This window comes from Algiphilus sp. (assembly GCF_965216485.1).
Lineage (GTDB): Bacteria > Pseudomonadota > Gammaproteobacteria > Nevskiales > Nevskiaceae > Algiphilus.
This window is the reverse complement of the sequence record NZ_OZ244162.1, coordinates 2857980-2914115: the sequence shown is the minus strand read 5'-3', so window position 1 is coordinate 2914115 and position 56136 is coordinate 2857980. Positions and strand designations below refer to the sequence as shown.

Annotated in this window: 57 protein-coding genes and 1 tRNA gene (2 of these 58 running past the window's edge); 38 read left to right on the top strand and 20 right to left on the bottom strand. The window is 65.4% G+C overall.

Translation table 11 applies throughout. The features are described 5' to 3' along the window. The 3 genes from ACOOFO_RS13455 to ACOOFO_RS13445 all read right to left on the bottom strand — a co-directional run. On the bottom strand, positions 1-70 hold the 5' end (the start) of the coding sequence (locus ACOOFO_RS13455; protein ID WP_420427263.1) for a hemolysin family protein. Its footprint begins 1010 nt before the window's first position; the window shows 70 of its 1080 coding nt (coding positions 1-70); its start codon is at positions 68-70; the stop codon falls past the left edge of the window. Positions 71-134: 64 nt separating this feature from the next. After that, on the bottom strand, positions 135-1007 hold the full coding sequence (locus ACOOFO_RS13450) for a DnaJ C-terminal domain-containing protein (protein WP_420427262.1): 873 nt from the start codon (positions 1005-1007) through the stop codon (positions 135-137). A 70-nt stretch (positions 1008-1077) separates the two neighbouring features. Beyond that, positions 1078-1515 carry an Hsp20/alpha crystallin family protein gene (locus ACOOFO_RS13445; RefSeq protein ID WP_420427261.1) on the bottom strand — a complete coding sequence of 146 codons (438 nt, stop codon included), beginning with the start codon at positions 1513-1515 and terminating at the stop codon, positions 1078-1080. 205 nt (positions 1516-1720) lie between these two features. Between ACOOFO_RS13445 and cysC the strand changes: the two genes are divergently transcribed. Beyond that, the gene (gene cysC / locus ACOOFO_RS13440) at positions 1721-2335 is read left to right on the top strand and encodes an adenylyl-sulfate kinase (protein ID WP_420427260.1); all 615 of its coding nucleotides are present in this window, start codon (positions 1721-1723) and stop codon (positions 2333-2335) included. A gap of 91 nt (positions 2336-2426) precedes the next feature. Then, positions 2427-3944, top strand: coding sequence for an OmpP1/FadL family transporter (locus ACOOFO_RS13435; protein WP_420427259.1), 1518 nt, complete (start codon positions 2427-2429; stop codon positions 3942-3944). Here the strand turns inward: ACOOFO_RS13435 and ACOOFO_RS13430 are convergent. Further along, positions 3928-4275: a hypothetical protein gene (locus ACOOFO_RS13430; RefSeq protein WP_420427258.1), complete on the bottom strand. Its 348-nt coding sequence runs from the start codon at positions 4273-4275 to the stop codon at positions 3928-3930. The two genes, ACOOFO_RS13435 and ACOOFO_RS13430, sit on opposite strands and share 17 nt — an antisense overlap. A gap of 133 nt (positions 4276-4408) precedes the next feature. Between ACOOFO_RS13430 and ACOOFO_RS13425 the strand changes: the two genes are divergently transcribed. After that, positions 4409-4483: transfer RNA gene (locus ACOOFO_RS13425), tRNA-Val, on the top strand. A 27-nt stretch (positions 4484-4510) separates the two neighbouring features. Here the strand turns inward: ACOOFO_RS13425 and ACOOFO_RS13420 are convergent. Then, positions 4511-5890, bottom strand: a complete 1380-nt coding sequence (locus tag ACOOFO_RS13420; protein ID WP_420427257.1) for a WS/DGAT domain-containing protein — start codon at positions 5888-5890, stop codon at positions 4511-4513. A gap of 269 nt (positions 5891-6159) precedes the next feature. Here ACOOFO_RS13420 and ACOOFO_RS13415 point away from each other — a divergent pair, with 269 nt between their 5' ends. Continuing rightward, positions 6160-7380 carry a hypothetical protein gene (locus ACOOFO_RS13415; RefSeq protein WP_420427256.1) on the top strand — a complete coding sequence of 407 codons (1221 nt, stop codon included), beginning with the start codon at positions 6160-6162 and terminating at the stop codon, positions 7378-7380. An 18-nt stretch (positions 7381-7398) separates the two neighbouring features. Here the strand turns inward: ACOOFO_RS13415 and ACOOFO_RS13410 are convergent, their stop codons facing one another. From ACOOFO_RS13410 to ACOOFO_RS13400, 3 genes are all read right to left on the bottom strand, one after another. Next, the gene (locus ACOOFO_RS13410) at positions 7399-8478 is read right to left on the bottom strand and encodes an alpha/beta fold hydrolase (RefSeq protein WP_420427255.1); all 1080 of its coding nucleotides are present in this window, start codon (positions 8476-8478) and stop codon (positions 7399-7401) included. Between the two features lie 160 nt (positions 8479-8638). After that, entirely contained in the window at positions 8639-9433 is a 795-nt protein-coding gene (locus tag ACOOFO_RS13405) for an SDR family NAD(P)-dependent oxidoreductase (protein WP_420427254.1), read from the bottom strand. Further along, a complete protein-coding gene (locus ACOOFO_RS13400) occupies positions 9423-10103 on the bottom strand; it encodes a TetR family transcriptional regulator (protein ID WP_420427253.1) in 681 nt (226 codons plus the stop codon). Before ACOOFO_RS13400 ends, ACOOFO_RS13405 begins: the two co-directional genes overlap by 11 nt. Positions 10104-10461: 358 nt before the next feature. Here ACOOFO_RS13400 and ccoN point away from each other — a divergent pair, with 358 nt between their 5' ends. The 12 genes from ccoN to tgt all read left to right on the top strand — a co-directional run bounded on the left by ccoN (position 10462) and on the right by tgt (position 21495). Further along, complete coding sequence (ccoN, locus tag ACOOFO_RS13395) at positions 10462-11895, top strand: cytochrome-c oxidase, cbb3-type subunit I (protein WP_420427252.1); 1434 nt, start codon at positions 10462-10464, stop codon at positions 11893-11895. Continuing rightward, a complete protein-coding gene (gene ccoO, locus ACOOFO_RS13390; protein ID WP_420427251.1) occupies positions 11892-12503 on the top strand; it encodes a cytochrome-c oxidase, cbb3-type subunit II in 612 nt (203 codons plus the stop codon). Before ccoN ends, ccoO begins: the two co-directional genes overlap by 4 nt. Continuing rightward, positions 12503-12670, top strand: coding sequence for a cbb3-type cytochrome oxidase subunit 3 (locus ACOOFO_RS13385; RefSeq protein WP_420427250.1), 168 nt, complete (start codon positions 12503-12505; stop codon positions 12668-12670). The genes ccoO and ACOOFO_RS13385 overlap by 1 nt, the downstream gene beginning before the upstream one ends. Beyond that, on the top strand, positions 12667-13566 hold the full coding sequence (gene ccoP, locus ACOOFO_RS13380) for a cytochrome-c oxidase, cbb3-type subunit III (RefSeq protein ID WP_420427249.1): 900 nt from the start codon (positions 12667-12669) through the stop codon (positions 13564-13566). Before ACOOFO_RS13385 ends, ccoP begins: the two co-directional genes overlap by 4 nt. Continuing rightward, positions 13563-13823, top strand: coding sequence for a hypothetical protein (locus ACOOFO_RS13375; protein WP_420427248.1), 261 nt, complete (start codon positions 13563-13565; stop codon positions 13821-13823). The genes ccoP and ACOOFO_RS13375 overlap by 4 nt, the downstream gene beginning before the upstream one ends. Positions 13824-13851: 28 nt before the next feature. Beyond that, positions 13852-15228: a cytochrome c oxidase accessory protein CcoG gene (gene ccoG / locus ACOOFO_RS13370; RefSeq protein ID WP_420427247.1), complete on the top strand. Its 1377-nt coding sequence runs from the start codon at positions 13852-13854 to the stop codon at positions 15226-15228. After that, entirely contained in the window at positions 15225-15407 is a 183-nt protein-coding gene (locus tag ACOOFO_RS13365; RefSeq protein ID WP_420427246.1) for a hypothetical protein, read from the top strand. Before ccoG ends, ACOOFO_RS13365 begins: the two co-directional genes overlap by 4 nt. Next, the gene (locus tag ACOOFO_RS13360) at positions 15404-17638 is read left to right on the top strand and encodes a heavy metal translocating P-type ATPase (protein ID WP_420427245.1); all 2235 of its coding nucleotides are present in this window, start codon (positions 15404-15406) and stop codon (positions 17636-17638) included. The genes ACOOFO_RS13365 and ACOOFO_RS13360 overlap by 4 nt, the downstream gene beginning before the upstream one ends. Before the next feature lie 11 nt (positions 17639-17649). Continuing rightward, positions 17650-17790, top strand: coding sequence for a cbb3-type cytochrome oxidase assembly protein CcoS (gene ccoS / locus ACOOFO_RS13355; RefSeq protein ID WP_420427244.1), 141 nt, complete (start codon positions 17650-17652; stop codon positions 17788-17790). Positions 17791-17796: 6 nt separating this feature from the next. Continuing rightward, positions 17797-18429 (top strand): sulfite exporter TauE/SafE family protein, encoded by a 633-nt coding sequence (locus ACOOFO_RS13350; RefSeq protein ID WP_420427243.1) that lies wholly within the window; start codon positions 17797-17799, stop codon positions 18427-18429. Between the two features lie 363 nt (positions 18430-18792). After that, positions 18793-20244, top strand: coding sequence for an oxygen-independent coproporphyrinogen III oxidase (hemN, locus tag ACOOFO_RS13345; RefSeq protein WP_420427242.1), 1452 nt, complete (start codon positions 18793-18795; stop codon positions 20242-20244). A gap of 120 nt (positions 20245-20364) precedes the next feature. Continuing rightward, positions 20365-21495, top strand: a complete 1131-nt coding sequence (tgt, locus tag ACOOFO_RS13340) for a tRNA guanosine(34) transglycosylase Tgt (protein WP_420427241.1) — start codon at positions 20365-20367, stop codon at positions 21493-21495. Positions 21496-21506: 11 nt separating this feature from the next. Here the strand turns inward: tgt and ACOOFO_RS13335 are convergent, their stop codons facing one another. Then, entirely contained in the window at positions 21507-21989 is a 483-nt protein-coding gene (locus ACOOFO_RS13335) for a glutathione peroxidase (protein ID WP_420427240.1), read from the bottom strand. A 101-nt stretch (positions 21990-22090) separates the two neighbouring features. Here ACOOFO_RS13335 and ACOOFO_RS13330 point away from each other — a divergent pair, with 101 nt between their 5' ends. Further along, positions 22091-23647: a sodium:solute symporter family transporter gene (locus ACOOFO_RS13330; protein WP_420427239.1), complete on the top strand. Its 1557-nt coding sequence runs from the start codon at positions 22091-22093 to the stop codon at positions 23645-23647. Here the strand turns inward: ACOOFO_RS13330 and ggpS are convergent. From ggpS to ACOOFO_RS13310, 4 genes are all read right to left on the bottom strand, one after another. Further along, entirely contained in the window at positions 23616-25883 is a 2268-nt protein-coding gene (gene ggpS / locus ACOOFO_RS13325) for a glucosylglycerol-phosphate synthase (protein ID WP_420427238.1), read from the bottom strand. The two genes, ACOOFO_RS13330 and ggpS, sit on opposite strands and share 32 nt — an antisense overlap. A gap of 39 nt (positions 25884-25922) precedes the next feature. Further along, positions 25923-27305 carry an MFS transporter gene (locus ACOOFO_RS13320; RefSeq protein ID WP_420427237.1) on the bottom strand — a complete coding sequence of 461 codons (1383 nt, stop codon included), beginning with the start codon at positions 27303-27305 and terminating at the stop codon, positions 25923-25925. 90 nt (positions 27306-27395) lie between these two features. Next, positions 27396-28520 (bottom strand): porin, encoded by a 1125-nt coding sequence (locus ACOOFO_RS13315; protein WP_420427236.1) that lies wholly within the window; start codon positions 28518-28520, stop codon positions 27396-27398. 310 nt (positions 28521-28830) lie between these two features. Continuing rightward, positions 28831-30582 (bottom strand): acyl-CoA dehydrogenase family protein, encoded by a 1752-nt coding sequence (locus ACOOFO_RS13310; RefSeq protein ID WP_420427235.1) that lies wholly within the window; start codon positions 30580-30582, stop codon positions 28831-28833. A gap of 251 nt (positions 30583-30833) precedes the next feature. Here ACOOFO_RS13310 and yajC point away from each other — a divergent pair, with 251 nt between their 5' ends. From yajC to ACOOFO_RS13280, 6 genes are all read left to right on the top strand, one after another. Continuing rightward, positions 30834-31163, top strand: a complete 330-nt coding sequence (gene yajC / locus ACOOFO_RS13305) for a preprotein translocase subunit YajC (RefSeq protein WP_420429782.1) — start codon at positions 30834-30836, stop codon at positions 31161-31163. 85 nt (positions 31164-31248) lie between these two features. Beyond that, positions 31249-33102 (top strand): protein translocase subunit SecD, encoded by a 1854-nt coding sequence (secD, locus tag ACOOFO_RS13300; protein ID WP_420427234.1) that lies wholly within the window; start codon positions 31249-31251, stop codon positions 33100-33102. A gap of 15 nt (positions 33103-33117) precedes the next feature. Continuing rightward, on the top strand, positions 33118-34050 hold the full coding sequence (gene secF / locus ACOOFO_RS13295) for a protein translocase subunit SecF (protein WP_420427233.1): 933 nt from the start codon (positions 33118-33120) through the stop codon (positions 34048-34050). Continuing rightward, positions 34047-34601 (top strand): hypothetical protein, encoded by a 555-nt coding sequence (locus tag ACOOFO_RS13290; RefSeq protein ID WP_420427232.1) that lies wholly within the window; start codon positions 34047-34049, stop codon positions 34599-34601. Before secF ends, ACOOFO_RS13290 begins: the two co-directional genes overlap by 4 nt. Continuing rightward, the gene (locus tag ACOOFO_RS13285; RefSeq protein WP_420427231.1) at positions 34598-35107 is read left to right on the top strand and encodes a hypothetical protein; all 510 of its coding nucleotides are present in this window, start codon (positions 34598-34600) and stop codon (positions 35105-35107) included. Before ACOOFO_RS13290 ends, ACOOFO_RS13285 begins: the two co-directional genes overlap by 4 nt. Further along, complete coding sequence (locus ACOOFO_RS13280; protein ID WP_420427230.1) at positions 35100-36968, top strand: S9 family peptidase; 1869 nt, start codon at positions 35100-35102, stop codon at positions 36966-36968. Before ACOOFO_RS13285 ends, ACOOFO_RS13280 begins: the two co-directional genes overlap by 8 nt. A gap of 184 nt (positions 36969-37152) precedes the next feature. Here the strand turns inward: ACOOFO_RS13280 and pqqE are convergent, their stop codons facing one another. The 6 genes from pqqE to ACOOFO_RS13250 all read right to left on the bottom strand — a co-directional run bounded on the left by pqqE (position 37153) and on the right by ACOOFO_RS13250 (position 41495). Continuing rightward, a complete protein-coding gene (gene pqqE / locus ACOOFO_RS13275; protein ID WP_420427229.1) occupies positions 37153-38319 on the bottom strand; it encodes a pyrroloquinoline quinone biosynthesis protein PqqE in 1167 nt (388 codons plus the stop codon). Next, a complete protein-coding gene (gene pqqD / locus ACOOFO_RS13270; protein WP_420427228.1) occupies positions 38306-38629 on the bottom strand; it encodes a pyrroloquinoline quinone biosynthesis peptide chaperone PqqD in 324 nt (107 codons plus the stop codon). The genes pqqE and pqqD overlap by 14 nt, the downstream gene beginning before the upstream one ends. Further along, complete coding sequence (gene pqqC, locus ACOOFO_RS13265) at positions 38626-39441, bottom strand: pyrroloquinoline-quinone synthase PqqC (protein WP_420427227.1); 816 nt, start codon at positions 39439-39441, stop codon at positions 38626-38628. The genes pqqD and pqqC overlap by 4 nt, the downstream gene beginning before the upstream one ends. After that, complete coding sequence (gene pqqB, locus ACOOFO_RS13260) at positions 39416-40330, bottom strand: pyrroloquinoline quinone biosynthesis protein PqqB (RefSeq protein WP_420427226.1); 915 nt, start codon at positions 40328-40330, stop codon at positions 39416-39418. Before pqqB ends, pqqC begins: the two co-directional genes overlap by 26 nt. A 46-nt stretch (positions 40331-40376) precedes the next feature. After that, positions 40377-40451 carry a pyrroloquinoline quinone precursor peptide PqqA gene (pqqA, locus tag ACOOFO_RS13255; RefSeq protein ID WP_223056551.1) on the bottom strand — a complete coding sequence of 25 codons (75 nt, stop codon included), beginning with the start codon at positions 40449-40451 and terminating at the stop codon, positions 40377-40379. 225 nt (positions 40452-40676) lie between these two features. Beyond that, positions 40677-41495, bottom strand: a complete 819-nt coding sequence (locus ACOOFO_RS13250; protein WP_420427225.1) for an inositol monophosphatase family protein — start codon at positions 41493-41495, stop codon at positions 40677-40679. Positions 41496-41506: 11 nt separating this feature from the next. Between ACOOFO_RS13250 and ACOOFO_RS13245 the strand changes: the two genes are divergently transcribed. From ACOOFO_RS13245 to der, 15 genes are all read left to right on the top strand, one after another. Continuing rightward, complete coding sequence (locus ACOOFO_RS13245; protein ID WP_420427224.1) at positions 41507-42271, top strand: RNA methyltransferase; 765 nt, start codon at positions 41507-41509, stop codon at positions 42269-42271. 77 nt (positions 42272-42348) lie between these two features. After that, complete coding sequence (gene cysE, locus ACOOFO_RS13240; protein ID WP_420427223.1) at positions 42349-43167, top strand: serine O-acetyltransferase; 819 nt, start codon at positions 42349-42351, stop codon at positions 43165-43167. A gap of 110 nt (positions 43168-43277) precedes the next feature. Continuing rightward, positions 43278-44420, top strand: a complete 1143-nt coding sequence (locus ACOOFO_RS13235; protein ID WP_420427222.1) for a cysteine desulfurase family protein — start codon at positions 43278-43280, stop codon at positions 44418-44420. A gap of 6 nt (positions 44421-44426) precedes the next feature. Next, positions 44427-45569, top strand: a complete 1143-nt coding sequence (locus ACOOFO_RS13230; protein WP_420427221.1) for a cysteine desulfurase family protein — start codon at positions 44427-44429, stop codon at positions 45567-45569. Further along, on the top strand, positions 45566-45949 hold the full coding sequence (locus tag ACOOFO_RS13225; RefSeq protein WP_420427220.1) for a hypothetical protein: 384 nt from the start codon (positions 45566-45568) through the stop codon (positions 45947-45949). Before ACOOFO_RS13230 ends, ACOOFO_RS13225 begins: the two co-directional genes overlap by 4 nt. 12 nt (positions 45950-45961) lie before the next feature. Next, complete coding sequence (locus tag ACOOFO_RS13220) at positions 45962-46309, top strand: HesB/IscA family protein (protein WP_420427219.1); 348 nt, start codon at positions 45962-45964, stop codon at positions 46307-46309. Between the two features lie 155 nt (positions 46310-46464). Next, positions 46465-46896 carry a nucleoside-diphosphate kinase gene (ndk, locus tag ACOOFO_RS13215; protein WP_420427218.1) on the top strand — a complete coding sequence of 144 codons (432 nt, stop codon included), beginning with the start codon at positions 46465-46467 and terminating at the stop codon, positions 46894-46896. 6 nt (positions 46897-46902) lie between these two features. Then, a complete protein-coding gene (gene rlmN / locus ACOOFO_RS13210) occupies positions 46903-48033 on the top strand; it encodes a 23S rRNA (adenine(2503)-C(2))-methyltransferase RlmN (protein ID WP_420427217.1) in 1131 nt (376 codons plus the stop codon). After that, positions 48030-48818: a type IV pilus biogenesis/stability protein PilW gene (pilW, locus tag ACOOFO_RS13205; protein ID WP_420427216.1), complete on the top strand. Its 789-nt coding sequence runs from the start codon at positions 48030-48032 to the stop codon at positions 48816-48818. The genes rlmN and pilW overlap by 4 nt, the downstream gene beginning before the upstream one ends. Beyond that, a complete protein-coding gene (locus tag ACOOFO_RS13200) occupies positions 48815-49753 on the top strand; it encodes a helix-turn-helix domain-containing protein (RefSeq protein WP_420427215.1) in 939 nt (312 codons plus the stop codon). The genes pilW and ACOOFO_RS13200 overlap by 4 nt, the downstream gene beginning before the upstream one ends. A 70-nt stretch (positions 49754-49823) precedes the next feature. Further along, positions 49824-50954 carry a flavodoxin-dependent (E)-4-hydroxy-3-methylbut-2-enyl-diphosphate synthase gene (ispG, locus tag ACOOFO_RS13195; RefSeq protein ID WP_420427214.1) on the top strand — a complete coding sequence of 377 codons (1131 nt, stop codon included), beginning with the start codon at positions 49824-49826 and terminating at the stop codon, positions 50952-50954. After that, positions 50951-52228, top strand: a complete 1278-nt coding sequence (hisS, locus tag ACOOFO_RS13190; protein WP_420427213.1) for a histidine--tRNA ligase — start codon at positions 50951-50953, stop codon at positions 52226-52228. Before ispG ends, hisS begins: the two co-directional genes overlap by 4 nt. Positions 52229-52242: 14 nt before the next feature. Beyond that, complete coding sequence (locus tag ACOOFO_RS13185) at positions 52243-52878, top strand: YfgM family protein (RefSeq protein WP_420427212.1); 636 nt, start codon at positions 52243-52245, stop codon at positions 52876-52878. Continuing rightward, on the top strand, positions 52875-54053 hold the full coding sequence (gene bamB, locus ACOOFO_RS13180) for an outer membrane protein assembly factor BamB (protein WP_420427211.1): 1179 nt from the start codon (positions 52875-52877) through the stop codon (positions 54051-54053). The genes ACOOFO_RS13185 and bamB overlap by 4 nt, the downstream gene beginning before the upstream one ends. A 6-nt stretch (positions 54054-54059) precedes the next feature. Further along, positions 54060-55466, top strand: coding sequence for a ribosome biogenesis GTPase Der (der, locus tag ACOOFO_RS13175; RefSeq protein WP_420427210.1), 1407 nt, complete (start codon positions 54060-54062; stop codon positions 55464-55466). A gap of 18 nt (positions 55467-55484) precedes the next feature. On the opposite strand, the gene ACOOFO_RS13170 is transcribed toward der, so the two are convergent. Then, positions 55485-56136, bottom strand: the 3' portion of a protein-coding gene (locus ACOOFO_RS13170) for an NAD(P)H-binding protein (RefSeq protein WP_420427209.1). 212 nt of this gene lie beyond the right edge of the window; 652 of the gene's 864 nt are visible here — the last part of the coding sequence; the start codon falls outside the window, past its right edge; the stop codon is at positions 55485-55487.

Below are 56136 nucleotides of genomic sequence, written 5' to 3'. Positions count from 1 at the left end.
CCGATTCCCACATCGAGCAAGCGAAGGAAACCAGCAAGGCCAGCGTCAAGAAGAAAAGCAGCAACAGCATGAGTGCGCCAAGCCGCGGATGTGGGCGCAGTCTAGCGCACCCCTTGCCGCGGACTTCCGGCTACTTAGTCATCGAAGGCACTGCGCAATGCTTCATAGGCCTTGCGCTGTTTCTCGTTCTTCGGTTCCGGTGCGACGACCTGCAGTACGGCATAGGCGTCACCCGCAGTCTTGCCGGGCAGCCCACGCCCACGCAGCCGCATCTTGCGGCCGCTTTTCGAGCCGGGCGGCACGGACATCGACACGGTGCCGCCGAGCGTGGGAATGGACACCTGGCCACCCATGGCGGCGGTCCAGGCGGCAACCGGAACGTCGACGTAAACGTCCTTGCCATCGGGGCGCATGCCGTCGCTCTCGCGCAGGGATATCTCGAGCAGCAGGTCGCCGCCCTGTTGGCCCTGGCCGCTGAGGCGGATGATCTGTCCGCTGGTGACACCCTTGGGAATCTTGACCGACAGCCGTTTGCCGCCGACGTTGATCGAGCGGGTGGCGCCCTCGAAGCTCTCGCGCACACTGACGCTGAGCTTGGCGCGGGTCTCGGGAGCAGCGCGCTGGAAGCCGCCGCCACGGTCCCCAAAGGGATCAAAGCCCGTGCCGCCCGCCATGCCGCCCCCGAACAGGGAGGAGAAGAAGTCGGAGAAACCGCCGAAGTCCTCGGTACGGCGTCCGCGCGCGAAACCGCTTTCCCAGCCTGGCGGCGGCCGGAACTGCTCGCCGGCCTTCCAGTTGGCGCCGAGTTGGTCGTAGGCCTTGCGCTTCTCGGGGTCGGAAAGGACTTCGTAGGCTTCGTTGATCTCTTTGAAGCGGGTTTCGGCGTCCTCTTCCTTGTTGCGGTCGGGGTGGTACTTGCGCGCAAGGCGACGGTAAGCGCGCTTGATCTCGTCCGCGCTTGCCTTCTTGTCAACCTCGAGGATCTTGTAATAGTCCTTGTATTCCATCGGTCGTTGTCACCTTGCAAAAAAGCGCGGGGCGCATGGGCGCCCCGCGTGGTACCTCCGGTTCGCCCGATCAGGCGGCGACCGAAATGCGTCGGGGCTGGCTGGATGCACGCTTTGGAATCACCACTTCCAACACACCGTTGTTGCCGCGTGCTGTCACATTATCGGCATCGGCGGTGTCGGGCAGCGTGAAGCGGCGATAAAAGCGGCCGTGGGCGCGCTCGACGCGCCGGCGCTCAAGCTGCTTTTCTTCCACCTGCGCTTCGCGCGCACCGGAAAGGGTCAGCACCCCGTTTTCCAGTGTCACTTCAATCGACTGCGGGTCGATGCCGGGGACATCGGCATAAATGGTGAACTGTTCCTGGTTCTCTTCGATGTCGACAGGGGGAACCCAGTCGGCAGTCGCACCGCTGGACGAATCGTCCTGCTGCATGCGGCCGAAGGCCCGGTTCATTTCCTGTAACAGGTCGCGGTGCAGCGACCACGGATCATGACGTACGACACTCATGGCGACCTCCTTGAGGGTTTGCCTCGTTGCACGGGTTGTGACGCATGCGAGAGCGGCTCGCAGGTCACTTCATCGTCCAAGATAGGGCCGGCCCTGCCGCATTCAAGGGGCTGCGAAGCGCTGATCGGCGGCATTCCCCCTATAATCCAGCGCGCACTGCGCGCGGCTGGGCCGCGCCTCCACCACCCCCAACGGACAGTGAGCAATGATGGATAAATCAAGCAACGTGGTTTGGCATATGCACCAGGTGACGCACGCGGACCGCGTACGTCAGATGGGGCAGAAGCCGTGCATTCTCTGGTTCACTGGCCTGTCAGGTTCGGGCAAGTCCACGCTGGCAAATGCGCTGGAAGGCGAACTCTTCCGCTTCGGGCATCACAGCTATCTGCTTGATGGCGACAACGTACGCCACGGCCTCAACAAGGATCTGGGCTTCTCCGATGCGGATCGGGTAGAGAACATCCGCCGCATTGGCGAAGTCGCCAAGCTCTTCGTGGATGCCGGCCTGATCGTGCTGACTGCGTTCATCTCGCCCTTTCGTTCGGATCGCGACCTCGTGCGCAATCTGGTGGGCGAAGGGCAGTTCATCGAGGTGCATGTCAAGGCACCGTTGGAAGTCTGCGAGTCGCGCGACCCCAAGGGGCTTTACCGCAAGGCACGCGCTGGCGAGATCAAGCATTTCACCGGTATTGACTCGCCCTACGAGGCGCCCGAACAGCCTGAGATCGTGATTGATACCGGCGCGGACGATCTGGAGACCTGCACCGGGCAACTACTGGATTTCCTGGTGGCGCGCGGGGCTGTGTCGCGCGGCGGTTAAAACTTAGGGTTATTTAAGGATCGGTTTTCGATCTTTGTCATTCTGAAGGGCCTGCCCGATACTCCCCGCCCGCATGGAAGGGGAGGCCCTGATGCTGTTTCGACGTCTGCTGTGCGCCAGTGGCCTGTTTGCCACGCTGATCGCCCCCACGGCATTTGCCACTAACGGGTATTTCGCGCACGGCTATAGCAACACCCAGCGTGCCATGGCCGGGGCGGCCACGGCCATGGTCGAGGACGCGATGGTGGTCTCGGTCAATCCCGCCAATGGGGTGTGGGTGGGCAATGCCCTCGACGGCGGCCTCAGCATCTTCGCGCCCATCCGCGACTACACCGCGACCCCGCGGGGCGAGGATGCGGGCGCCGGCATCCTGACGATCTCACCGATCGACGGCAAGCGCAGCCAGCGGCAGCGCTTCTACATCCCCGGTATCGGCTACAACGCCATGATCAACGAGCGCAGTGCCTGGGGCATTGCGATGTACGGCAACGGTGGCCTGAACACCATCTATGCCGGCAACTCGGCGCGCTTTGGCGACCAACTGCCGGGCTTCCAGACCGAGTGCGATGGCACCTTCGGCGGCGGAGACCCGGTGGATGGTGCTTCCGACTTCGCGGGCTTCTGCGGAGGAGGTGATCCGAATGCTTCGGTGGACCTCATTCAGCTCTTCATCGTGCCGCACTACTCGCGCAAGTTCGGCGAGCGCTTCTCCATCGGGATTGCACCGATCTTTGCAGCACAGCAGTTCGAGTCGAAGGGACTCAAGGCCTTCGCGCAATTCTCCAATGCACCGGATCGTGTGTCGGACAATGGCCAGGATTTCAGTCTTGGCGGCGGTGGCCGCGTCGGTGTCTTCGGTCTGCCCTTCGACTGGCTGGCGGTAGGGGCCTCCTACCAGTCGCGCATCTACATGCAGCGCTTCGACAAGTACGAGGGTCTGTTCGCGGAGCGGGGCGATTTCGATATCCCCTCCAACTGGAATGTGGGGCTGGCTTTCCAGCTGCCCGGCAAGCAGCGCCTGGCCATCGATTATCAGCGCATGAATTTCAGCGAGATCGCATCGGTCGGCCGCCCACTCGACCCGAATCGCTTTGTCAATGAATGCGCATTGCCGCGCTTGCTCGCTGCCCAGACAGGGGGCCTTCTTGGCGATGGCGGGACAAGTCCGGCATGTCTCGGCGCTGAACAAGGCCCGGGCTTCGGATGGCGCGATGTGGAAGTGGTGAAATTTGGCTATCAAGCGGTGCTCGGCAGCTTCGTGCTGCGCGCCGGCTACAGCCGCGGGCGGCAGCCGATTCCATCTTCGGAGGTCCTGTTCAATGTGCTGGCACCGGCCGTGCCGGAAGAGCACTACACAGCAGGTCTCAGTTTCCGGGTCTCACCACAGCTAAGTCTCGATCTCGCGGTCATGCATGCGCGTCACAACCCGGTGTCCGGCAAGAATCCGCTCAGCAATGTCGACGCCAATCTGGCGACGCTGCTGGGAAGCGGGTTGCTGCCCGGCGCGGTGGATACCTCCGAGGCCTTTGGCAGCGATCCGCAGGACCAGGATCTGATACTCGATATGCGCCAGTACGAATTGACGGTCGGTTTCAGCTACCGCTTCTGATGTGATGGGCCTGCCATCGGGGCTTTGCCGCACGGTCTGCGTAGCGTCGTCCCGGTCCTGGCGCAGTGGTATCGAGGCACCGTGGCATTCGCAGCCAGAGGCCGCCTCCACAGGCGACCACGGAAACTCCGGCCAGTTGCAGGAAGAGCAGGCCTGCTGCATGCGGCGGTGGGATGGCAGGCAGGAGCCAGGCCATGGCCGCGGCCTGCACCAGCAGGTTGGCGGGTATGAATTCGGCGCGCTCCGAGGCAAAGGCGCGCGCACGCGCCCCGCGCCCATGGCAGAGCAGCCCGAAAGCTGCCAGCAGAAGTCCTACCAGGATGGAAGACATGCCCATCTCCGCCATTGAAAGAGCGTCCGAGTAGAGCATGCCTCGATAGGAAAAGCAAATGCGACCTATTCGTATTTATAGGGCTGGGACGATTGACCAAGCGCGGCGCTTGCCCTATATTGCGCGGCCGTTTGGGTGGTTAGCTCAGCGGTAGAGCACTGCCTTCACACGGCAGGGGTCACAAGTTCAAATCTTGTACCACCCACCAGTTGGAAATGATGAAGCCCCCGGCGCCTCAGGTGCTGAGGGCTTTTTCTTTTGCGAGAGGCTTTTTCAGGCTCCGTTGAAAGGCATCCACCACGATCTGTGGGTTGCGCATGGCGGCGATGTCGCTCGATACCCCGATGCGGATGCGCCCGGCATAACTCAGCAGGCTGACCCCGATCCCAATGCCTCCGGCCTGTGGTGGCCAGAAGGCGAGGTTCTCGACGGTGCTGCCCGCAAAGCGCACGGCTTGCTTCGGTCCCGGCAGATTGGAGACGACCGCGGCTGCCTTGGCGGAGAGCATGCCGACGATGCGTTGCTCGGCCGCCACCGGCATGTGGCCGGCGGCGGCCAACCCGCCAAGGATGACGCGGGCTTCGCCGGAGGTCTTCAGCGCCTGCATCCTTTCGGAGACGCGACGCAGGCGTCGCCGCGGGTCGCGCTCTCCAATGGGAAGATCGAGCAGCACAAGCCCGAAGCAATTGCCGAGCTGGGGGTCATCTGCCGGGCGAAGATTCACGGGTATGGAAACCCGCAGATTCTGCGCGGCATCCAGTCGCCCGTCAGAGCACTCGACATAGCGACCGAAGGCCGCAGCCAGTGCAGACAACAGCACATCGTTGATCTTGACGCCGGCCGCCTGCGCCTGACGGCGCACCTGCTCCAGCGCCACGCTGTTCTCCCAGGCAAGCACGCGCCGTCCGCTGAGCGTTCCGGCGAGCAGGCAGTCGGGATTGTCGTCCGGCAGGGTCAGGATGCGGGCCGCCGTGGCCAAGGTCTGCCTGCCTTGATGGAACTGCTCGACAATGTGCTGCGGGTGGTGGAGATCTTCTTTCCAGATGGCAGCAATTCCACTGAGCGCGTGATTGACAACCTGCATGCGGTCGATGACGCGTCCAAGCGGTCCACCGTGACTGCGCGCTGCCAGCGAGGGAGGTCGGCTATCGCCGTTCGCACCATCCACGTTCTGCATGAGAAGATGCATCAGTGCGATGCCATCGGCGAGGGCGTGATGGACCTGGAACAGCAGCGTCGCGCCGCCGCCGCGCCGGCGGAACAAGGTGATCCGCCACAAGGGCCGCTCGCGGTCCAGTCCGAGGCCAAGCGCCTGCGCCACCGCTTCGCGCATTGCGCCCTTTCCAAGGGCACGGCGTTGAACGTGAACGTGATAGGCCCAGTCCAGTGCACCGGCGTTCACCCAGCGCGCGGGGGAGTGGTGGTCATCGGCGCGTTGCCGAAAGCGCGGATAACGCATCAAGGTGTCCACGAAACGGTGCAGCAATGCGTCGGGTTCCACCCCCGCAGCGAACTCGAGGACCGCGCTGATCACCATGGGCTGGTGGGGCGTATCCATTTCCAGCCACGCCCGGTCGACGCCTTGCAGCCGGGTTTCCGCTACGGGCGCACTCATATCCGTGCGCATGCCGCGGGCCCGGGCTGATGATGACGTATGGGGGCTTCGCCTAGGGCAACGGGCACGCCATCCCGACCATGGTGCTGCGTAGCAAGAACAAGGCAGGATGGCATCGGCTGGTCTCCGGTCACGCTCGTCGAGTCTAGGCGGCCGCGTGACCGCCGGCAATAAACTCTGTGCGATCACGCAACGCGTTGCTGGCAGTGTCTTGCGCATTGGGCTGTCACAGGCCTATGGCAAGATGAATGGCTTCGGGGGCGCGGCAAATGGCTGTGCCATGGCCGGTGGCGACGGCCGCGTCGCCGTCACCCAGGGAGGAAGTGATGCAGTCGAGGGTGGTGTGGGGCTTGGTTCTGGCAACGGCGGTCTTGGCCCTGGTCGCGGTGGCTGTCTTCACGCCAAGCATCTGGTCGCTTTCCGACAAGGGGGCCTCGTCGGGGTCGCTGAACATCTCCTGGTTTGTCTATCGCGATGTCAATCGCAACGGCATCTATGACCTGGCCGACCGGCCCTATGCAGGGCTGCCGGTGCAACTGACTCGGCCCGACGGCAGCGCGCGCACCCATCACTCCAATATCAACGGTTTCGCCAACTTCAAGATGTCGCGCGACGCATCGGCCGGTGTGATTCACAGCGCAGCGCCGCACACCTTCACCGCGCGCATCCCGTCCCAGTGGGAGGTGACCTCCGGCGCCCGCGAGGAGACGGTTTCCTTCGCGGAGCGCGTTGGTGCGCCAGCCGGCTTGATCGCCGAACGGGTAATGGAACCGCTCGGGGTGGCGCCGGTACCTCGTATCGTGGGACAGGTGGGCGGAAGCGCGCAGCGCTATGCCTTGCGCGCCATCGACCCACAAGGCCGGGCGCGGCGTATCGAGCTGACGCGTGGAGGTGGTTTCAGCCTCACTGGCATGGAAGGTGTTTGGCAACTGGTGCGCGAAAACCTGGAGACCGGCGAGGAAACCCGCAGGGACGTCACCATGGGTTTCTACCCGCAAGTGCTGTCGGCTGCCTATTTCTCTGACCGAGCGCGCGCCGCGGACGGACCGGTCGTAACGGTGCGCTACGACGATCTGATCACCACCAATACGGTGTACGAAATCCCCAATGGCTATCGCGGCCTGCAGTGGAAGAACTGGCTGGTCACGCACAACCTCTTCTACCAGGGAGCCGGTTACGTGAATGCCACGGTGTCATCGGAATTCCTGGCCTATAACAGCTCCGGTCATCCGGCGCGCATCGCGCACGATCGGCCCTTTGATTTTGAGGGCAGCTACATCGGCGTGGCGTGGCCGCAGGCGCGTCGTGGCAGGGTGCACGTCAAGGCCTATCGTGGTGACCAGCTCGTCCACCACGACCAGCTTCAGCTTGATCCAAGAGCGCCGGTGTACTTTCACGCCGGCTATCGCGGTATCACCGCGATGGAAATCTTTTCGGAGCTGTATTGGCAGGTGGTGGTCGACGACAGCCGTTTCCGGCTGCCGCGCTGAGCGCAGCGCCCGGATGCTTCAGGTGGCGGCGACCTGCGCACCGCCTTCCAGCCAGCGGTCCACCTCGGGCCAGATGCGCGTTGGCGCCTCGCGCCCGCTGACTATGCTCATGTGACCGCCCGGCACCGTTACGACGGTGCAGTCCGCCTGTTCCATCAGATCCACCAGCTTCTGGCTTGCAGCGGGGGTGATGATGGGGTCCTTGTCGCCGACGACGATAAGTACCCGCGTCTTGATGTCGCGTAGCCGGGCGCTGCACTGGCGGATGGGGAGCTTGCCCTTGGCGAGTACGTTGTCCGTGATCAGGAATTGCACGATGTCCTGCGCTACACCGCCCGGGTAGGCCACCATCTTGTCCAGAAAGGCGGCCTGGGTGGCGTGTGCCTTCACATAGCTGCGGTCATCGAGGCGTCGCAGCAGCTCGAGATGGCCGCGCAACGTGCCCGCCGGGCTCATCAGTTTGAAGCCCAGCGCATTGGCCCAGCCCGGCACGTGCCACAGAACGCTCGGGCTGTCATGAATCTTCCAGCCGGTGCGTCGGGACAGGGCCTTCAGCGGTCCGGCCAGGTGCCGATTGACCATCCCCGCTGCGTGGTAGTCGCAGGGCGGGCCGAGCAGCACCAGCGCTTCGATATCCGGATCGCCGAGGGCGGCATAGGCATAACTGAACAGCGCGCCCAGGCTCCAGCCGTGCAGCACGATGCGTCGCTGGCCGCACTGGCTGCGCGCCGCTTCCAGCATGGCGGGCATGAAGTCCTGCAGATAGGTGCCCATCGTGTAGTGCGCATGCTGGCGCGTCGGCACCCCCCAATCGATCAGATAGACCGGATGGCCCTGATCGCGCAGATGTGCCACCAGGCTGCGATCCGGAAAGAGATCGTAGATCAGCATGTTGACGGCAGCCGGCGGGACGATGACGACGGGCGCCTTGGTCGCGGATCTGTCCGCGGACGGTGGATAGTGTCGCAGGGACACGATTTCGCTGCGCGCGATGACCTCATAGGGTGCGGTCTGCGCCAACAGCAGACTTTCGGGGCGCCGCAGACGATCGTGCAGGTTGGTGACGCGGGCGGGCAATCGAAGGCGAGCAGAAGCCATGGGTCAAAAGGGGTCGCGAGGGCTCGTTGCAAGCAACGCTGGGCGGCGTTCCGGGGGTGACAGATGTCCCGAACGGCTGCGCATTGTAGTGGCTGCTGCCCGCCGAGGGATGCGCGGCGCCATTGCGCCGGGCATCCGGACCGACCAGCGCAGTACGAGGCTAGCGGTTGCGCATGGCGAAATAGGCAATCAGCGCCTGTAGCTGCCGAGGCAGGAAGCGCATCGAGAAGGCGCTGAGCGCGTTGACCAGCCCGGTCACGATCTCCGGTCGTCCGGCCAGCATGCGCTTGACGCCCATGCGTGCGACGGCCGCGCTGGTCATCATCGTTGCCTTGTGGAACCAGGTCTTCTTCTGGCCGGACACCTGCAGGAATTCCGTCGCGGTGACTCCGGGGCAGACGGTCGTGCAGGTGACGCCAGTCCCGCGCAGCTCGAAGTGCAGGGCATGTCCCAGGCTGAGGACATAGGCTTTGGCGGCGGCGTAGGCGGCATAGCCAGGCGATGGCTGGAAGGCGCCGACGGAGGAGATCAGCATGATGCGCCCGCGGCCACGCGACACCATGCCGTCGACGAAGAGTCGGGTGAGGTGGGTGAGGGCGACCACATCCACCTGCAGCATCTGTTCGGTGCGCTCCCAGGAGAGATCGCAGAAGTCGCCGAAGAGGCCGAAACCGGCATTGTTTATCAGGATGTCGACGCGCTGCCCTTCGTCGCTCAGCGCCTGGTGGAGCGCGGTGCAGGCGGCGGGATCGCCGAGATCGGCGACGCGATAGACGACATCGGCGCCGTGGCTGCTGCGCAGGTCCTCACAGACCTGCTGCAACTGCGCCTCGCGCCGAGCGACCAGAATGAGCCGGGCACCGCGTGCGGCCAGTTCGCGCGCGAAATCCACGCCGAGGCCGCTGGAAGCGCCGGTGATGATTGCGGTCTGGCCGCTAAGATCGTTATGCGCCATGGGTGAATCCTCCGGGTGTCCAGCCGCGCAATACGGCGGAAAATGTGTGTTGAAACTCGGTTGCGAAATCCACCGCGAACATGGATAGCGGCGGTTCCGCCTGCACGGTGCGGATTACCGGCGCAGGATCGGCGGCGTGCTGCCAACCCACGCTGAGTATGTGTGCGTTCAGCATGAGTCGGAACCCGTCGCCCGGAACGCATTGCGGCAGCAGGCGCTCCAGGGTGGCAGCGATAGGGATGAGGCGGTCACGCAGGCTTTGCTTGAAACGACGCGCGGTCGCTTCGTCGATGTTGTGCTCCAGGACGACATGCAGCAGCCCGATCAGCCGCAGCAGCAGCGGGCGCGAGCCAATGGCACGGGTGAAGGCGCTTGCCACCGCATCGGGCGACGCTGGCGCAGGGAGTGCATCGAGCAGATGTCCCAGCGCGTCGAAGCAGGCATCGAATTCCTCGCTGATCAATGCAACGAAGACCGCTTCCTTGGCCGGGAAATACAGATAGACCGTGCCCTTGGCGATCTCGGCCTGCCGGGCGATGCGTGCCATGGCCAGTTGTTCGTAGGGCACCTCGGCTAGCAGGCTGCGGGCAGTCTGCAGAATGTGCCTGCGCCGATCGGCCTGCTGGGCGGGGTGATGCGCGCGCTTCAATACCGGTGCGTTACTGACCATCAGTCAACTATTAATGACTGTGGGTCATTTGTCAATGGCGCGCAGTGCAGCACGGAGAAGCGTGCCTTGGAACCCGACCAGGCGGGGTGGCCGTGAACAGCGTCGATGATCGATCAATACGCTGCTCGGAAAAGATCTTGAAATCAATAGCCTGGATGGTCTTTTGTGGCTTCGATGCCTGTGTAACCGATGGAGCTTTTTGTGTGCCTCGCAACCGTCGAAATGCTATGGCACGGTGCGCAGCATAGACTCGAAAAAGCGCAATACGACCAAAGTCGAGAGCGCTATTGATCCAGGTCATCGCAGCACGGGGGCTTGTGTCTGACGATGTGCGCCGTTCGATAGGGGAGGAGCCCCAATGGCTACTACGATTCCGGCTTCGCCGGCCAAGTATCACGACAAGGTCGTCCGTCAGTTCACGCTGATGACGGTGGTTTGGGGCATCGTCGGCATGACGGTGGGCGTGCTGATCGCCGCGCAGCTCATGTGGCCGGCGCTCAACTTCGATACGCCCTGGCTGACCTACAGCCGTCTCCGGCCACTGCACACCAATGCGGTGATTTTCGCCTTTGGCGGCAGCGCCCTGATCGCGACCAGCTACTGGATCGTGCAGCGCACCTGTCACGCGCCGCTGTTCGCGCCCAAGCTGGCGGCCTTCACCTTCTGGGGATGGCAGACGGTCATCGTGGCAGCGGCCATCACGCTGCCCCTTGGCATCACGCAGTCTAAGGAATACGCCGAGCTGGAATGGCCGATCGCGCTGCTGATTGCCGTGGTCTGGGTCGCCTACGCGGTTGTCTTCTTCGGGACGATCGCCACGCGCCGGGTCAAGCACATCTATGTGGCCAACTGGTTCTACGGTGCCTTCATCATCGCGGTGGCGATGCTGCATATCGTTAACAACGCCGCCATCCCGGTGAGCATGTGGAAGTCCTATTCGGTCTACCCCGGCGTGGTCGACGCGATGGTGCAGTGGTGGTACGGGCACAACGCGGTCGGCTTCTTCCTGACCGCCGGCTTCCTCGGCATGATGTATTACTTCGTGCCCAAGCAGGCCGGTCGGCCCGTCTTCTCCTATCGGCTGTCCATCGTCCACTTCTGGGCGCTGATTTCCATCTACATGTGGGCGGGCCCGCACCACCTGCACTACACGGCGCTGCCGGACTGGGTGCAGTCGCTGGGTATGGCCTTCTCTCTGATTCTGTTCGCGCCCAGCTGGGGCGGCATGATCAACGGCATCATGACGCTGTCGGGGGCCTGGCATAAGCTGCGCGAAGACCCGATCCTGAAGTTCCTGATCGTGTCGCTGTCCTTCTACGGCATGTCGACCTTCGAGGGTCCGATGATGTCGATCAAGACGGTCAATGCGCTCTCGCACTACACGGACTGGACCATCGGTCACGTGCACTCCGGCGCGCTCGGCTGGGTGGCGATGATCTCCATCGGATCGCTCTACGCGCTGATTCCGAAGCTGTGGGGCCGCTCCGAAATGTACAGCGTGCCGGCCATCAATCTGCACTTCTGGCTGTCCACCATCGGCGTGGTGCTGTACGCCGCCTCGATGTGGGTCGCCGGGATCATGCAGGGCCTGATGTGGCGCGCAGTCGAGGATGACGGAACCCTCACCTACAGCTTCATGGAGGCGCTCAACGCCACCTATCCCTACTACGCAGTCCGTCTGCTCGGCGGTGCCCTCTTCCTGTCCGGCATGTTCATCATGGCCTGGAATGTCTGGAAGACGATCGCCGGCCAGCAAGCGGCACAGTTCACCGTCGCGGAGGCCCGGGCATGAACCACGAGAAGGTTGAAAAGAACATCGTCCTGATGGCCGTGCTCATCGCACTGGTGATCAGTGTCGGCGGATTCATTCAGATCGTGCCGCTGATGGCGGCCGGGATCAGCAAGGAACCGGCGCCGGGGGTGGAACCCTACAGCGCGCTTCGCCTGGCGGGTCGCGACGTCTACCTGCGCGAGGGCTGCTACGGCTGTCATTCGCAGATGGTGCGTTCGCTGCACGAAGAGACCCTGCGCTACGGCTCCTACTCGGTGGCGGGTGAGTTTGTCTACGACCACCCCTTCCAGTGGGGCTCCAAGCGCACCGGGCCCGATCTGGCACGGGTGGGCGGTCGCTACAGCGACGAGTGGCACCGTCTGCACATGATCAATCCCCGCGACCTGGTACCCGAGTCGAATATGCCGGGCTATCCCTGGCTGGCGGAGCAGGATCTGGATGAACAGGAAGTCCAGGCCATGATGCGGGCCATGAAGCGGGTGGGGGTGCCCTATACCGAGGAGCAGATTGCCGCCGCACCGGATGCAGTGACCGGCAAGACCAAGATGGATGCCCTCATTGCCTACCTCCAGGGCCTGCGCGCTCCGGACCAGCCGGAGGCCAACTGATGCTGCAAGGAATCGTCACGCTGCTGGCCATGATCGCCTTCCTGGGCGTCTGCGTATGGGCCTACAGCCGCCACAAAAAGGCGGACTTTGAAGAAGCGGCACGTCTGCCGTTCAACGATGAAGAAGAGGATGGCCACGAGGCCCATCGCAAGGAGAACCACTCATGAGTACCTTTTGGAGTGTGACGGTCACGGTGGTCGTTCTCCTGAACATTCTCGCCTGCGTCTGGCTGCTGATCTGGACCTCCAAGAAGCAGCCCGGCGAAGTGGCCGAAGGCGCCGAGAAGGACCACGTGTGGGACGAGGATCTGCGCGAACTCAACAATCCGCTCCCGCGCTGGTGGCTGCATACCTTCGTACTCAGCATTGTCTTCGCGCTGGGTTATCTGGTGGCCTATCCGGGCCTTGGCAACTTCCCGGGCCTGCTCGGCTGGAGTCAGCACAAGCAGCACGATGAGCGGCTGGCCGAAGTGCAGGAGCAGCGTCAGAGCTTCTATGCCCAGTTCGAGGGCAAGAGCGTGACCGAGTTGGCCGGTGACCCGGCGGCGCGCAGCTTCGGCAGCGAGCTTTATTCCATTCAGTGTGCCGGCTGCCACGGTGTCAATGCACAAGGTGCGGTGGGCTTCCCGAATCTGCGGGATGACGTCTGGCTGTGGGGTGGCGATGCCAAGGCCATCCATACCTCGATTGCCAAGGGCCGTCAGGCGGTCATGCCGCAGTTCTACGCCACGCTGGATCAGGAAGCGGTGCCAGTTCTGATCGAATACGTCCGCAACTGGGAAGACGCGGATCTTCGCGGCGAACGTCTGGAACTGGCGCAGCAGACCTATCAACGCAACTGCATGGCCTGCCACGGGCCCGAGGGCAAGGGCAACCCGATGATGGGCGCCCCCAACCTGCGCAATGGCGAATGGCTCTATGGCGGCAGCGAGGAAGCCGTACGCCAGTCGGTCCTGTTCGGCCGCAACGGCAATATGCCGGCCTTCGGCAAGACGCTGAGCGAGACCGACATCGATCTGCTGGCCGCCTACGTGCTTGGTCTCAATGGTGGGGCGACTGAATGAAGGATCCGCAGATCCTGGTCGCACGCGAACGCGCGCCGGACTGGTCCTACCGGTTCCGGCGCGCTGCCTCGGTCAGTTGGGCCGCCTTCATTGGCGCGGTACTCGCCATGCTCGCGCTGCTGATGGGCTGGGAAACCCTGCTGGTCTCCGGCGACCGGCCCGGGTGGGGCCTGCTCGCGGGCTGCTTCGCCGTGATCTGGCTGATTGCCCTGGTGCCGGCGGTGATTGCCTGGTCATTGGCCGGACGCCCGCGATAAGCACCCACCGCACACAAACAAGAAAGGCATGAGTCAACAAGCACAGACCGAGCCGACCTCGCTCTATGAGTCGGAACCAAAGATCTACCCACGCATGGCGCGCGGGCGCTATGCGCGCCTGCGCGTGCTGGCGATGGTGGTGCTGTTGGGGCTGTATTACGTGCTCCCGTGGATCACGATCGGTGGCGAACCGATTGTGCACTTCGACCTGCCCGCCCGCCGCTTCCACGTCTTCGGCCTGACCCTGGTGCCGCAGGACCTTTTCCTGCTGTCCTGGCTGCTGATCCTGGCTGCGCTGACGCTGTTCCTGTTCACCACCCTCGGTGGGCGGCTGTGGTGTGGCTATGCCTGCCCGCAGACGGTATGGACCGAGTCCTTCCTCTGGATCGAGCGCTGGATCGAAGGCGAACGCCACCAGCGCATCAAGCTGGATCAGGCACCATGGGGCGCCAACAAGATTCTGCGCAAGGGCGGCAAGCATCTGGCCTGGATCGTCTTTGCCGCCATCACCGGCATCACCTTCGTTGCCTACTTCGTGCCGATGCAGGAGTTGATCGCGGACATCGCCCGCTTCGAAATGGGTGGCTGGCCTCTGTTCTGGAGCGCCTTCTATGGCTTCGCCACCTGGGGCAACGCAGGCTTCATGCGCGAGCAGGTGTGCAAGTACATGTGCCCCTACGCGCGCTTCCAGTCGGCCATGTTCGACCGCGATACGCTGATCATCGCCTATGACGAGAAGCGCGGAGAACCGCGCAAGCGCCTGGCCAAGCGCGAGGGCAACGTGGCGGGTGACTGTATTGACTGCTCGCTGTGCGTGCAGGTCTGCCCCACCGGCATCGATATCCGCGATGGCCTGCAGTACGAATGCATTGCCTGCGCGGCTTGTGTCGACGCCTGCAACAGCATCATGGACCACGTCGGCAAGCCGCGCGGCCTGATCCGCTACACCAGCGAACGCCACGACGAGGAAGGGCGTTTTCACATCGTCCGCCCTCGCATGATCGGTTACATGGTGGTCTGGCTGGTCATTGGCGCGGCGCTGGTGACTGCACTGGTCATGCGCTCACCGGTCGAGCTGGATGTCATGCGCGATCGCAACAACCTCTATCGCGAACTGCCGGGCGGCATGGTCGAGAACGTCTTCGTGCTACGCCTGACCAACAAGCGCGAGGCGCCCCGCACCTTCGAATTGCGGGCCACCCGTCCCGACGGCAGCGCCCTGGACCTGCATCCGGAGCGCGTCACCCTCGAGGCCAGCGAAACGCGGCCATTGACCGTGGGTGCGCGCATGCCGTCGAATGCAGCGGACCGCCCCTTCGATATCACTTTCACTGCGACTGCTGCCGACGACACGGATGTCTCCACGCGTCAGACCGGTCGCTTCATTCCCGGAGCCTTGCCATGACTTTCCTGCGTCGTCTTCCGCTTGAGCTGATGCTGGTCATCGGCATTCCTCTGATCACGGTGGTGGCAGGGATCACGACCCTGATGATCGCGAGCCAGAACAGCTACTCGCCGCTGGTGGAAGGTCGCAGCGACCGACTGGCCGGTCTGAGCAGCGCCGAGGAGACGGTCTCGCAGTGAGTGCCGCGGACTGGGCCGCCTTCGACGCCGCACCCTTGCTGGACGTGGTCAGCACGCCCGTCAACGGGACGCGGCGTGAAGCCGTTCTGGGCATCGAGGGCATGCATTGCGGCGCCTGCGTACGGCACGTGGAGCGGGCACTGGCGCCCTTCACCGAGGATGTCCAGGTGCAGCTCACGGCGGGCCTCGCCACTTTCAGCTGGGATGCGCGACGCTATCGTCTGTCCGATCTGATGGATGCGCTGGCTGCGGCCGGATTCCGGCCGTCGCCGTTGGGCGATGCCTCCGTCGAAGCCGCCGCCCGCAAGGAACGCCGTACCGCCCTGAAGCGCATCGGTGTCGCCGCCATCCTCGGCATGCAGGTCATGATGCTGGCCAGCGGGCATTACTTCGGCACCATCGACCCTGCGCAGGCCAGCATTCTGCGCTGGGCGGAGCTGCTGCTGGCCACGCCGGTGGCGCTCTACGGGGGCTGGCCCTTCCTGCGCGGCGCGACGCGGGCACTGCGCCTGCGCACCATGACCATGGACGTCCCAGTGGCCGTGGCCATCTCACTCGCCTTTCTGGTGAGCGCCTGGCACACGCTGATCGGTCAGGGCGATGTCTACTTCGATTCGGTGGTCATGTTCGTCTTCCTGCTGCTCGGCGCCCGTACATTGCAGGACATGGGCAAGGCCCGCGCCGCCTCGCATCTGCGACGGCTGAGCAGCGCGCAGCCCAGCGTGGCGCAGCGCTGTGAGGCGGACGGCGTGCGTAGCGTCCCCGTGGCGTCTCTGGCGGTGGGTGATCGGGTGGTGGTCGCGCCGGGGGAAGGCGTCCCGGTGGATGGCGCGCTGGATGGCATTGCCGGTGCCTTTGACGAGTCCTTACTCACCGGCGAGTCGGCTGCAGTGCAACGCGGCCCTGGCGACAACGTCATGGCGGGCAGTATCAATGTTGGGCACAGCCCGGCCACGATTGCCGTCGAGCGTGTCGGGCAGGGCAGTGCGCTGTCGCAGGTGACGCGGCTGATGCAGCGCGCCGAGAATGAGCGACCGCGCGTACAGATGATCGCCGACCGTGTGGCCGGCTGGTTCCTGTCCTTCATGCTGGGTCTGGTCGCGATCGCCCTCATGGTGTGGTGGCCACAGGACCCGTCCACCGCCATGGCCGTGGTACTGGCGCTGCTGGTGGCGACCTGTCCGTGCGCGCTCTCGCTGGCGGTGCCGGCGGTACTCGCTTCCGCCAGTTCGCGCCTGGCCCGGCAGGGCACGGTGTTGGCGCGCGCCGACGTGCTGTTGCGACTGCGCACCGTGGATACGGTGTGCTTCGACAAGACCGGCACTCTGACCACCGGTTCGCTGACGCTGGACCGGACGCTGCCGCTCGGGCAACGTTCGGCGGCGAAGTGCCGTCAGCTGGCCGCGGCGCTGGAGTCGGGCAGTTCGCATCCCATTGCGCGCGCACTGGCGTCGGAGCAGGCGGGATGGACCGCGCGCGACATCACCTTCGAAGCGGGTGTCGGCGTCCGCGGCGTCATTGACGACCGCCGCTACGCCCTTGGGGCGCCGGAGGCACTGGTCGAAGCAGCGACTGTGACCATTCCCGACGATGCACCCGGCCTGACCTGGGTCCTGCTGACCGAAGACGGCGCCCCGCTCGCCTTGTTCGGCTTTTCTCCGCAGCTGCGTCCCGATGCCGCGGCGACGGTGCGCGCACTCCAAGCCTCGGGGCTGAATGTGGTCATGCTATCCGGCGATGCCGAGTCGGCAGTGCAGCACATGGCAGCGCGTCTTGGCATCACGCATGCCTACGCGCGCCAGTCGCCGGGCGACAAGCTGGCGCGGTTGCAGGCGCTGCGCGCCGAAGGACATGCGGTGCTCGCCGTCGGGGATGGGGTCAATGACGCGCCTTTGCTGACGGCTGCTGATGCCTCGGTCGCACTGGCTTCAGGCAGCGCGCTGAGTCAGGCGCACGCTGACGCGCTACTGACGCGCAGTTGCCTGGCCGGACTGGTGGAGTTGATGACCACCGCCCAGCGTGCCCGTCGCACCGTGATGCAGAACCTCAGCTGGGCCGCAACCTACAACACCGTCATGGTGCCGCTCGCATTTTCCGGCGTGCTCGTTCCCTGGATTGCGGCCCTCGGCATGGGCCTCAGTTCGCTGGTGGTGGTCGGTAACGCGCTGCGCCTGTCGAAGCGTACGCACCCAGCCGACGCAGCCGCCGAACCCGTATCGCAGCCCGCCTAGGAGGGCATGCCATGCTGAGCCTCTATCTGCTGATTCCGCTGTCCCTGGCCCTTGTGGGCGTAGCCTGCTGGTTCTTCTTCTTTGCCGTCGACAACGGGCAGCTCGACAACCTGGACGAGATCGGCAAGCGCATGCCGGACGATGAGGAGTGAGGGCGCGTGCTTAGCGGCATTGCGCTGACGGCGCCCGCCTTCTTTCTCGCGGGCTTGGCCGCTTCTCCGCACTGCGGGCTGATGTGCGCGGCGGTCGCGCGGATCGCAACAGGCCGCGCACAGGAAGGCCACCAGGCGCACCATGCCCTGCTGGTGAATCTGGGTCGTGTCTTCGCGTATCTCGTTTTCGGCGCTTTCGCCGGTGTCGTGGGCGGTTGGCTGATGCTGAGTCTTCCCAGTGATGGCTGGGGCAATGCCCTCCGCCTGCTTGCCGCAGCGGCCGTGATCGCGGTGGGGCTGATGCATCTGCGACGCGCACCACCACCATGCAGCCAGCGGGCGCGTCACCCGGCGCAGCTCTTCGGGCGCGGAATGGCGTGGGCCTTGGTTCCGTGTCCGATGCTCTATGCCGTGCTCGCTTTATGCGCCTTGAGCGGCGGGCTGGTCAGCGGTGCGGTGCTAGCCGGTGCCTTCGGGCTTGGCACCCTGCCGGCGATGACGGCCCTGGCCTTTGGTGGCCAGCGTCTTACTGCCGGAACCGCGCGTGCGACTGGCGCCACCGTGATGCTGTTGTTCGGCGGGCTGACGGTGCTTGGCGTGCTGCTGCCCAATGTGGTGACCCTGCCCTGGTGTCGCTAGGGCCTGTTAACACTCAGTCGGTCGTGGCGTTGGCCCCGGACATCGCGCGAGGCAAGGCGCGAGTCGCCGGCCTTGGTGATTCCAAGGTCAAGGCGAGCAACGCTGCATGGCGCGATGTGCGGGGCCAATCCGAAGGACGCGGCCCGTATGCGCGCACCGCCGCGTCCTTCGTCGCTGATGTACGTCAAGTACATCGCGCTCCTTACTCCTTGCGCTGCACGCATACGGACTCGCGCGCCGCGATCGACTGAGCGTCAACAGACCCTAGGTTCGGGATACCTGGCGCGCCCTTGATGTGCATCAAGGCAGTGGCACCGGCGGCGGCGCAGTATAGGGTCAACCCGCTTGCCGCCCTGCTTGCCCATGCCCGCGCTCGCCACCGATTCCGCTTCCCTGTCCGCCTCTGCGCATTCTGACGCTGCGCGCGCGGCCTACCCGCTGCCGGTGCCCGAATCCCTGATCGCGCGCTACGACGGATACGCGCCGCGCTATACCTCGTATCCCACGGCGGCGGAATTCCGCGCGGACTTCGATGCCGCGCAACTGGATGCGGCCATTGCAGCCGGTAACCTGCTGCCGGGTGCGCCGGATCTCTCGCTCTATCTACACCTGCCGTTCTGTCGCGAGGCTTGCTGGTACTGCGCCTGCCATCGCGCCATTACGCGTCGTCCCGAGCGCGCCGCGCGCTACCTGCAGGCGCTGCGTCAGGAAATCGCGCAGCGGGGCGACCAGCTGGCAGGCCATCGACGCGTGCGCCAGCTCCACTTGGGGGGTGGCACGCCCACCTTCTACCGCATGGAGGAACTGGCCGGATTGCTCGAGCACATCGCCCGCCATTTCCACGTCGCCGAGCGCACCGAGCGTGAATGGTCGATCGAGATCGATCCGCGCACGGTGTCGCCTGATCAGGCCAAGGCGCTGGTGGCCATGGGTTTTGACCGGGTGTCGATGGGCATCCAGGATTTCGACCCCACCGTGCAGCAGGCGATCCACCGGCAGCAGGACATCCGCATGGTGCGCGCACTGGTGGAATCCGTGCGCGCGGCCGGTGTGCGCGGTATCAGCTTCGATCTGATCTATGGCCTGCCGTGGCAGACAGTGGCCGGTTTCCGGCGCACGTTGCGTGTGGTGAAGCAACTGCGGCCGGATCGCGTCTCGGTCTATGGCTACGCCCACATGCCCGATCGCTTCCGTCTGCAGTCGCTGATTCCGGATGCGGCGCTGCCCGACGCTGCCACCCGCCTGCAGTTGATGGCCGCATGCCATCACGAGCTGGGAGAGGCCGGCTACGTGCATGTCGGCATGGACCACTTCGCGCTCGCCCATGATCCGCTGGTGCAGGCGCAGCGCGACGGCAGCCTGCAGCGCAATTTCCAGGGCTACAGCACGCTGGGTGGCTGCGATCTGATCGGCATGGGCGCCAGTGCCATTTCGCAGGTCAGCGGTGTCTACGGCCAGAATGCCAGCGCCATCGCTGAGTGGGAGCAGCGTTTGAGCGAGGGTGGAAGCGCGGTGGCGCGCGGCTACGCGATGACCGCCGATGATCATCTGCGTTCGGACATCATCCAGTCCCTGATGTGCCATGGCCGGGTTGACCTCGTTGCCATCGAGCGTCGGCACGGCATCGACTTCGCGCAGTATTTCGCGGGATTGCAACCCACCCTGGCACGCATGGCCGATGACGGACTCTTGCATCTGGGCCGGCGCGTGCTCGCGCTGACCGAGTGCGGGCGCTTTCTGATGCGCAGCGTGGCCGTGCTCTTCGACGCGCATCGCGGCGCGGAGTCCGCCACGCGCTTCTCGCGCGCGATCTGAATCGGTAGGCGCGGTCCGCCGTCGCGCAGTGCCGACGGCCAGCCGCTATGATGCGCAGCTTTCGCGTCACCGGCGGCACGGGCTGCCGCGGACGACCGGCTTTTTCTGCTCCGCATCGCCATGGCCTCTGCCGCACCCTTCGAGTTACTGCAGCAATCCGCTGGCGCCCGGCGCGGCCGCCTGCACCTGCAGCACGGCACCGTTGAAACCCCGATCTTCATGCCGGTGGGGACCTACGGCACGGTGAAGGCGATGACGCCTGAGGAACTGGAGGCCATCGGCGCCCAGATCGTACTCGGCAACACCTTTCACCTCATGCTGCGGCCCGGCGAGCAGGTCATCGCCGAACTGGGCGGCCTGCATCGCTTCATGCATTGGCAGCGTCCCATCCTCACGGATTCGGGCGGCTTTCAGGTATGGAGCCTGTCGGCGCTGCGCAAGCTCACCGAGGAGGGGGTGACCTTTGCCTCACCGATCGACGGCAGCCGGCATTTCCTGAGTCCGGAGCGCGCCGTGGCCGTCCAGCACGCACTGGGGTCGGACATCGTCATGCAGTTCGACGAATGCACCAATTACCCGGCGACCATGGATGAGGCGCGCGCATCCATGGCGCTGTCCACGCGTTGGGCACAGCGCTGCAAGACCGCGCACGGAGACAATCCCAATCTGCTCTTCGGCATCGTGCAGGGCGGCATGTATGCCGAGCTGCGTCAGGAATCGGTGCAGGCGCTGGAGGCTATCGGCTTTCCCGGCTATGCCATCGGCGGATTGTCAGTGGGCGAGCCCGAGGACGAGCGCATCGCCGTGCTGGACGCGCTGCAGCCGCTTATGCCGGTGCAGGCGCCGCGCTATCTGATGGGCGTGGGGACGCCGCGCGATCTGGTGATGGCGGTGGCGCGTGGGGTCGACATGTTCGACTGCGTGATGCCGACGCGCAACGCGCGCACCGGCCACCTGTTCACCAGTCAGGGGCCGGTGAATATCCGCAACGCGCGCCACAAGCGCGATCCGGCGCCGCTCGACCCCCAATGCGATTGCACGGCGTGCACGCACTATTCGCGCGCCTATCTGCACCACCTCGACAAGTGCAAGGAAATCCTCGGCGCCCGACTCAATACGCTGCACAACCTGCGCTATTACCTGCGCCTGATGCAACGCATTCGTGAAGCCATCGAGGCCGATACCTTCACCGCCTTCGCCAAGGATTTTCTCGACGGCCCCATGGGCCAACGCAAAGCGCCCAAGGCCTGATCGGTGCTGCCTCAGGCGGCGAGGGCGGCCTCGATGTCGCCGCGCAGCTTTTCGGGTTTATCCGTGGGCGCATAGCGCTTGAGCACGCTGCCATCCTTGCCCACCAGGAACTTGGTGAAGTTCCACTTGATGGCGCCGGTGCCCAGCAGCCCGGATTTCTCGCTCTTGAGGTACTGGAACAGCGGATGCGCCTTGTCGCCGTTGACGTCGACCTTCGCGAACATCGGGAAGCTCACGTCATAGGTGGTGCTGCAGAAGCTGGCGATCTCCTCCGCGTTGCCCGGTTCCTGATTGGCGAACTGGTTGCAGGGGAAGCCGAGGACTTCGAAGCCGCGTTCGTGGTAGTCGCGATAGAGCGCTTCCAGGCCGGTGTACTGCGGCGTAAAACCGCACTTCGAGGCGACGTTGACGACCAGCAGCACCTTCCCACGGAAGGCCTCCAGTGTGGTGGCCGTGCCGTCCAGGCGCTGTGCCTCGATGTTGAATAATTCCATGCGCTGCTCCATGTTGATCCCGCGACAGCCTAGCATCGGGGTGGCACGCGGCGTCCGGCGGGGCGTGTGATGTTCACCCAGCGTATCGAGAAGGAGGGGGTATGCAGGGGCTGCATTGGCTCGACTACACGGTACTGGCGGTCTATCTGATGGTGCTGGTGGCGGTCTGCGTGCGTGTGGCCCGCCGCAGCCCCACCGCCGATGATCTCTTCCTCGCTGGACGCAGCCTCGGCGTGGGCGTGGTGGGCCTGTCGCTATTCGCCTCCAACATCTCGTCCACCACGCTCATCGGGCTGCCGGGTGCAGCATGGCAGTCGGGCATCGCCGTGGCGAACTATGAATGGATGGCCGGGCTGGTCCTGATCTTTTCGGCCCTGTTCGTGATGCCTCGCCTGCTGCGGGGCCGTGTCACCACCATCCCCGAATGGCTGGAGCGTCGCTTTGACGCGCGGTTGCGCAAGTATCTGTCGGCGGTCACGGTCTTCCTCAGCATCATGCTCGATACCGCCGGCAGCCTCTATGCCGGGGCGCTGGTATTGCTGCTGTTCTTTCCCAGCCTGTCGCTGGCACCCACGATCGCGGTCATTGCCTTGCTTGCAGGGCTCTACACCGCGGCCGGCGGTCTGCGCGCGGTGGCCTATACCGATGTGCTGCAGACGGTCGTGCTGCTCGCCGGCTCACTGCTGCTGACGGTGATGGTCTTCGGAGAATTCGACTATTCCTGGGCTGCGGTGAAGGCAGCCCTGCCAGCAGAGCAGTTATCGCTGATCCGACCGCTGGACGACCCGCAGCTGCCCTGGCTGGGCACCTTGATCGGCCTCCCGGTGCTGGGCTTCTACTACTGGACGATGAACCAGTACGTGTCGCAGCGACTGCTCGGTGCGCGCAACCAGGCCACGGCCGGGCGAGGGGCCATGCTGGCGGCCGCGCTCAAGCTGCTGCCGCTGTTCATCATGGTGCTGCCGGGCGCCATGGCGGCCGCCCTGTTCACGGATCTGGAACGCGCGGACATGGTCTTTCCGACCCTGATCGCGGAATACGCCCCGGTTGGTATTGCCGGTCTGATCCTGGCCGGTCTGCTGGCCGCGATCATGTCGAGCGTGGATTCGGCGCTGAATTCCTCGTCGACCCTGATCTCCGTGGACTTCATCGCGCCGCGCAAACCGGATTGGGACGCGCAGGCCATGGCCCGCACCGGGCGCGGCATCACGCTGTTGCTGATGCTGCTGGCGGCAGTGTGGGCACCGATGATCGACCGCTTCCCGGGTCTGTTCGCCTATCTGCAGCAGGGCTTTGCCTATGTCACGCCGCCGCTGGTGGCGGTGTTCCTGCTGGGCAGCTTCTCGCATTGGCTGAGCGCGCGTGCGGCCCTGCGGACCGTCATCACCGGCCATGTCGTCAGTGCCCTCTGCTTCGTCGCCAGGCAGGTGGGTTGGATCGAGCTCCACTTCACGATTGTCGCCGGCTTACTTCTGGCCTTCAGCCTCGTCGTCGCCTACCTGTGGCACCGTCTTGAAGGCGGTGTTGCGGCGGTGCCGCGCGAGACATCCGTGGGCAGCGAGATTCGCGCCGGTCTGCACGGCTTGCCCAGGGATGTCTACATTGTGGCCGTGGGTCTGGTCGTCCTCACTGCGGCAATAGTGTGGAGTTTTCGCTGACCCGGTCCGGCCCGGGGAGATTGACCGCTTCGAGAAAGTCGTCCCCCCAGCGGCGGAGATCGTAGTACTCCACGATTTCGTAGAGCTGGCGCAGGCGGCCTTCTGCCTCGGCGCGGCCCATGTTGAGCGCGACATAGAGGCCCGAGGCCAGGTCATCGGTGTCGTGGGGGTTGGTCAGCAGGGCCCCTTTGAGCTCGGCTGCCGCACCGGCGAACTCGGACAGCACCAGCACGCCGCGGCCGCCGATGGAGCCCTGCACGGCCACGTATTCCTTGGCGACGAGATTCAGGCCATCGCGCAAGGGCGTGATCCACATCACATCCGCCATCGCGTAATAGGCGACCAGATCGGCGAAGGGCACCGGCCGGAAAAAGAACTGTACGGGGGTCCAGCCCACCTGGGAGAAATGCCCATTGATGCGACCCACCGCCTGCTCGATCTGGTTCTGCAGCTCGGCATATACGCGCATTTCACGGGCCGCCGGCACGCAGATGACCATCAGCGTCACCTTGCCGAGCAGCTCGGGTTGATCCTCGAGCAGCTGCTCGAAGGCCAGCAGTTTTTCCAGGGTGCCCTTGGTGTAGTCGAGCCGCTCGACCGACAGGATCATCTTGACGCCGCGCACTTCCTTGCGCAGCGCCTCGACCTTGCCGTCGGCTTCCGCCTCGCGATAGGCCTTCTGCACGCGGTTGACATCAAGGCCGACCGGATGTGCGCCCAGACGAACCACGCGGTCGTTGACCTGCAAGGCGGTGGTGACATTCTCCAGCCCCATGGCGCAGCCGTAGGTCAGAAAACGGGGTGCGCAATGTTCGCGCTCGAGCACGATGGAGGGCGCCGATCCACGTACCACATCGACGAAATTCTCCACCTGCCGCGGAATGTGAAAGCCGACGTAGTCGCACTGCAGCAGGCTGCCCACGATCTGTCGCCGCCAGGGAATGACATTGAAGACGTCGGCGGAAGGGAAGTAGGTGTGGTGAAAGAAGGCGATCTTGACGTCGGGTCGCAGCTCACGCAGATAGGCCGGTACCAGCCACAGGTTGTAGTCGTGGATCCAGACCACCGCGTTGGGTGCGGCCTCGCGTGCGGCGGCCTCGGCGAAGATGCGGTTGACACGGGAGAAGACCTCCCAGTGTTCCTTGCGGAAGACGGCGCGCTCCCAGAAGGTATGCAGCGTGGGCCAGAAGGCTTCCTTGGAAAAACGCTTGTAGAAGATGTCGACGTCCTGCTTGCTGAGCAGCACACGCGAGCAAACCAGGTTCGGATAGGCGTCGTCGTCGACGCTGGTGTGGGCCTCGAAGTCACCCTTGCGCGGTTCGTAGGTCGTCCATGCCACCCAGGCGCCCTTCTTGCCATCGGCAAAGAAGCTGAGCAGGGTCGGAATGATGCCGTTGGGAGACTGGTGTGCGCGCCGCTTCAGCACCCCGTTGTCGACGTACTCCTCGTAGGGCAGGCGGTGATAGACCACCACCAGTTCGGCCTTGCCCGTATCGGCTTCGCGCGTATCGATCTCTGCGACGCCCTTCTCGCCAAGGAAGCCGAAATGGGCGATGGCCTCGAGGATGCCGCCGCAGCCCGGCTTCTTGGCATGCAGCACATGGGCATTATTGCGCGTGGCCTCGATCAGCCCCGGCTCACTCTGTCCAACGGCGACCGCCTTGAAACCCTCCTGCAGCATGGACAGGTCGTTGAGTGTGTCGCCCGCGGCAAGCACTTCTTCGGGGTCCAGTTCCAGATGGCGGATGAGCGCGCGCAGGCTGCTGCCCTTGTTGACGCCGCGCGGCAGCACGTCGAGGTAGAGATCGGCCGAGTACAGCAGGTCGCAGCCCAGCGCGTCGACCTCGGCGCGGACCTCCTCGGTAACCGCGTCGTAGTCACAGAAGTAGGAGCAGCGTCGCTCCTGTGGCAGAGCCTGACGCTCCAGACCCTTGAAGCGCCCCATAACCTCCACGATGGCTTGCTCTCCCGGCCAACGCGCCTCGATATGGGCTTGCAGCGGCTGAATGGGCTGGCGCGTATGACCATGCACGACCGTTGCGCCGACGTCGCAGACGACGTAGTCGGGGGTCGGGAGGGCGGGGTCGTCGAGCAGGGGCATGACTGCTTCCAGGCCACGTCCGGTGACGTAGCAGAGCTGGATATGCGGATGACGGTCAATGAGGTAATAGAGGCGGTGACGGTCCTCGGCAGTACCGGCGAGGAAGGTTCCGTCCAGGTCAGTGGCTAGCAGCATGCGATCTATCTGAACACAAAGCGGGGATTCAGGGGGAGCTTAGCGACCTGATGGCGAGGCTTCCTCGGCGGAAGCATGTTCAGTGGCTGGCGCTTCTGCTTCCTGCGAGGGTTGGTAGGTGCCGAGATCTTCGATGAAGCCTTCTGGGACATCGAGTTCGGCATCCGGGTCGATGAAGCCACCTTCCGGCTCCAGTTCCTCGGCCAGCAATTCCATGACCACCGGCGAGGTGCGCACCATGGGAACAAAGGTACTGCTCTGATCTTCCAGGAGTTCTTCATCGCGACGACGCGGCAGCGCATGCCACGCCGCAAAGATGGCCAGCGGTAGCAGGACAATGCCAAAGAACAACGGAAGACTGCCTTCGCCGGCGCGGCCGATGAACAGACCCGCTGCCAGCGGACCCAGCGCGGCTCCGGCGCCATGCATCAGCAACAGCCATCCACTGCCGCCGACGAGCTGGTCCGCCTCCAGCCAGTCGGACAGGTGTGCCGCGCACAGCGGGTAGATCGAGAAGGCGAAGCCGCCATAGAGGAACATCATCGGAAAGAGCGCTCGCTCGTAGTAACCGATCAGCAACGAGGTGCCGGCGGCCAAGAGGGCACCCCAGGTCGCTGTCAGCCCGATCACGCGACGGCGGTCATGCCGGTCCGAGTAGTGCCCGATGGGCAACTGCATGACCGCGCCCCCGATGATGGTCAGACTCATCAGCAACGCGACGCCGGCCTGACCCAGCCCAACCCGTTGTCCGAACAGTGGGCCCATGCCCCAGAAGCTGCCCATGACGATGCCGGAGAGGAAGGCCCCGGCTATGGCGACCGGCGCCACGCGCCATACCGTATGGAAGGGCACAGCGGTCACCTTGGTGACATCCGGTTGTCCAAGGCGGGTCAGCGCCACCGGGACCAGTGAGAGCGCGAATAGCACTGTGATGATCGAGAACAGCTCGAAACTGTCCACCGGTGAAGCCAGGATCAGCCACTGCCCTGCGGCCATGGCCACCAGATTGACGATCATGTAGACCGCGAACAGTCCCCCGCGACTCTTCGGATCGGCCTGCACCGTGAGCCAGCTCTCGATGACGTTGAACAGGCCGACGATGGAGATGCCGGTGATGACACGCAGCACGGCCCAGCTCCATACGCCGATCAACAGCGGATGCAGCACTGCGGTACAGGCGGCAATGGCCGCAAAGATGGCAAAGCTGCGGATGTGTCCCACACGCTCGATGACTTCCGGGGCAATGCGCGTACCCAGCAGAAAGCCCGCGAAGTAGGCCGACATGACGAGACCGATGGCGGTCGTCGAGAAACCCTCCAGTCCCGCGCGCACGGCGAGCAGGGTGCCGAACAGGCCGCTGCCCAGTAGCAGCAATGCCACGCCGGCGAGCAAGGCCGAGACAGGAAGGATGCGACTTGCCATCAGTCAGTATTGGGCAACGAAAAAGGCGGACGCGATTCTATCGCGTCCGCCCCTGGCCCCTGTGGCCGCGGTCAGCCCGTCGCCTTGGACCTAGAAGTAGTAGCCGACATTGATATTGAAGCGGCTGTTCCAGTCGTCGGTATCGCCTTCGAGTGTGCCCCCGATGAAGGGCTGATTCTGCGCAACGATGAAATCGAAGTAGGCGAAGACACCACCGGCTACCACCGAGAAGCCGGTCACGTTCATTTGCGTATCCTCGGTGTCGGGGGTCTTCTCGGTCATCAGGCTGTAGTCGTTGTACAGCTGGATGCCGGTGATGGGGCCGAGCTGCAGATCGATGTTGTAAGCCAGATTCGCGGTGTAGATCAGCGCTTCCGAAGGAATGGTGTCAAAGAAGGAATAGGCGCCGACGGCGAGCCGCTCTGCGCCGGAATCCAGGTCGTATTCGTAGTCGGCCACCTGCAGCATGACATTGACCGGCCCGTAGTTGCCGTTGAGGTGCGCTGCGTAGGCCTGGTAGTTGCCCGCGGATTGCGTGGGTCCCTTCAGACCGCCGTAGAGGCCGGACAGGCCCAGCTCGGTGCCGGCCACGTCAAAGGTCGCGCGCAGGCTGCCGGTATTGGATTCGGCGATTGGGTTGGTGGGGTCCGCAAAGGTCCCTTCGCCAGGGGCACGGACACCCACCACATCATAGGAATAGCGGTCGGAGCGGTTGTCGACAAAGCCATCGATACCGCCCTGCTCATCATTCTTGAAGAAGCCAAGCTGCAGGCCAATCGGGCCGAGGTCGCCATCCGCGACCAGGCCGAAGTCGTAGTCGTCTTCCAGGCCGACGTAGTAGGCCGTGCTGAAGAAGAAATTGTGCGAGTTGTAAGGCCGAACGCCGAAGGGTACCTGTTGAATGCCCGCGCGTACCTGCCAAGCGTCGCTGAAGTCATAGCCCACCCAGGCGTGGTGGATGACCTGCATGTACTGGTAGTAACGCCATTCCGCGGACAGGATCACGTCACCGATGGTGCCATCCAGATTGATGCGGAAGGTATCGAGATCGATGTCCCCGCTGCGAGTGCGGTTATCGCTGTCGTAGTCCTCGAAGCTGTACTGGAAGCGCACGGCGCCACCGACGTGGATGCCATCCTCTTCATCTGCGTGCACTACCCCAAGCGGTGCAGCAGCAATGGCAGACGCCAACAGAAAACCTGTTGTGTATCGCATGATGAGTCCCCTTCTTCTGCTTTGTGAGCGAGACGAAGCGCTTGCGCGCAACGCCGCACGTGTCGTGCTCCTCCGATCGCATCTGCGTCGCATGAAATCACTCCCCATTCCCTGCAACGCGCAATCCATTCCATCGACCTTACCCGCCCGACTTCCGGCGTGCAAAACTGTCTCAGCCTCTCACTATCGAGCCCGATCGACGGGAGGTGCGATGGTTCGGTACGCATCCCGTGACATCGACCGGCGAAGTCGTTAGGGCGAAAAAAAAGGCGGCCGCTGGGGCCGCCTTGATGCGATGACGCGATAGGGATCAGGCTGCGTCGAGCAGCGCCGCCGGCTTACCCATGATGGGTTCAGCCGGGGCCAGCGCCGTTTTGCACAGGGTGACGGCATGCGGCAGCAGGCGCGTGGCGAAGTGGTGCGCCGTCACAAACTTGGCCTCTGCAAAACTGGCGTCCTTGTGGCCTTCGGCGGCACGGACCGAGCGCAGCCACGCCTCGCCCAGTGCGACCAGCGAGAAGGCACGCAGGTAGTCGCAGCAGCCGTAAGCGGCGTCATTGGGGTTGTCGCGGAAGCCGGCCTGGATGTCCTTGGTGGCCGTTTCAAGCGCATCGAGTGCCTCGCTCAGCGGAGCCACCAGCCAGTCGGGACCGCCTTCCGCCAGATGCTTGCGCACCCGCTCGAAATAGCGCTGCGGCAATCGGCCGCCATGCAATTGGAGCTTGCGACGCACCAGGTCCATGGCCTGAATGCCGTTGGTGCCCTCGTACAGCGCCAGAATCTTGCTGTCGCGGATAATCTGTTCGATGCCGTGCTCGCGGATGAAGCCATGGCCGCCGTAGACCTGCACGGCCAGCGAGCCGAGTTCGAAGGCGGCGTCGGTCAGGAAGGCCTTGACCAGCGGCGTCATCAGTTCGACGTGGTCCTGCGCGGCTTCGCGTTCCGCTTCGTCGGTGGCACGGTGGGCGAGATCGACGTGCATGGAGGTGTCCAGCGCCATGACGCGCCCCGCTTCGGTGTAGGCCCGCATGGTCAGCAGCATGCGGCGCACATCGGGGTGATCGATGATCTGCTCACTGCCACTGAAGCTCTTGCCCTGCTTACGGTCCATGGCGTAGGCGAGCGCGTTCTGGGTGGCCAGTTCGCACTGTCCAAGCCCCTGGAATCCGACCATGATGCGAGCCAGATTCATCATGATGAACATGTTCTGGATGCCATGGTTCGGTGCGCCCACGAGCCAGCCCTTGGCGCCATCGAAGCCCATGGTGCACGTGCAGGAGGCGTGAATGCCCATCTTGTGCTCGATGGAGATGCAGCGCAGCGCGTTGCGCTCGCCGATGCTGCCGTCCGCATTCACCAGGTACTTGGGGACCACGAAGGTGGACAGCCCCTTGATGCCTGCCGGGGCGTCGGGCAGCCGGGCCAGCACGAGGTGCACGATGTTGTCGGCCATCTGGTGCTCGCCGCCGGTGATGAAGATCTTCATCCCTTCCAGGCTGTAGCTGCCGTCGTCGTTCGGTGTTGCCTTGGTCTTCACCGCCGCCAGGTCGGAACCGGCCTGCGGCTCAGTCAGACACATGGTGCCAGTCCACTCACCGGTGCCGAGCTTGGGCAGGTACAGGTCCTTGATCTCGTCAGAGCCCACGGCCTCGATGGCTTCGAAGCAGCTGCTGGTCAGGCCCGGATAGAGGGCAAAGGAGACGTTGGCGCCGCACAGCATTTCCTCGACGACCTTGGAGAGGACGTAGGGCAGGCCCTGGCCACCGTATTCGCCCGGGCTCGCCAGGCCGACCCAGCCCGCTTCGTAAAACTGCTGATAGGCCTCCTTCATGCCCTCGGGCAGGATGACTTCGCCGTCCTGCCATTGCGCGCCGACCGCATCCGCGCTCTCGCGCAGCGGCGCGATCACGCCTTCGACGAACTTCGCGGCTTCGTCGACCACGCCATCGACGATTTCCGCCGAAGCATCCTCGAAACCGGGCAGCGCCGAAAGCTGGGAGACGTTCAGCACGTCGTGAAGGGCAAACAGGATGTCTTTCTGGGGAACCTTATATGTGGCCATGGCGAGTCCTCTTACCGGCGTCAACAGATGGAGCGAAGGTAGCACGCGGGCGCGCGCCCACGGGCGGCGTCGAGCTTTTATGAATGATAGTTCATTAGTTTTCGGGGTGCAGGGAAGCCACGAGGGTGGCGGCCGGCCGGTCGCTGCGCCGGACGCGGACCCGGGCGGCTGATCGTGTCCGCTCTGGCATACTCCGGGTTTTGACGGCCGGGCGCTCCCGGTCACCCCACGATATGGAGTCCCTACACGTGTTGGATCTATTGATCAGTCCCGCCTTCGCGCAGGCCCAGGCGCAGCCGGCAGGCAATCCGCTGATGCAGTTTCTCCCGCTCATCCTGCTCGTGGTTGTGTTCTATTTCCTGCTGATCCGTCCGCAGATGAAGCGCAACAAGGAGCACCGCAACATGATCGCCAGCCTTTCGGTGGGCGACGAGGTGGTGACGGGTGGTGGCGTTGCCGGACGCATCTCGAACCTCGGCGAACATTTTGTGTCGGTCGAAATCGCCGAAGGCGTGGTCGCCAAGGTGCAGAAGCAGTCCATTGCGAGCGTCCTCCCCAAGGGAACCCTGAAGGAAGGCTGATGCGGTTCCCCGCGCCGGCCGAACCGTTGTGGGCCAGGAGGCCCGCAACGGTTGACCGGCCGAATCCCCCCAAGCGTTCACGCTCATGAAACCCTTTGCCCTGTGGAAATACGCCGTGCTCGCGATCTCTGTGGTCGTGGGCGTTCTTTACGCGTTGCCCAATCTCTTCGGCGACGATCCCGCGGTTCAGATCTCGCATAGCGACGGCAATCCTGTCAGCGAACGTACCCAGGAGCGTGTGCTGGAGTGGCTGCAGGATGACGGCATCGCAGTGCAGGCATCGCGCGCAACCGAGGGACAGCAGATTGTGCGGCTGGCGTCCAACGAGGCTCAGTTGCAGGCCGCCGAGATCCTGCGGCCCCGGCTCGACCGTGATCATGTGGTGGCGCTAAGCCGCGAGCCGCGGACCCCGGAATGGCTGCTCGATCTGGGCGCCCGCCCCATGAACCTGGGGCTCGATCTGCGCGGTGGTGTGCATTTCCTGCTGGAGGTCGATATTCCCACCGCGCTGGAGCGTGCATCGGAACGCTATCTCACTGATTTGCCGGCCTTCCTGCGCACCGAGAACATCCGATACACCGGCCGGACCCTGGAGGGCGGATCGGTGTCGCTGGAGTTCGCCGACATCGCGCGCCGCGACCGTGCGCAGGATGTGCTTGCGGATGAATTCCCGGAATTGCGCTTCGAGGCCAGCGACGAGCCACCGAGCTTGACCGCGGCGCTCAGCGAAGAGGAGCAGGCACGCATTGCGGATTTTGCCGTTCGCCAGAATCTCACAACCCTGCGCAATCGCGTCAACCAGCTGGGCGTGGCGGAGCCGCTGGTGCAGCGCCAGGGCGAGGACCGCATCGTGGTACAGCTACCGGGCGTGCAGGACACGACCCGCGTCAAGGACCTGCTGGGCGCGACCGCAACGCTGGAATACCGTGCCGTGGACGAAGACGGCGACGCCCAACGTGCCGCCCGCACGGGTTCTGTGCCCTTTGGCAGCGAGTTGTTCTACACCCGTGACGGTCGCCCGATCCTGCTCAAGCGGGAAGTCATTGCCAGCGGCGACCAGCTGGTCGACGCCCAGGCCACCATCGATCAGGAAAGCGGGACGCCTGCCGTCTCGGTCACGCTGGACGGGTCCGGCGCCAAGCGCATGTTCGAGTTCACCCAGAACAACGTCGGTCGGCCGATGGCGGTGCTCTATCGCGAGACCGAGGTCACCACCACCTACAACGCCAAAGGTGAGCCCATCCGCGAGATGAACGAGATCGAGGAAGTGATCTCGGTGGCGACCATCCGCGGGGTCTTCGGCAAACGCTTTCAGACCACAGGGCTCACCAGCAACGAAGCCCGCGATCTGGCGTTGCTGCTGCGCGCCGGTGCTCTGGCCGCCCCGATTGTCATTGTCGAGGAGCGCACGGTCGGCCCCAGTCTCGGCGCCGACAACATTCAGCAGGGGCAGATGGCGGCACTGGCCGGTCTCATCGCGGTGCTGATCTTCATGGCGATCTACTACAAGGTCTTCGGCCTGATCAGCAACGTGGCGCTGCTGCTCAACCTGACCCTGATCATCGCGGCCATGTCGATGATCCAGGCCACGCTCACCATGCCCGGCATTGCCGGCATCGTGCTGACCCTGGGCATGGCAGTGGACGCCAATGTGCTGATCTACGAGCGCATCCGCGAGGAGATCAAGCAGGGCATCGCGCCGCTGCCGGCGATCGACGCCGGCTACGACCGCGCGCTGCTGACTATCGCCGATTCGCAGATCACGACGCTGATTGCTGCCGTGGTGCTGTTCGCGCTCGGCTCTGGCCCGGTCAAGGGCTTTGCCGTAACGCTGTCGATCGGCATTGCCACCTCGATGTTCACAGCCATCATCGGCACCCGGGCCATCGTCCACATGATCTATGGGCGGCGCGCGCGCATGGCCCAACTGCCCATTTAGCCGTCGAGGCGCTTCATGCAACTGTTTGCGACGAATCCGAATATCGATTTCATGCGCGTGCGGCGGCCCGCGGGCATGGTGTCCATCCTGCTGCTCATTGCCAGTGTGGTCCTGCTGGCCACGCGCGGCTTGAATCCGGGCATCGATTTCAAGGGTGGCGTACTGGTCGAACTCGGCTACGAGCAGCCGGTCGAGCTGTCGTCGGTGCGCGAGGCGCTCAGTGAGGCGCAGCTCGGCTCCGCCAGCGTGCAGTACTTCGGCACGCAGACCGACGTGCTGGTGCGCATGGCCCCGGACGAAACCAACGACGCTGCCGAGATCAGCGACCGCATCCTGGCAGCGCTACGCACGGTGGGCCAGGATCCGGAGATGCGGCGCGTGGAATTCGTCGGTGCCGCGGTGGGTGACGAGCTGGCCATCGACGGTGCGCTGGCGGCGCTGTTCGCGCTCATCGGCATCCTCATCTATGTGGCTTTCCGCTTCGAGTGGAAGTTCGCGGTGGGGGCCATCGCCGCCACCAGTCACGACGCGATCATCGTGCTCGGCTGGTTTTCTCTGCTCGGGCTGGAGTTCGACCTGACCGTGCTGGCTGCGGTACTCGCCACCATCGGCTATTCGCTCAACGACACCATCGTTGTCTACGACCGCGTACGCGAGCGCTTTTTGGATCTGCGCCGGAGCGAACCGGTGGATGTCATCAATTCCGCGGTCAACCAGACGCTGGCCCGCACCATCGTGACCAGCGGTACCACGCTGTTCGTGCTGCTGGCGCTGTTCTTCCTGGGCGGCTCGGTGGTGCACAACTTCAGCACCGCGTTGATCGTTGGCATTCTGGTGGGGACCTATTCGTCCATCTTCGTGGCCAGCGGCCTGCTGCCGATGCTGGGCGTGAAGCACGAGGACCTGCTGCCGCCCCAGGACGAAGACGAGGTCGACGAACTGCCGTGAAGCCGTCGCCGGCAGGCGCCAAGGGTGGCGCTGGCCAACGCGATACGGCGGTGCTCGCCGTGCTGGCAGCGATCCTGCTGGGCGCGCTGGCATGGCGGGAAGGACTTGATGAGGCGTCTTCGGCACTGGTAGCGGCGCTGCGCCTGCTGCTCGCCGTGGCGCCCCTGTTCCTGCTTGGCATCGCCATTGGCGGTTGTCTGTCCGCGCTGATCGCCACGCAAGCCGTGACCCGTCATCTTGGTGGTGGTGTGAGCTGGCGCGCCTACGGCGTCGTCGTGATCGGCGGCATGGTCACGCCCGCCGGTCCCTTTGCGGCCTTCCCCCTGCTGCTCGCCTTGCGCCAGGCGGGGGTAGCCACGGGTCTGTGTGTCGCCTACCTGACGGCCTGGGCCACACTGGGTCTGCAGCGCCTGCTGCTCTGGGAGCTGCCGCTGATGGGGGCCGACTTTGCGCTGCTGCGCTGGGCGGTGAGCCTGCCGCTGCCGCTGCTCGCTGCCTGGGGGGTGCAGGCGTTCGTTGCATCCCGCTGGGCCGACGGTGGCCCGCAGTGAACGCACCATGGCCGTTGCTCGTGCTGCTGGTGATGCTCTTTCTGGGGCTGGCGGCTTGGATCGGTCTGCGCCGGCCCGACGCGCGGCCGGCGGCCTTTGCCGCGGCCCGGCGGCAGTTGTGGCTGGTTCTGCCTCGGCTGCCACCTGCCTTGCTGGCGGCGGAATGCACGCTGCGGCTCTTGCCCGAGGGCACCCTCGCGCAGTGGCTCGGTGAAGGCAGTGGCTGGCGCGGTTTGGCGCTGGCGACCGCCGTCGGGGTTGCTGTGCCGGGTGGCCCGGCCGTGGCCCTGCCCATTGCCTGGGCGCTGCTCAGTGGCGGCGCGGCCGTGTCGGTTGTAGTGGCTTTCGTAACCTCGTGGTCGTTGATCGCGGCGCACCGCGCCATGCTGTTTGAGTGGCCACTGATGGGCGCGTCCTGGACGTTGCGGCGGATGCTGCTCAGCCTGCCTCTGCCGGTCTTGGCCGGGGCGGCGGCGGGCATGCTCACGCGGCTTGGCCATGGCTGAGCGCCGACTGCCCTGGGGCTTCTGGCCAGGGACCCTGCCGGCCGATGCCCTGGCGGCGGCGCCGCAGCTGCTCGGCTGGGCCTGGGACCCAGCACAGGAGGCCCTGGCCTGGGCCCAGTGGGACCCCGCGGCCGGCAGGGCCCACCTGTTCACCGCCGCGCTGGCCCATCCCGAGCGCGCCCGGTGCATCGCGCAGGCAGAGCCGCGCTGTCGCGTGCACGAATACGGCGGGGTGCCGATCTTCGCGGGTAGAGGGCAATGGCAGTGGCTCTGGATCGACGATGCCAGCCAGGGCATTCACGCACTGGACCGCAGTGGCAGGGTCCATGTGCTGTATGCAGCCGCCGGCCGGCGCTGCGGCGATCTCGCGCTGCGCGCCGACGGCGCCGCCTTGCTCTTCGTCGAGGAGGATCTGACCGCGGAACGAACGCGCCTGATGCGTCTCGATCTGGGGGAGGGCGGGCAGTGCCGGATCATTGCGGCGACGGATGCCTTCTGCGCCGCACCGCGCTGGTCGTCGGATGGCCGGCGTATCGCCTGGATCGGCTGGTCATCGACCGAGATGCCCTGGGAGTCGAGCCGGCTATGGGTTGCCGGTGACGCGGGGCAGAGCGCCCGGGTGGTTGCAGGCGGTGCCGGCGTCTCCGTGCTGGAGCCGGAATGGGATGCGCAGGGCCAGCTCTGGTGCCTGAGTGATGCGCAGGGCTGGTGGTGGCTGTCCACTGTCGGGGCTGATGGCACGAGACCACGGTGCCGCCTCGAAGGCATCGACATGGGGCGTCCGCCCTGGCAGCTCGGCAATCGACACTATGTGCTGTTGCCGGGTGGCGCGGCCGTGGTGGTGGCCATCGCGCAAGCACGCTGCCGCTTGCTCCGGCTGGAAGCGGACGGCGGCGAGACGGCGCTCCCTTGCGAAGCCACGGACATCACCCAGCTTGCGCGCTGTGGGGATCATCTTCTGTATCTCGGAGCAGGACCGCGCCATGCCCTGGGTCTCTGGAAGCAGCCGCTGGATGGCACAACCGGTGCAACGCCCATGGTCGGCGCCGGCCTGTCGGTTCCCTCTGAGGCGGTGTCCCTGCCCGAGGCCGTGGCGGCGAAGGGGCCGGCAGGCACAATCCACGGCTATTACTATCCACCCCGCTGCCCGGGCATCGAGTCGACGCAGGACGGGCCGTCCCCCTTGATCCTGCGCGCGCACGGTGGGCCGACCGCCATGCGCGCCCCGGTCTTCGAACCGGAAGTGCAGTTCTGGACCGGGCGGGGCTTCGCCGTGGTGGAGCTCAACTACAGCGGCAGCAGTGGCCACGGCCGCGCCTATCGCGAGCGGCTGCGCGGGCGGTGGGGTCTGCTGGATCGGGATGACTGCAGCGCGATGGCGCGCGCACTGACTGCGCAGGGCCGCGCCCGGACGGACGCGGTGTTCATCGCCGGCAATAGTGCCGGCGGCTTGAGCGTGCTCAACAGCCTGCGCGGCGCCGGCCCCTTCGCCGCCGGCCTGTGCCGCTGGGGCGTGGCCGATCTGGAGCGCCTGGCTGCCTGTACGCACCGTTTCGAGCGTGGCTACCTGAACAGTCTGGTCGGCGCGCTACCAGCGGCGCGTGCCGCCTATCGGTGGCGCTCACCCGTGCACCACGCAGCGCGCATTTGCGCGCCGCTGATTCTGATCCAGGGGCGGGAGGATCGCATCGTGCCCCCCGAGCAGGCCGAAGCCATGGCGGCTGCGATGACGGCCCAAGGCGGTCTGTGTGCGCTGCACCTGTACCCCGGCGAGGGGCACGGGCTGCGTCAGGCCGCGCATCGCGCGCACGCCGTTGAGGCCGAATGGCGCTTCCTGCAACGCGTGTTGGCCGTCCACTAGGCGCGGCGGTCGGTTAGAGGCTGTTAACACTCAGCCGATCGCAGCGCGCGAGTCCGTATGCGTGCAGCGCAAGGAGCAAGGAGCGCGATGGACTTGACGTACATGAGCGACAAAGGACGCGGCGGTGCGCGCATCCGGGTCGCGTCCTTCGGATTCGCCACGACCGACTGCGTGTTAACAGGCCCTAGCCCGATTCGGTGGCCTTGCGGCTTTCCGCCACGGTGCGGAAGACCAGCGGATGCTCGGTCTGTCGGACATCGGCGGCTTCGACCGCGTCGCGAACGAGCGCGTGCTGGGGCGACTTGCTGCAGGCCGGGTCGGTCACGGAGGCATCGCCTGTGAGCGCCAGTGCCTGACAGCGGCAGCCGCCGTGGCACGCGGTGAGCAATTCGCAGCTCGCGCAGGGTTCGGGCTGCCAATCGTGGCCTCGAAAGCGATTGAAGGCCGCCGAGTCGCGCCAGATATGTTCCAGGCTGTGTTCGCGCACCGAAGGCAGGGCGAGACCGGGAATGGCCGCGGCGCCATGGCAGGGCAGGGCACGGCCGTCGGGTGCGACACCGAGAAAGGTCGAGCCCCAGCCATTCATGCAGGGCTTGGCCTTGGCGTCGAAGTAATCCGAACCCACGAAATAGATGCGCATGCGGCCTTCGGCGCGCTCCCGCCAGCGGTTGGCGACGGCTTCCGCGTGCGCCATCTGGTCGCGCGTGGGCATCAGGGCGGCGCGGTTGCGCAAGGCCCAGCCGTGGTACTGCGTATTGGCGAGCTCGACGTGATCCGCGCCCAGATCCCAGGCCAGCTGCAGGATGGCGTCGATACGGTCGAGGTTATGGCGGTGCAGCACCACGTTGAACACCATCGGATATCCGTGTGCGCGGATGGCTTCTGCCATGGCGCGCTTGTGCGCGAATCGGGCGCTGCCTGCTATCGCGTCGGAGGCGATGCTGTCGTCGGCCTGAAAGCTGATCTGGACATGATCGAGGCCTGCGGCGCGCAATGCGCCCAGGCGTTCGTGGTCCAGGCCGATGCCGGAGGTGATCAGATTGGTATAGAAGCCAAGGTCGCGCGCCTCGGCGACAAGGGTTTCCAGATCCCGGCGCAGCAAAGGCTCTCCGCCGGAGAAACCGAGTTGCACGGCGCCCAGAGCGCGCGCCTGCCGCAGCACCGAACGCCAACCCTCCGTATCCAGTTCATCGCGGTAGCGCGCGAAGTCGAGCGGATTCGAGCAATAGGCGCATTGCAGCGGGCAGCGGTAGGTCAGCTCCGCCAGCAGCCACATCGGCAAGGGTGCGCTGTTGCCGGGGGCGCTTGCCGCAGCACTTGCGGTGGCGTGCTCTCCGTCAGGCGGTGCCATGGCGGGGCGCGCCCTCCTGCGCGGTATCGGAGGTCGTGGGGAGATTGATCCAGCCCCGTCGCCGCGCTTCATCGAGAAAGCCGAGAACATCGTCGCGCAGATCGCTGCCGGCAAAGCGGGCCTCCAGTGCTTCCACAATGGCATCGACACTGCGCCCATCGCAGAGCGCAAGGATTTCTCCGGCCGGGCCATTGAGCTGCACCATGCCCTCCGGGAAGAGCAGGACCTGCGCGTTCTGCGCGGGTTCCCACTGCAGTCGTACACCGCGCGCCAGGGTGACCGGCGCCTGGCCGTGGTCGGCTGCGCTCATGCGGAGGCTCCGGCTTCCGCACGGCTGTCGACGGCTTCGGAGACGCCTTCCGTGGTGGGGATGGCCTGATAGGGCGGCATATCGATGACATAGGCCAGGTACATGGCATCGAGCATGGTCCACAGCACGTCGAGCTTGAAGCGCAGTGTCGCCAGGGCGCGTTCCTGCTCGGGGCGGGTGCGGAACTCGCTGAGCGTGACTTCCAGACCGTGCCGGACATCCTCGCGTGCCTGACCGATGCGGGTCTCGAAGTAGGCCAGCCCGGCCGGGTCGACCCAAGGGTAGTACTTGGGCCAGGTGTCGAGCCGCGAGCGGTGGGCGCGCGGCGCGAAGAGCTCGGTGAGCGAGGAACAGACCGCCTCCTGCCAGCTGTGCTGCTGGGCGAAGCGCAGGTAGGCCTCAACCGCGAAGCGCACGCCGGGCAGTACCTCATCCAGGCTTTCCATGCGCGCACGCGACACCCCTACCGCCTCGCCCAGGCGGAGCCAGGCCTCGATGCCGCCAGCGTTGTCGCCGCGACCGTCGTGATCGATGATGCGCTGGATCCAGCGACGGCGCAGGTCGCGATGGGGGCAGTTCGAAAGGATGGCTGCATCCTTCAGTGGGATGTGGATCTGGTAGTAGTAGCGATTGATCACCCAGCCCTGCATCTGCTCCCGGTTGAGCTGGCCGTCGGCCATCATGCGCTGGTAGGGGTGGTGAAAGTGGTAGTAGCGCCCCAGGGCGCGTAGCTGGCGCTCGAATTCCTCGCGCGACCAGGGCGTCTGGTCAGCGTGGCTGCGTGCCTCAGAACTGGATGTGCATGCCGTCATGAGCGGTCTCTATGCCCGCCTGTTCCAGGGCCGCGCGTTCTTCCGAGGCCGGGTCGAGGATCGGGTTGGTATTGTTGATATGGATGAGAATCCGGCGTGCCTTCGGGTACTGCGCGAGCAGCGCCATGGTTCCGTGTGCGCCGCTTTGTGGCAGATGCCCCATCTCGCGGGCGGTCTTGCGGCCGCCCACCACGCGCTGCATCTCGTCATCGGTCCAGGTGGTGCCATCGACCAGCAGCACGTTCGCTCGGGCCATCCACGGCAGCAGGCTGTCGTCCATGTCGCCGAGGCCGGGGGCGTAGAAGACGCCGCCGTCACCCTCCGCGCTATGGAAGAAGAAGCCGAGATTGTCGCCCGGCTCGGGGGCGGCCCGGTGGGACGAGTAGGGCGGTGCCTTGCTCTTCAGCGGGATCGCGGTGACCCGTACCCCCGGTGTTTCCGCCGGCTCGACCGGTGTACCGTCGAGGGGGAGCGGGTGCACCTGGGTGCCGCAGTAGTGACTGAGGATGTTGAGCACCGGGAACCCAGTGCGCAGGTCTTCCTCGGTGCGCGGTGTGCAGTAGATCGAGAGCGGGTGGTGCGACTCGCGCAGCATCAACAGTCCGGTGACGTGATCGAGTTGGCTATCGGCAAGCAGAACCGCCGCGACCCCACTCCCGCGCAGGCCGGTGCTGGGGTGAAGTGCCGGGGTATCGAGAATCTGCTGCCGGATATCGGGCGAGGCGTTGACCAGCAGCCAATGCTGCCCGTCCGCGCTGACCGCGATCGACGATTGGGTGCGGCATTGATCCGACAGGCGACCGCCGCGTGCCTGTTGGCATCGAGGGCAGTTGCAATTCCATTGGGGGTAGCCGCCGCCGGCCGCAGAGCCGAGAACACGTAACTGCATGGGGCGATGAACAGGGCGGGCTCGCGGCCCGCCCCGTCAGCAACGCTCAGCGCGCCGAAACGTACAGATTGATTTCGAAGCCGAGTCGCAGTTCGGTAAAGCTGGGCTTGGTCCAGGCCATTGGTCTTTCCTCCGTATCGTAGTAAGGGACGCCCTGGCGGGCGCAGTGACACAAGGTGATTCGAGTCACTCCCGCGAAACGCAGCAAGCAATGTGCCAGCGGGCAAAAGCCCACGGCTACCGTCTTTGTTGATGTGTTGGCGCCTAGCGGAAGCTGCCCGCAACGTCATAGCGTCGCGTGTGTGTTACAACCTGTGTCAGGTGCCCGACATGGACGCGGCTCGCCTCAGCCCTGGTCGTTGTCGGAGGGAAGCGCTGCAGGGGTGTTGCGCAGCGACTCGAAGCAGCGGGCAATGGCGGCGTGGATGCGCAGATTGCCTGCCAGCACGTTGCCGGTGTCCATGACTTCCGAGCGGCCAAACAGCTCGGTCACGGTGCCGCCGGCTTCGCGCACGAGCAGGACGCCCGCGGCGATATCCCAGGGCTTGAGGTCCATTTCCCAGAATCCATCCAGACGGCCGCGCGCGACCCAGGCAAGATCGAGGGCTGCGGCACCGGCGCGCCGGATGCCGGCTGTCTCCTCGAGTACGGCCCCAAGTTGCGGCAGATACCGACGCACCCGCTCCTCGTCGCGGAAAGGTGCGCCCGTGCCGATCAGGCTGCGTTCCAGCGATTCAGTACGCGACACGCGGATACGGCGCGCATTGCACTGTGCGCCGCCGCCGGCGCTGGCGGTGTAGAGGTCGTTGCTGTTCGGGTCGTAGATCACGCCGTGCGCGAGCTTGCCGCGGTGGGTGATGCCGATGGAGACCGCGTAGTGCGGAATGCCGTGCAGGAAGTTGGTCGTGCCGTCGAGCGGGTCGACGATCCAGACGGTTTCGGCCTCGCCCATGGCGCCACCTTCTTCGCCGAGAATGGCGTGGTCAGGATAGAAGCGCCGGATCGTGCGCACGATTTCGGCCTCGGCTGCGCGATCGACCTCGGAGACAAAATCGCTCTTGCCCTTGGAGGTGACGGTGAGGCGGTCCGTCTGATGCGCATGACGGAGAATGATTTGACCGGCGGCGCGTGCTGCTTGCACGGCCACATTGACCAATGGATGCACGGAGTGACCGAATGAAAGAGCCGCAGAAGGGCGCAGAGAATAGCAAAACCGCGGCCGATGTCCTCGATCAGTTGCGCATCGTACTGGTGCGTACCCAGCATCCCGGCAATATCGGCGCCACGGCGCGCGCCATGAAGACGATGGGTTTGTCGGATCTGGTGCTGGCGGCGCCGCAGCGTCCGCCGGATGAACGCAGCGTGGCGATGGCGAGCGGGGCCACCGACGTACTCGAGGGGCTGCGCCAGTTCGACTCGCTGGCGGAAGCGGTGGCGGACTGTCATCGCGTGGTCGGCGTCAGCGCCCGTCAACGCGGCATTTCGCTGGATGTCCACGACGCCCGTGTCTGGGCGCAGCAGTGGAGCAGCGACGCGCCCGACGCCGGGCGCACGGCCCTGGTCTTTGGTGCAGAGCGCACCGGGCTGACCAACGAGGAGCTCGCCCTCTGCCAGTCTGCGGTACAGATCGCAGCCAATCCGGAATACAGCTCGCTGAATCTGTCGCAGGCGGTGCAGATTCTCGGCTACGAAAGCCGCATGGCCGCCCTCGGTGGCGTCGCAGGCAGTCACCGTCCCCGACCGGCGGATCACGCCACGATGGAGGGGGTCTATCAGCACCTGGAGGCAATGCTGGTGGATGTCGGCTTTCTGGACCCGAATTACCCGCGCCACCTCATGCGGCGCCTGCGCCGGCTCTTCGCCCGCGCAGAGCCCGACAAGGTCGAGGCAAATATCCTGCGTGGCATGTTCAGCGCGGTGCAGAAAGCCCGTCGACCCTAGTCAGGACGCAGCTGCCTCTGACGCCCTCGGAGCGGACATCTACAATGCACGCCTACTCGTCCTCTTCAGGCCCGTCCATGTTCAGCACGCTACGCGATGACATTCGGTGCGTCTTCGACCGCGATCCCGCGGCACGCAACGTTTGGGAAGTGCTGACATGTTATCCCGGACTGAAGGCCCTGTGGGCGCATCGCGTCAGTCACTGGCTCTGGAATCATCGGCTGCCCTGGCTGGCTCGGATGAATTCCCAGCTCGCGCGCTTCCTGACCGGTATCGAGATCCACCCCGGCGCCCGCATCGGCCGTCGCTTCTTCATCGACCACGGCATGGGCGTGGTGATCGGCGAGACGGCCGAGATTGGCGAGAACGTCACGCTCTACCACCAGGTCACGCTGGGCGGAACCAGTTGGGATGCCGGCAAGCGCCACCCCACGCTTGAGGACAACGTGGTCGTCGGCGCCGGCGCCAAGGTGCTGGGCCCCATCACCATTGGAACCGGCGCCCGCATCGGTTCGAATTCGGTGGTGGTGCGCGATGTCGAGCCAGGGTCGACCGTGGTCGGCATTCCCGCACGGGTGGTGGCCAAGGTGCGCGAGCCCAGCGATCGCGTGGCGGCGCTGGCCGCGCGCATCGGCTTCGATGCCTACGGACTCTCGCACGACATGCCCGATCCGGTCGCCGATGCGCTCAATGTCATGCTGGATCACATGCAGACCTTGGATGACCGGGTCATTGCCCTCTGCGAGCGTCTGCGCGCACATGGCGAGGATCTGCCTTCAGGGGAGCTGTCGCCCATCGAGAAACCCGAATTCTGCCGCGAGCACGAAGAGGAGCAGGCGGCCTCCAGCGCCCCGGCGCAGGACGATAGTCCGGACGCTTCGCGCGGCGGCGGCTGAACCTGTACCTGCCGCGTCCGAACCCACGTCGGGCGGCGCGGTCTGTGCATCAGCAGCGCTGCGCGGCTCGGCCGTCGCAGCAACGGGCGAGCACCGTCAGGAGTCATACCATGCCGATCTATCTCGACCATAACGCCACCACCCCTCTGCACCCGGACGTGCTGGCCGCGATGCAGCCGCATCTGACCAAGCCCTTCGGCAATCCGGCCAGCGTGCATCGCTTTGGGCGCGCGGCGCACGCGGCGGTGCAACGCGCGCGCGACGAAGTCGCGCAGTTGATCGGTTGTCGCGGCAGCGAGGTGGTCTTCACCAGCGGTGGTACCGAGTCGGACAACCTGGCCGTCAAGGGCGTAGCCGCCGCGCTGCCGGGGCGCACCGTGCTGTACGGCGCCACCGAGCACCCGGCCGTGCTGGAAGCGGCCGAGGCGCTGCGCAGCACAGGCACGCCGGTGGAAGTAATCCCCTATCGCGACGACGGCCATCCAGACTGGGATTGGCTGGAGCAACGCCTTGCGCAGAATGACGTGGGGCTTGTCTGCATGATGGCGGCCAACAACGAAACCGGCGTGATCCAGGACATTGCTCGTGCCGCCACGCTGGTCCATGCCCATGGCGCACTGCTGCATGTTGACGCGGTACAGGCGGCAGGCAAGCTGCCGCTGGACTTTGCCGGCAACGGCGTTGATCTCATGGCGCTCTCGGCGCACAAGCTGTTCGGGCCGCGCGGCGTCGGCGCGCTGGCCATTCGCGCCGGCGTGACCGTCTATCCGCAGCAGCACGGCGGCGGGCACGAAGACAACCTGCGCAGCGGCACGCTCAACGCACCGGGCATCGTCGGCATGGGCGCGGCCTGTCGGCTGGCGGCGGAGCAGATGACAGCGCGCAACGCCCACTGCCAGCAGTTGCGTGACCGCTTCGAGGCTGGCCTGGCACAGCTGCCCAAGGTCACGGTCTTTGCCCAGGAGCAGGCGCGGCTGGCGAATACCTGCCAGTTCGCGCTGCACGGCTTTGATGGAGAGGCCATGGTGATGGCGCTTGACCGCGAGGGCTTCGCCGTGTCGTCCGGCTCGGCCTGCCACAGCGAGCACGGTGAGCCGAGCCACGTACTGATGGGCATGGGTTTGCCGCGCGATCTCGCCAAGGCCGCGGTACGGGTCAGCTTTGGTCCGGACAACAGCGAGGCCGAGGTGGACCAGCTGCTCGCGGCCATTGGCCGCGTGGCCAGCACCCCGATGGCGGCGATGGCGGTCTAGGCGGTCGTGACCCTGTATCTGGATCACGCCGCGACCACGCCCCTGGCGGAGCCCGTGTGGGAGGCCATGCGCCGCTATCTCGAACCGGGTGGGGTGCACGCCAATCCGGCCTCGGACCACGAAGCCGGTGCCGAAGCCGCTCGCGCCGTCGAGGGCGCCCGCGCGCAGTTGGCGGCTGCCATCGGTGCGCAGCCAGAAGAGGTCGTCTTCACCTCGGGTGCGACCGAGGCGAATAACCTCGCGCTCAAGGGGTCGATGGACTTTCTCGGGGGCGGACACCTGGTGACCACGCGCACCGAGCACCGCGCGGTGCTCGATGTGGCGCAGCAGATCGCGGCGCAGGGCAGCCCGGTCAGCTTTGTCGACCCCGAACCGGACGGAACCATTTCAGCGGAAGCGGTCATTGCCGCGATCCGGCCCGATACCGCGCTAGTGTCGGTCATGTGGGTCAACAACGAGACGGGGGCTATCAATCCGGTGGCGGCCATTGCCGAGGCCTGCGCGGAGCGCGGCATCCGCTTCCACTGTGACGCGGCACAGGCGCTGGGCCGCGTCGCTATTGATGTGCGCCAGGTGCCCTGCGCGCTGCTCAGCCTGTCGGCACACAAGTGCTATGGGCCCAAGGGGGTCGGCGCACTGTTCGTGCGTCGTCGCCCGCGCGCGCGGGTTGCCGCGCAGTTGCAGGGTGGGGGCCACGAGCAGGGTATGCGCTCCGGTACGCTGCCGACACATCAGATCGTGGGCTTCGGCGTGGCCGCCGAGCTGGCCGCGGCGCAGCAGGCCGCGGACGAGACGCATGCACGGTCGCTGGCCGCGCGACTGCGCACCGGCCTCGCGGATCTGCCCGGGCTGCTGGTCAATGGCGATCCGGCGCGCTGCGTACCGCATATCGTGAATGTGGCCTTCGACGGCCTGCATGGCGAGGCGCTGCGCGCCGCCACCGCGGAACTGGCGGTGGCCTCCGGTTCGGCCTGTTCGGCCGCGCATGCCGAATCTAGCTATGTCTTGCGTGCCCTTGGGCGCAGCGACCGCCAGGCCGCTGCGGCACTGCGCATCAGCACGGGGCGTGGCACGCGGATCGAGGACATTGATCGCGCGCTGGAGGTGATCCGTACTGCCGTGATGCGCTTGCGGGCGATCGCGGCATGAGTACGGCGCCCCCCATTTCGGCGGCGCGCTATCCGGCGCCGGTCTGGCGGCGCTTCTGCCATCCCGCCTACGCCGGGGCACCGGATACGGCGGCCATCACCGCCTGTGTCGAAGACGCCGCGCATCATTTGCGGCTGTGTCTGCACTACGTGCCTGGCGCTGTGCGCTTCACCGCCATCGGCTGCCCGACCACCATCGCGCTCGCCGACTTCTGCGCAGAACGCTTGTCCGAGGGTGTGGTCCCAGAAGGGCGGGCAATGATGAACGCGCTTGAAATCGAGACATCGCACCGCCATTGTGTGCTGTTGTGCGAAGACGCCATCAAAGCGGTCCTGGACCTGGCGGGCCAGTCCGCTGTTTCCATTCGTTCCACGCCCTAGATTGATCCGACCATGAGCATTTCTCTCACCGAAGCCGCGGCACAGCGCATCCAACGTCAGTTGATTGAACGGGGCAGCGGACTGGGTCTGCGCCTCGGCGTGACGACCACCGGCTGCTCGGGTCACGCCTACAAGCTGGACTACGCCGATACGGTGGAAGACGGCGACGTGACCTTCGAAGCGCATGGCGCCAAGGTCGTGGTGAGCAAGCGCGATCTTCCCTTGCTTGACGGCCTGCGCGTGGACTTCCGTCGCGAAGGACTGAATGAGGTCTTCCGCTTTGACAACCCCAACGCCACGGCGCTCTGCGGCTGTGGCGAGAGCTTTCACTACGAAGGCGAGGCAGAGGCGGAATCCTAAGCTGCGTCATGGTGGCGTCACCGGGCTGACGTAGGCTGCGGGCGAATCGGCGCCCGTGCGCTGGTGGAGATCGCGCCGCACGGTTAAAATGGCGGGCTTGGTCGCGCGCTTTCCGACACGCGCCCTGTCCCTCATCTATCCCAGGAGTTCATTGCATGGCGGTCGAACGCACGCTTTCCATCATCAAGCCCGACGCGGTATCCAGCAACGTCATCGGCGCCATCTACAGCCGTTTCGAGAATGCCGGGCTGAAGATCGTCGCCGCGCGCATGCTGCACCTGACGCGTGCCGAGGCGGAAGGCTTTTATGAAGTACACCGCGAACGGCCCTTCTTCAATGATCTGGTCAACTTCATGGTCAGCGGCCCGGTGATGGTGCAGGTGCTGGAAGGCGATGACGCCGTCAAGCGCAATCGCGACATCATGGGTGCCACCAACCCCAAGGAAGCCGAGGCCGGCACCATCCGCGCCGATTTCGCCAGCTCCATCGACGAGAATGCCGTGCACGGCTCGGACAGCGCAGACAACGCAGCGCGCGAAATCGCCTACTTCTTCCGCGCCACTGAAATCGCGCCGCGCACCCGCTAGGCCGTCGTGACCTCGGTACCACGCAATCTGTTCGGGCACGATCGCGAAGGCTTGCGCGACGTGATGCGCGAGATGGGCGAGAAGCCCTTCCGCGCGGATCAGATCATGCAGTGGATCTATCGTCATGGCGTCAGTGACTTCGGCGCCATGACGAATATCGCGCGGCCCTTTCGCGAGAAGCTGGCCGAAACCTGTACGGTGTCGGCGCCGGAAGTGCTGGAGCAGCAGGAGTCTCGTGATGGCACCCGCAAATGGGTGCTGCGCGTCGGCGATGATGCGCTGGGGCAGGCCGTGGAAACCGTCTTCATCCCGGAAGGACAGCGCGGCGAAGCGCGCTACCGCGGCACGCTGTGCATCAGCAGCCAAGTCGGTTGCGCCATGGACTGCAGCTTTTGTTCCACCGGCAAGCAGGGTCTGTCACGTAATCTGACCGCTGCCGAAATCGTGGCCCAGTTGTGGTTTGCCGCCCATGCGCTCGGCGGCAATGGCGATCTGCACAGCCAGCGCGCCATTACCAATGTCGTGTTCATGGGTATGGGCGAGCCGCTGGCCAACTACAGCGCCGTGCTGACTGCGATCCGCGTCTTCCTCGACGACTTCGGTTTTGGCCTGTCGAAGCGCCGCGTCACCGTGTCCACCTCTGGGCTTGTGCCATTCATGGACCGCCTGCGCAATGATTGCGACACCGCGCTGGCCGTGAGCCTGCATGCTGCCGACGACACACTGCGCAACGAGCTGGTGCCGATCAACCGCAAGTATCCACTCAAGGAATTGATGGAAGCCTGCCGGCGCTACACCCGTGACCGCGGCCACAAGATGCACATCGTTTACGAGTACGTGATGCTTGACGGCGTCAACGACTCCGACGCCAATGCGCGCGATCTCATTCGTCTGCTCGGCGACATGCCGGCCAAGGTCAACCTGATCCCCTTTAATCCCTTCCCGGGCACGAGCTACACGCGCTCACCTGATGCACGGGTCGATCACTTCGCCAATCTGCTGCGCCGCCGTGGCCTGATCACGACGGTTCGGCGCACGCGCGGTGACGATATCGATGCCGCCTGCGGCCAGCTGGTAGGACGGGTCAACAGCCGACAGCGCAACCGCCTCGGCGGCGTGCCTGTCGTGAGCGCATGAGGAAGGCATCCGCCGTCGCGCTCCTCACCGTGCGTAGTGCTGTCCTGTGGGCGGCCGTCATGCTTTCCGCCTGCGTGAGTACGGGCGGGCAACAGGCGCTGGACCATCGCGAAGCTGCCCGCGCCAATACTGAGCTCGGTGCCGGGTATATCCGACGGGGTCTTGATGACGCCGCGCGCGACAAACTCGAACGCGCCCTCGAGCAGGACCCGCGTTACGCCCCGGGCCACGCCACTTACGCGCTGCTGATGGCACGGATGGGCGAGGACGGCCTGGCCGACTCGCATTTCCGCCGCGCCTTGAAGCTGGCGCCGGAAGATCCGGATATCCGCAACAACTACGGCGCCTTCCTGTGCGCTCGAGGCCGAGTGGAAGCCGCGGTCGAGCAGTTCGAGCGCGCCGCAGAGGTGCCGGGCTATGTAGGGCGCGTCACGGCCCTCAACAACGCCGGCCTGTGCCTGCGCGAGCGCAACCCCAAGCGGGCGGAAACCTTCCTGCGTCGGGCCTTGTCGCTCAACGCGCAGAACCCCACCACGCTTGAGCAACTGGCGTGGGTGCGCTACCGGCAAGGGGAATATCTCAGCGCGCGCGCCTTTCTGGAGCGCTACCAACGGGTGACCGAGGCCTCGGCAGAAGCGCTCTGGCTTGCCGCGCAGGTGGAGGAAGCCCTGGGGGCAAGCGATGCCGCTGCGCAGTACCGCGAGCAGCTTGCGGCACAATATCCGGACTTCGAACCGCGTCGCCTTGAAGCCACGCGGGCGCAGCCAAACGACAGCAGGCCATGAACGATACCGACCGCGACACGCCTCGACCGAATGCGATGGATGCCGGCACTGACGCCGCGCCGCCCCAGACCGGGCCGGTGGCGTCCCCCGGCGAGATGCTGCGCGAGGCGCGTGAGGCGCAGGGGCGTTCGACGCAGGAGCTGGCCGAGGCCGCCAAGCTGCCGCAGGCCACCATCGTCGCGCTCGAGGCTGACGACTTCGAGCTGCTCAAGGAACCGGTGTACGTGCGCGGCTACTACCGCAAATGCGCGCTCATGCTCGAGGCGGATGTCGATGCCATTGTCGCTGCCTATGAGCGCAAGGCGCGCCCCGAGGCACCCGCGCTGCCGGACAAGATCCCCGTGGTCGCTGGCGGCGGCGCACCGCTCGGTCGCAAGCTGCTGCGACTGCTGTTGATCCTGTTGCTGCTCGCTGGGCTCGGCGCAATCGCCATGTGGCTGCTGCAGACACCCTTGGACGAGCCGCTGACGCAGCCCAGCACCAGCGAGCTGTTCAGTCCGGGTAGCGAGGCCGATGCGAGCGCGGAAGCGCCCGCTGCCGCCACTGCCGCCGCACCTGCATCGGAGGCGTCGCCTCCGGATTCCGTTGATCGGAATGAAGCAGCGACCTCCGAGTCGGCATCTGCCGGAGACGCGCAGGCGGAAGCGGTAGCAGATGGCGCCCCTACCGCCGCTGCCACTGAGGGCGCACAGCCGGCGGTGCTGACCCTGCGGTTCGAAGAGGATTCGTGGCTGCGGGTCCGCAACGGCGAGGGCCGTACAGTCACCAACCGCCTAGCCGAGGCGGGTGAGCGTGCGCGCATTGCCGATGAGCCGCCGCCGCTGGAACTTTTCGTTGGTTATGCGCCCGGAACCGAGGCGCGTTGGCGCGGAGAGCCAGTGAATTTTGCCAGCGCGACACGATCCAATAACACAGCCCTCGTGACACTCGAGTAGCCCAATCGCGATCGACCCTGGGCAGCCGCCTGGCGCGGCCGTCGGCAGAGTCATCGCTGCGAGGTTTTGCATGCGTTCCCTCCACCAGATCCAACGACGCAAGAGCCGAAAGATTCGCGTCGGACGCGTCAGCGTGGGCGGCGACGCCCCGATTTCGGTGCAGACCATGACCAGCACCGACACCGAGGATGTCGATGCCACCGTGGCGCAGATCCGCGACTGCATGAAGGCCGGGGCAGATATCGTCCGCGTCTCGGTCCCGACCTTGGCGGCCGCCAAGGCCTTCCGCGAGATCAAGAAGCAGGTCGGCTACACCCCGCTGGTCGCGGACATCCATTTCAACTACAAGTGCGGCATTGCAGCCGCGGAAGCCGGCGCAGACTGTCTGCGCATCAACCCCGGCAATATCGGCGGCGAAAAGAAGATCGCCGAAGTGGTCAGCTGCGCGCGCGCCCACCGCATCCCGATTCGGGTGGGCGTCAACGCCGGCTCCCTGGAGCGCGACCTGCAGGAGAAGTATGGCGAGCCCAATTCGGATGCCCTGGTGGAATCCGCCATGCGCCATATCGACATTCTGGATCGCTTCGACTTTCCGGACTTCAAGATCAGCCTGAAGGCCTCCGATGTCTTCATGACGGTGGAGGCCTATCGCAAGCTGGCCGCACGCATCGAGCAGCCGCTGCATCTCGGCATCACCGAGGCAGGTGGCCTGCGCGCCGGCAGCGTGAAATCGGCCATCGGCCTCGGCATGTTGCTGGCCGAAGGTATTGGCGACACGCTGCGCGTATCGCTGGCCGCGGATCCGGTGGAAGAGGTCAAGGTCGGCTGGGATATTCTCAAGGCGCTGCATCTGCGCTCGCGCGGTATCAATCTCATTGCCTGTCCCAGCTGCTCGCGCCAGAACTTCGATGTCATCAAGACGGTGGCGGAACTGGAGAAGCGCTTCGAGGACATCGACGAGGCCATGGATGTTGCCGTCATCGGCTGCGTGGTCAACGGCCCCGGCGAGGCGCGCGAAGCGACGCTGGGGGTGGCGGGTGGCTATCCCAACTCGGTCTACGTGGACGGTGAGATCAAGCACAAGTCGCACAACGCCGATCTGGTCGACACGCTGGAAGGGCTGGTGCGGGCGCGCCTGAAGAACAAGGCACCCGACGCGGGTGTGCAGGACGGCGAAGACGCCGATGGGCAGGGTGCATGAAGCTGCAATCGCTGCGCGGTTTCCGCGACATCCTCCCTGCTGAGGCGGCGCGTTGGCGCCGTATCGAGGAGGCGGCCCGGGCAGTGACGGATGCCTTCGGCTATGCCGAGATTCATCTACCGATTCTGGAAGCCACCGAGCTGTTCAAGCGTTCGGTGGGCGAGGCCACCGATATCGTCGAGAAGGAGATGTTCTCCTTTATCGATCGCGACAAGACCGCAATGAGCCTGCGCCCCGAGGGCACCGCCAGCTGCGTGCGAGCGGGCATCGAAAATGGCCTGCTGCACAACCAGCAGCAGCGTTTCTGGTATGCCGGGCCAATGTTTCGTCACGAGCGACCGCAGGCCGGACGCTATCGTCAGTTTCATCAGATTGGTGTGGAAGCCTTCGGTATGGCCGGTCCGGCCTGTGATATCGAAGTCATTGCGTTGTCGGCCGCGCTGTGGTCGGCGCTCGGGCTCGAGGGGCTGACGCTGGAACTGAATTCGCTAGGCAGCCCGGAATGCCGGGCCGGATACCGCACCGAACTGCAGGCCTATCTGCGCAAGCATTTCGATGCGCTGGATCCGGACGCGCAGGCGCGCGTGGAAAGCAACCCCATGCGCGTGCTGGACAGCAAACACCCCGAGACCCGTGCCGTGGTGGCCGACGCGCCCTCCATGAATGCCGCGCTCGACGATGCCTCTCGCGCGCATTTCGGTGCCGTCTGCGAGGGCTTGGACGCACTTGGCATCCGCTGGGTACACAACACCAATCTCGTGCGCGGTCTCGATTACTACACGCACACCGTGTTCGAGTGGACCACGGACCAGTTGGGCGCCCAAGGCACGGTCTGCGCCGGCGGGCGTTTCGACGGTCTGGTTGCACAGCTCGGCGGCGGGGAGGTGCCTGCCGTGGGCTTTGCGCTCGGCATCGAGCGCCTGGCGCTCCTGCTGGGTGACGCGCAGGAGGTGGGCGACCACGGCCCACAGGTCTACGTGTGCTGGACTGGCAACGAATGCATGACAGCCGCGCAGCGCGTCGGCGCCGCCCTGCGCAGCGGCGGCATCCGCACCGTGGTCAATGCCGGGGACGGCGGCTTCAAGGCGCAGTTCAAGCGCGCGGATCGCAGCGGCGCGCAGTGGGCTGTTATTGTCGGCCCGGACGAACTCGCCGCAGGGCGGGTTCAGATAAAATCCCTGCGCGATCGCGACGTACAGCAGCAGACATTCCCCATCGACGAAGCCCCCAAGCACCTGATGCAGCAGTTGGGAACGGGCGGCTTGTCGCAATAGATGGAGCGCCACACGTGGCCTACGACGAAGACGAACAACAAGAACGCTTCCAGCAATGGTGGCAGGAAAACTGGAAGGCGCTTGCCGCCGGCCTGGTCATTGGTATCGGCGGTATCTTCGGTTGGAACGCTTGGCAATCCCATCAGGAACAGCAGGCGGAGGCCGCCAGTGTCGTGTTCACGGAGATGAGCGCGGCCGTGGATGCCGGGCAGCTGCAGAAGGCGACCGAGTTGCAGCAGAGCCTGGTCGACGCACACAGCGGATCGCCGTACGCGGTGGCCGCGTCCATGCGCTTGGCGGCCGCGCGCGCCAGCGGCGGCGAATTCGAAGCCGCCGCCGGGCTGCTGCGCTGGAGCAAGGAGCACGCCGACGACGAGGCAATGCGCCAGCTCGCGCAGTTGCGTCTGGCACGGGTGCTGTGGGCGCAGGAGAAGGTCGACGAGGCGCTCACCTTGCTTGACGAGCCACTCGGACCCTATGTTGCCGCCGCTGCAGAATTGCGCGGAGATATCCTGGTTGCGCAGGATAAGCGCGCCGAGGCGCGCAGCGCCTACGAGGAGGCACTGGCCAGTGCACCGCGCGAAGGCCGCGAGTTGCTACAGCAGAAACTAGACGATCTGGCCGACGTGGCCGAGGCCCAGGACGCATGATCTCAGCCCTTTCGGTACCGCGTGCGCGTGGCAGCCTTTTTCTGGCGGCTGTGACGACCGCGCTCCTGCTGACCGCCTGTGGCGGCACGTCGGTGCGCCAACCGGCGGTCCTGGAGACGATTGATCGCCCGGAAGTCACGGTGGAACGCGATTGGCGCAGTGGCCGCGGACCCGCGACCAACGGCTACAAGCTCGGGTTGACCGCGGCACTGCATCGGGACGCGTTGTTCACCGCCAACGCAGACGGCTGGGTCTACGCATTGAACCGCGAAGACGGCGATGTCATCTGGCGTACGGATACGGATTTGGCACTGTCGGGTGGTCCCACGGTGGAAGGCGACCAGGTGCTGGTGGGCAGTCGCGATGCCGAACTGGTGGCATTGTCCCGTGCCGACGGCAGTGAGCTGTGGCGAGTGGCTGTCAGCAGCGAGGTGGTAGCACCGCCTGCCAGCAATGGCGAGATTGTCATCGTGCGCACAGTGGACGGCCGCGTGGCGGCCCTGTCGGCGAGTGACGGCAGTCAACTCTGGGCGACCAAGCGCACCGTACCGCCGTTGACGCTGCGCGGCTTGTCAGCGCCCGTCATCGTAGGCCGCATGGTCATCAGTGGGCTGGAAACCGGGCGCCTCGTCGCGCAGCGGCTCGAAGACGGCGAGCCGGTATGGACGCAGGCCGTGTCCGTGCCGAGCGGGCGCTCCGAGCTCGAACGCATCGCCGATATCGACGCACCGCTGCTGGTGGAAGGCAGCACGCTGTATGCGATGTCCTACGGTGGTGACGTCGCTGCGCTGGATGTCTACTCCGGCGATGTACGTTGGCGTCGTGCCATCAAGACCTACAGCGGTGGCGCCGTGTCGGACGACGGTGAACGGCTCTATGTCACGGATGAGGAAGGCGCCGTGTGGGCGCTGCAGACCAGCAATGGTGCGGCCGCCTGGAAGTCCGAGGCGTTGAGTTGGCGTCGTCTGAGTGCACCGGCGGTGCATGAGGGCTTTGTGGCAGTCGCCGATTTCGAAGGCTATGTGCACTACCTGTCGCCAGAAAATGGCCGCATCGTGGGCCGCGAGCGGCCGCTCGGTGACCGGGTCGACGTACTGCCCTTGGTGGCAGACAGCCACTTGTTCCTCGCCGATGTCGAGGGACGCGTGGTTGCGCTGCGCGCGAAGGCGGAGTAGCCCACGGTGCGCACCCGTGCCGGGCTCCCCACGCTGGCACTGGTCGGCCGCCCGAACGTCGGCAAATCCACGCTGTTCAATCGCCTGACCGGCACGCGCAATGCGCTGGTGGCGGACTTTGCTGGACTGACGCGCGACCGGCAGTACGGTGTCGCCGCGCATGCCGACTGGCGCTTCATCGTGGTGGATACCGGCGGTCTGATGCCGGACGACAGCGATCCGCTGGCCGCTTTGGCCGAATCGCAGGCCCGTATCGCCATCGATGAGGCGGATCGCGTGCTGCTGCTGCTGGATGCCCGCAGCGGCGTCACGGCCGATGATCGCGCCATTGCCGATTTCCTGCGCCGCGAGGGCAAGCCGGTCATTCCGGTCGTCAACAAGCTGGATGGCATCAGCGAGACGGCAGCCTGGGAATTCCATGAGCTGGGCCTGGGCGAGCCGCTCAAGATTTCCTCCGAGCATGGCCACGGCGTCTCACGCATGCTGATGGAGGCCCTCGACGGGCTGCCTGAGGCCGCAGAGCTGGATCAGCTCGACGAGGACGATGGTCGAATCCGGGTGGCCATCGTCGGTCGGCCCAATGTGGGCAAATCAACCCTGGTGAACAAGCTGATCGGCGAGCCGCGCCTGTTGGCCGCGGATATGCCCGGAACGACGCGGGACGCCATCGAGGTCGACTTCGAGCACGAGGGTACCGAGTACACCTTCATTGATACCGCGGGGGTGCGGCGACGCGCGCGCGTGCGCGAGGCGATCGAGAAGTTCTCGATCATCAAGACGCTGCAGGCCATCGACAGCGCGCATGTCGTGATCATGATGGTGGATGCGCACGGCGACATCGGCGAGCAGGATGCCAAGCTGATGGGGCTGGTGGCCGAGCGCGGACGCGGCATGGTGCTGGCCATCAACAAATGGGATGCCATCGACGAGGAAACCCGTGACCGGGTACGCAGTGAGGCCGGGCGTCGGCTGCCCTTTACCGATTTTGTCCCCAGCATCACCATTTCCGCAGCGCGCGGCACCGGATTGAAATCGCTGATGAAGCGGGTGGAAAAGGTGCACGAGAGCGTGACTGCGGATCTGTCCACGCCGGAACTGAATCGGGTGCTATCCGAGGCGGTTGCCCGACACCAGCCGCCGGCGACAGTAGGACGGCGAACCAAGCTGCGCTTTGCGCATCAGGGCGGCAAGAACCCTCTGCAGATCGTGGTGCACGGCAATCAGACCGAGCGTCTGCCCGAGTCCTACAAGCGCTATCTGGTCAACTGCTTCCGCTCGCACTTCGGCCTCAGCGGCATTCCGGTGGTGCTCAGCCTGCGCACCGGCGACAACCCCTACAAGGGGCGCAAGAACACGCTGACGCAGCGGCAGATCAAGAAGCGCCGTCGCCTGATGTCGCACGTCAAGCGCTGAACCAGCGAGGCTTCCGTCTCAGGCGAGAAAGTTTTCGCGCGTTTCCTCGAAGTAATCCGCCATGCTCCTTGGCTTGCGGCCGGTCAGCGTTTCGATGTCCTCGGTGACACGCCCGAAGCCGGCCTCGGCCTGCGAACCCGCCATATCGACCAGCGCATCGGTCAGCCATTCCGGCAGGCCCGCGGCAAGCAGGCCGTTGCGGTAGACCTCCGTCGTGACTTCCACCGCGCGGACCGGCTTGTGCACGGCGCGGGACAGCGCCTGCGCGACCTCCGCCGCGGTCAACGCCTCGCCGCCGCTGAGTTCCCAGATGCGCCGGTCGGGCACCGGCGGATCGTCCACCAGCAGCGCCGCCGCACAGGCCGCCACATCACGGGCATCCACATAGGCAATCGGTGCCTGGGCCGATGCGGTGTAGAAGGCGCCGTGGTCGCGCACGGTGGCCTCCATCCCCTGGGCGGCACTCTGCATGAAGCCATTGGGGCGCAGGATGCTGTGCGCAATGCCGGAATCGGCGAGCGCCTGCTCGGAAGGTGCATGCCAGCGCGCGAAGCTGTAGTCCTGCTGGTCCGCCTCCCACACCGAAATCTTGACGACCTGGCGCACTTCGGCGCGGGCGGCGGCGGCGATGGCGTTGCGTTCAAGCTCTGCCAGCCGTGGGGTTGCGGCC

Excerpts from the sequence above, each read along its gene's own strand:
- ACOOFO_RS13235 (WP_420427222.1), top strand. The coding sequence starts at position 43,278 with ATGCCGATCTATCTCGACCATAACGCCACCACCCCTCTGCACCCGGAC.
- ACOOFO_RS13405 (WP_420427254.1), bottom strand. The coding sequence starts at position 9,433 with ATGGCGCATAACGATCTTAGCGGCCAGACCGCAATCATCACCGGCGCT.
- secD (WP_420427234.1), top strand. The coding sequence starts at position 31,249 with ATGAAACCCTTTGCCCTGTGGAAATACGCCGTGCTCGCGATCTCTGTG.
- ccoN (WP_420427252.1), top strand. The coding sequence starts at position 10,462 with ATGGCTACTACGATTCCGGCTTCGCCGGCCAAGTATCACGACAAGGTC.
- ACOOFO_RS13245 (WP_420427224.1), top strand. The coding sequence starts at position 41,507 with ATGAAAGAGCCGCAGAAGGGCGCAGAGAATAGCAAAACCGCGGCCGAT.
- ACOOFO_RS13320 (WP_420427237.1), bottom strand. The coding sequence starts at position 27,305 with ATGGCAAGTCGCATCCTTCCTGTCTCGGCCTTGCTCGCCGGCGTGGCA.
- secF (WP_420427233.1), top strand. The coding sequence starts at position 33,118 with ATGCAACTGTTTGCGACGAATCCGAATATCGATTTCATGCGCGTGCGG.
- ACOOFO_RS13415 (WP_420427256.1), top strand. The coding sequence starts at position 6,160 with ATGGCTGTGCCATGGCCGGTGGCGACGGCCGCGTCGCCGTCACCCAGG.
- ACOOFO_RS13220 (WP_420427219.1), top strand. The coding sequence starts at position 45,962 with ATGAGCATTTCTCTCACCGAAGCCGCGGCACAGCGCATCCAACGTCAG.
- ACOOFO_RS13435 (WP_420427259.1), top strand. The coding sequence starts at position 2,427 with ATGCTGTTTCGACGTCTGCTGTGCGCCAGTGGCCTGTTTGCCACGCTG.
- ccoP (WP_420427249.1), top strand. The coding sequence starts at position 12,667 with ATGAGTACCTTTTGGAGTGTGACGGTCACGGTGGTCGTTCTCCTGAAC.
- cysC (WP_420427260.1), top strand. The coding sequence starts at position 1,721 with ATGATGGATAAATCAAGCAACGTGGTTTGGCATATGCACCAGGTGACG.
- bamB (WP_420427211.1), top strand. The coding sequence starts at position 52,875 with ATGATCTCAGCCCTTTCGGTACCGCGTGCGCGTGGCAGCCTTTTTCTG.
- ACOOFO_RS13310 (WP_420427235.1), bottom strand. The coding sequence starts at position 30,582 with ATGGCCACATATAAGGTTCCCCAGAAAGACATCCTGTTTGCCCTTCAC.
- ACOOFO_RS13400 (WP_420427253.1), bottom strand. The coding sequence starts at position 10,103 with ATGGTCAGTAACGCACCGGTATTGAAGCGCGCGCATCACCCCGCCCAG.
- ACOOFO_RS13410 (WP_420427255.1), bottom strand. The coding sequence starts at position 8,478 with ATGGCTTCTGCTCGCCTTCGATTGCCCGCCCGCGTCACCAACCTGCAC.
- ACOOFO_RS13365 (WP_420427246.1), top strand. The coding sequence starts at position 15,225 with ATGACTTTCCTGCGTCGTCTTCCGCTTGAGCTGATGCTGGTCATCGGC.
- ccoS (WP_420427244.1), top strand. The coding sequence starts at position 17,650 with ATGCTGAGCCTCTATCTGCTGATTCCGCTGTCCCTGGCCCTTGTGGGC.
- ACOOFO_RS13330 (WP_420427239.1), top strand. The coding sequence starts at position 22,091 with ATGCAGGGGCTGCATTGGCTCGACTACACGGTACTGGCGGTCTATCTG.
- ggpS (WP_420427238.1), bottom strand. The coding sequence starts at position 25,883 with ATGCTGCTAGCCACTGACCTGGACGGAACCTTCCTCGCCGGTACTGCC.
- pqqC (WP_420427227.1), bottom strand. The coding sequence starts at position 39,441 with ATGACGGCATGCACATCCAGTTCTGAGGCACGCAGCCACGCTGACCAG.
- ACOOFO_RS13335 (WP_420427240.1), bottom strand. The coding sequence starts at position 21,989 with ATGGAATTATTCAACATCGAGGCACAGCGCCTGGACGGCACGGCCACC.
- ACOOFO_RS13200 (WP_420427215.1), top strand. The coding sequence starts at position 48,815 with ATGAACGATACCGACCGCGACACGCCTCGACCGAATGCGATGGATGCC.
- ACOOFO_RS13385 (WP_420427250.1), top strand. The coding sequence starts at position 12,503 with ATGCTGCAAGGAATCGTCACGCTGCTGGCCATGATCGCCTTCCTGGGC.
- ispG (WP_420427214.1), top strand. The coding sequence starts at position 49,824 with ATGCGTTCCCTCCACCAGATCCAACGACGCAAGAGCCGAAAGATTCGC.
- ACOOFO_RS13225 (WP_420427220.1), top strand. The coding sequence starts at position 45,566 with ATGAGTACGGCGCCCCCCATTTCGGCGGCGCGCTATCCGGCGCCGGTC.
- ACOOFO_RS13375 (WP_420427248.1), top strand. The coding sequence starts at position 13,563 with ATGAAGGATCCGCAGATCCTGGTCGCACGCGAACGCGCGCCGGACTGG.
- hemN (WP_420427242.1), top strand. The coding sequence starts at position 18,793 with ATGCCCGCGCTCGCCACCGATTCCGCTTCCCTGTCCGCCTCTGCGCAT.
- pilW (WP_420427216.1), top strand. The coding sequence starts at position 48,030 with ATGAGGAAGGCATCCGCCGTCGCGCTCCTCACCGTGCGTAGTGCTGTC.
- ACOOFO_RS13445 (WP_420427261.1), bottom strand. The coding sequence starts at position 1,515 with ATGAGTGTCGTACGTCATGATCCGTGGTCGCTGCACCGCGACCTGTTA.
- ACOOFO_RS13430 (WP_420427258.1), bottom strand. The coding sequence starts at position 4,275 with ATGTCTTCCATCCTGGTAGGACTTCTGCTGGCAGCTTTCGGGCTGCTC.
- ACOOFO_RS13280 (WP_420427230.1), top strand. The coding sequence starts at position 35,100 with ATGGCTGAGCGCCGACTGCCCTGGGGCTTCTGGCCAGGGACCCTGCCG.
- ccoO (WP_420427251.1), top strand. The coding sequence starts at position 11,892 with ATGAACCACGAGAAGGTTGAAAAGAACATCGTCCTGATGGCCGTGCTC.
- hisS (WP_420427213.1), top strand. The coding sequence starts at position 50,951 with ATGAAGCTGCAATCGCTGCGCGGTTTCCGCGACATCCTCCCTGCTGAG.
- ccoG (WP_420427247.1), top strand. The coding sequence starts at position 13,852 with ATGAGTCAACAAGCACAGACCGAGCCGACCTCGCTCTATGAGTCGGAA.
- pqqB (WP_420427226.1), bottom strand. The coding sequence starts at position 40,330 with ATGCAGTTACGTGTTCTCGGCTCTGCGGCCGGCGGCGGCTACCCCCAA.
- ACOOFO_RS13315 (WP_420427236.1), bottom strand. The coding sequence starts at position 28,520 with ATGCGATACACAACAGGTTTTCTGTTGGCGTCTGCCATTGCTGCTGCA.
- pqqE (WP_420427229.1), bottom strand. The coding sequence starts at position 38,319 with ATGGCACCGCCTGACGGAGAGCACGCCACCGCAAGTGCTGCGGCAAGC.
- cysE (WP_420427223.1), top strand. The coding sequence starts at position 42,349 with ATGTTCAGCACGCTACGCGATGACATTCGGTGCGTCTTCGACCGCGAT.
- pqqD (WP_420427228.1), bottom strand. The coding sequence starts at position 38,629 with ATGAGCGCAGCCGACCACGGCCAGGCGCCGGTCACCCTGGCGCGCGGT.
- tgt (WP_420427241.1), top strand. The coding sequence starts at position 20,365 with ATGGCCTCTGCCGCACCCTTCGAGTTACTGCAGCAATCCGCTGGCGCC.
- ACOOFO_RS13420 (WP_420427257.1), bottom strand. The coding sequence starts at position 5,890 with ATGAGTGCGCCCGTAGCGGAAACCCGGCTGCAAGGCGTCGACCGGGCG.
- ndk (WP_420427218.1), top strand. The coding sequence starts at position 46,465 with ATGGCGGTCGAACGCACGCTTTCCATCATCAAGCCCGACGCGGTATCC.
- ACOOFO_RS13450 (WP_420427262.1), bottom strand. The coding sequence starts at position 1,007 with ATGGAATACAAGGACTATTACAAGATCCTCGAGGTTGACAAGAAGGCA.